This is a genomic window from Burkholderia sp. BCC1638 (assembly GCF_902833195.1).
Taxonomy (GTDB): Bacteria; Pseudomonadota; Gammaproteobacteria; order Burkholderiales; family Burkholderiaceae; genus Burkholderia; species Burkholderia diffusa.
In genome coordinates this window covers 1-56,378 of record NZ_CADFEC010000008.1, presented here as the reverse complement: position 1 = coordinate 56,378, position 56,378 = coordinate 1, and the positions used below count along the sequence as shown (strand labels likewise).

Genomic DNA, 56,378 nt, shown 5'->3' with positions numbered 1-56,378 from the left:
ACGCGGCCGACCTGCGCCAGATCGACGGCCCGCGCGTGCTGGAGTTGAAGGTGCCGCTGACGAACCGCTACCGCGTCGCACTCGCCTACCCGTCGCTCGAGCTGACGCTGCTCGACGACACGAATCACGTGACCGTGCGCCGCGTGCTCGCGCCGCGCGACTACGTCCGCCCGGGCACGCCGATCGACGCCGGGCTGCCGCCCGGCACGACGCGGACGATGGTCGTCCGTCTCGACACGAACGGCGCGCCCGCCTCGAATTTCCGCGTCCAGATCTTCTATCCGTGACGCCCCGCGGCGCGCGCATGCGCGCCGTCTCAACCCGCGCGCCGCAGCGGCGCGCTATTTCGGAGCACGAACATGAGCAAAGTTACGCTGGGTGGCAACCCGATCGATCTCGCCGGCACGTTCCCGGCCGTCGGCTCGCAAGCCCCCGACTTCAAGCTGGTCGGCAAGGACCTCGCCGATCTGTCGCTCGCCAGCTTCGCCGGCAAGCGCAAGGTGCTGAACATCGTCCCGAGCCTCGACACGCCGACCTGCGCAACGTCGACCCGCAAGTTCAACGAAGCCGCGTCGTCGCTCGACAACACGGTCGTGATCGTCGTATCCGGCGACCTGCCGTTCGCCGCCACGCGCTTCTGCACGACGGAAGGCCTCGCGAACGTCGTGACGGCTTCGACGTTCCGCGGCGCCCGCGCGTTCGCGAACGCGTATGGCGTCGACGTGACGAGCGGCCCGCTGAACGGCCTGACGGCCCGCGCGGTCGTCGTGCTCGACGCGCAGGACAAGGTGATCCACGCGGAACTCGTCGGCGAGATCAAGGACGAGCCGAACTACGACGCAGCGCTCGCCGCACTGAAGTAACCCGCTGCCGCCCGGCGCTGCCGCGCGAGGCCCGACGGCCTCGGCGCACCGGCCGGGCGGCCGCTTCCTTTTGCTCTCTACAGGAACGCACGCCTTGACTACGCTGATTTGCGGCTCGCTCGCCTACGACAACATCATGACCTTCGAAGGCCGGTTTCGCGAGCACATCCTGCCCGACCAGGTTCACCTTCTGAATGTGAGCTTCCTCGTGCCGACGATGCGTCGCGAATTCGGCGGTTGCGCGGGGAACATCGCTTACGCGCTGCACATGCTCGGCGGCGACGCGCGCATCATGGCGACGGTCGGCGCGAACGACGCCGATCGCTATCTCGAGCGTCTCGACAGCCTCGGCCTGTCCAAGGCCAGCGTGCGCGTGGTGCCCGAAACGCACACCGCGCAGGCGATGATCACGACCGATCTCGAGAACAACCAGATCACCGCATTTCACCCGGGCGCGATGATGCAGTCGCACCTGAACCGCGCGGACGAAGTGTCGGGCGTGAAGCTCGGCATCGTCGCGCCGGACGGCTTCGACGGGATGGTCCAGCACGCCGAGCAATTCGCGAAGGCCGGCATCCCGTTCATCTTCGATCCGGGCCAGGGCCTGCCGCTGTTCGATGGTGCGACGCTGCGCCGCATCATTGAACTCGCGACCTTCGTCGCGGTCAACGACTACGAGGGCAAACTCGTCAGCGACAAGACGGGCTGGTCCGAACAGGAAATCGCCAGCCGGGTTCAGGCGTTGATCATCACGCGCGGCGAGCACGGCTCCACTATTCTTCACAAAAACGGCGAAGAACAGATTCCGGTCGTGCAAGCCGAGCGTGTCGTCGATCCGACCGGCTGCGGCGACGCCTTCCGTGGCGGCCTGCTGTACGGCATCGAGAATGGCCTCGACTGGGCAACCACGGGCCGCCTCGCGAGCCTGATGGGCTCGATCAAGATCGCCCACCAGGGGCCTCAAACTTACGCACTGACGCGCGCCGAAATCGACGCGCGTTTCGAGGCTGCCTTCGGGTACAGTCTCAAATGAATATTGTGGGAGAGCAAAAATGACGACCAAGAAAACCCTCACGCTCGCCGCCATGCTGACGGCCACGCTGACGCTCGCGGGCTGCTTCACGGCGCCGGGCTCGGCAGATGTCTATAGCGTCGGTCAGGCGCAGCGCGAACAGACCGTCCGCATGGGCACGGTCGAAAGCGTCCGTGCCGTGCGCATCCAGTCCGACGGCGGCGGCAGCGCGATCGGTACGCTCGGTGGCGGTGCGCTCGGCGCGGTCGCAGGCAGCGCGATCGGTGGCGGCAAGGGGTCGATCCTGACGGCCATCGCGGGCGGTCTCGTCGGCGCGGTCGCGGGCAACGCGGTCGGCGAAAACCTCAGCACGGCGAACGGTGTCGAGATCACCGTGCGCCTCGACAACGGCGACCTGCGCTCGATCACGCAGGCGGCGAGCGGCGAAGTGTTCCGCGCCGGCGAGCGTGTGCGACTGCTGTCGAGCGGCGGCGTCACGCGCGTCACGCACTAACGAGCATCCTCAGCACGCGGCGCAAGCCGCGGTCGAACGCATGTGCGAAGCTGCACATGCGTTTTTTTTTCGTCCGTGCCCGGCAGCCGGTCGACGCATCGACGAATACGGACGAAAAAAATCCCGCCACCTGAGCCAGATGGCGGGACCGATTGAGTAGCGCTACTCAACCCGCGGACACCACGTGAGTGTCCGGGTGGTACTGGTCAGCCGCGATTACGGACGGCTGCCGGTCGGGAACGGCCATGCCGCTGCCGGGTTGAGCGCGGTCTTCACGCCCGATGCCGGCGCGACCGATGCGGTCGACGCGGTGGTTGCCGGTGCAGCCTTCTTCACGACGGCCTTCTTCGGAGCAGCAGCCTTCTTCGCCGGGGCAGCGGCCTTCGGTGCGGCAGCCTTCGGTGCAGCGGCAGCCTTCTTCGCAGGCGCAGCCTTCTTGGCAGGCGCAGCCTTCTTCGCAGCGGCCTTCTTCGCAGGCGCAGCCTTCTTCGCGGCAGCCTTCTTCGCCGGCGCGGCCTTCTTCGCAGCAGCCTTCTTCGCCGGTGCGGCCTTCTTCGCAGCAACCTTCTTCACTGCGACTTTCTTGGCTGCAACCTTCTTCGCAGCGGCCTTCTTCGCCGGTGCGGCCTTCTTCGCGGCAACCTTCTTCACCGCGACTTTCTTCGCAGCGACCTTCTTGGCTGCAACCTTCTTCGTTGCGACCTTCTTTGCCGCGACCTTCTTCGCAGCGGCCTTCTTCGCCGGTGCTGCCTTCTTCGCGGCGACCTTCTTCACCGCGACCTTCTTCGCAGCAACCTTCTTCACCGCAGCAGCCTTCTTCGCCGGAGCAGCAGCCTTCTTCGCAACGGTCTTCTTGGCAGCGACCTTCTTAGCAGCCGGTTTTTTCTTGGCAGTAGCCATGTTGTTCTCCTTCAGGTTCAGATGAGAGTCAGTTCAAACTACACCCTTCGTCAAAACCCGCTTCCCGCGGACGCTGTTCAGGACGTGCGCTTCGAAGCGGGCTATTCATCGGCGTACGCGGATACCACGCGCTTACGCTAATGAATACGGTATGGCGCGCGTGACCCCATGGCCTCGCGCGCCAAATCAAGTCGGTAGCCGGCGCACCTCGCGCCGCTACCCCTAATCGCTTGATCAAGCGGACCGCCACACGGCCGTCCGCTTTTTCCGGAGGGAAGTTTGCCCATCCCACTGAAGGGTTCGCAAAGTGCCGATCATGTCGTTGGGCCGATAAGGCACCGGGCATGCTTTGCATCAGGCGTTCTTGCTCCTAAACCTTGGGCCGGGGCCGAGAGGCCGCCGGCTGCTCCATCATGTGACGGGTTCGCTGCTGCGGGTTATTCCCAGGACAGCGCACCGCCCGTCTGATACTCGATCACACGCGTCTCGAAGAAGTTGCGTTCCTTCTTCAGGTCGATCATCTCGCTCATCCACGGGAACGGGTTTTCCTCGTTCGGGAACAGCGGATCGAGGCCGATCTGCTGGCAACGACGGTTGCTGATGAAGCGCAGATAGCTCTTGAACATCGACGCGTTCAGACCCAGCACGCCGCGCGGCATCGTGTCCTCGGCGTAGCGGTATTCGAGTTCGACAGCCTGCTTGAACAGCTCGCGGATCTCGGCGCGGAATTCCGCGGTCCAGAGATGCGGGTTCTCGAGCTTGATCTGATTGATCAGGTCGATGCCGAAATTGCAGTGCATCGACTCGTCACGCAGGATGTACTGATATTGCTCTGCAGCACCCGTCATCTTGTTCTGGCGGCCGAGTGCGAGGATCTGCGTGAAGCCGACATAGAAGAACAGGCCTTCCATGATGCAGGCGAACACGATCAGCGACTTCAGCAGCTTCTGATCCGCTTCGAGCGTGCCGGTCTTGAAGGCCGGGTCCGTCAGCGTGTGGATGAACGGGATCAGGAATTCGTCCTTCGCGCGGATCGACGTGACCTCGTGGTACGCGTTGAAGATCTCGCCTTCGTCGAGACCGAGCGATTCGACAATGTATTGATACGCGTGCGTGTGGATCGCTTCCTCGAACGCCTGGCGCAGCAGGAACTGCCGGCATTCGGGCGCCGTGATGTGGCGGTACGTGCCGAGCACGATGTTGTTCGCGGCGAGCGAATCGGCCGTCACGAAGAAGCCGAGGTTGCGCTTGACGATGCGGCGCTCGTCCTCGGTCAGACCGTTCGGGTCCTTCCACAGTGCGATGTCGCGGGACATGTTGATTTCTTGCGGCATCCAGTGGTTCGCGCAACCCGCCAGATACTTTTCCCACGCCCACTTGTACTTGAACGGCACCAGCTGATTGACGTCAGTCTGGCCGTTGATGATGCGTTTGTCGGCGACATTGACCCGCGCTTCCGAACCGCCAGCGGGAACAGCCGATGCTTGCGGCGGCACCGCAAGATCGCCTTCGAAAATGTCGCGGACCTGATGGGCGGCAGGCGTTGCAGCCTGCAGTCCGACAGCCATCCCTGCGGAGGTGCGCATCGCGTTTTGCTGCGCTCCGCTCGCGGGGGTTACGGCAGTCTTCTCGTCATCCCAGTTGAGCATAAATTCTCACCATCAATTTAGAACGGTTTGTACCATCTTTTCCTGAGCGATAAAAGGGTTCGCTCACGAAAAATCCTTTTTTCGATTCGCGTTGCGACCTCGATACAACACTTTGAGCAACGCATCGTCGTTCATGCAGAGCGCGACGCGTGTCACGCATGTATCGCGAGGTGCGCTCGACGCATCGAACGCTGATCGAAACGCGACGTCGTCGGGGATGTTTCGATCGCTTGTCACTGCCTGCAACGCAAGTGCCGCGTTACAGATTCCTTATCATTTTTTTAGTAGAGAGCGGCGCACACTTCAACCTCGATCGGTTGCCGTGCGCGCCGCCCGAACCTTCTTCAGGTCATGCGCGCCGCGTTACTGGCAGGCTTCGCACTCGTCGAAGCCCGGATCGCCCGGACGCATCGTGCACACCGGACCGTCTGCTTCGACCGGCGCCAGCGCCGGTGCAGCATTGATCGCGCCCGACGATGCATCGCCGCCCGCCGCACCGAAGCCGCCTGCCGCGCCTTGCGCGCCGCCGCTGCTCGAGCCGCCGCTCGTCGGCACTGCGTTCAGCGCGCCGTGTGCGACCGTCGACTTCTCGACGTGCGTCGCCGCCATCGTGCGGAGGTAGTAGGTCGTCTTCAGACCGCGCAGCCATGCGAGCTTGTAGACCTCGTCGAGCTTCTTGCCCGACGCGCCGCCCATGTAGATGTTCAGCGACTGCGCCTGGTCGATCCACTTCTGACGACGCGACGCCGCTTCGACCAGCCACGTCGGGTCGACTTCGAACGCGGTCGCGTAGATCGCGCGCAGGTCGGCCGGGATGCGGTCGATGCGCGACAGCATGCCGTCGAAGTACTTCAGGTCGGCAACCATCACTTCGTCCCACAGGCCGCGTTCCTTCAGGTCGCGAACGAGGTACTCGTTGACCACCGTGAATTCGCCCGACAGGTTCGACTTCACGTACAGGTTCTGGAAGGTCGGCTCGATGCATGCCGACACGCCGATGATGTTCGAGATCGTCGCCGTCGGCGCGATCGCGACGCAGTTCGAGTTGCGCATGCCGTGTGCGGCGATCCGCGAACGCAGCGTCGTCCAGTCGAGCGACTCGGACGTGTCGACCTCGACGTAGCCGCCGCGCGCTTCCGTCAGCAGCTTCAGCGTGTCCTGCGGGAGGATGCCGCGATCCCACAGCGAGCCGCGGTAGCTCGAGTAACGGCCGCGTTCCTCGGCCAGCTCGGTCGACGCGTAGTACGCGTAGTAGCAGACCGCTTCCATCGAACGATCGGCGAACTCGACGGCCGCTTCCGACGCGTACGGCGTGCGCAGCAGGTGCAGGCAGTCCTGGAAGCCCATGATGCCCATGCCGACCGGACGGTGCTTCAGGTTCGAGTTACGCGCCTTCGGCACCGCGTAGTAGTTGATGTCGATCACGTTGTCGAGCATGCGCATCGCGACGCTGATCGTACGCTTCAGCTTGTCGTGGTCGAGCGCGTAGCTGCCGTCGGCCTGCTTCACCAGGTGGGCGACGAGGTTCACCGAGCCCAGGTTGCACACCGCGATTTCGGTGTCGCTCGTGTTCAGCGTGATTTCCGTGCACAGGTTCGACGAATGGACGACACCGACGTGCTGTTGCGGCGAGCGCACGTTGCACGGATCCTTGAACGTGATCCACGGGTGGCCGGTTTCGAACAGCATGCCGAGCATCTTGCGCCAGAGTTGCTGCGCCGGGATCTTCTTGAACAGCTTGATCTCGCCGCGCGCGACCTTGTCTTCGTAAGCCGTGTAAGCCTTCTCGAACTCCGCGCCGAACTTGTCGTGCAGATCCGGGCAGGTCGACGGCGAGAACAGCGTCCAGTCGGCGCCTTCCATCACGCGCTTCATGAACAGGTCGGGAATCCAGTTCGCCGTGTTCATGTCGTGCGTACGGCGGCGGTCGTCGCCGGTGTTCTTGCGCAGCTCGAGGAATTCCTCGATGTCGAGGTGCCACGATTCCAGGTACGCGCACACCGCGCCCTTGCGCTTGCCGCCCTGGTTGACCGCGACGGCCGTGTCGTTCACGACCTTCAGGAACGGGACCACGCCTTGCGACTTGCCGTTCGTGCCCTTGATATGCGAGCCGAGTGCGCGCACGCGCGTCCAGTCGTTGCCGAGACCGCCGGCGAACTTCGACAGCAGCGCGTTTTCCTTCAGCGCTTCATAGATGCCGTCGAGATCGTCCGCGACCGTCGTCAGGTAGCACGACGACAGCTGCGAGCGGTGGGTGCCCGAGTTGAACAGCGTCGGCGTCGAGCTCATGAAGTCGAAGCTCGACAGCACGTTGTAGAACTCGATCGCGCGCGTTTCGCGGTCGATCTCGTTCAGCGACAGGCCCATCGCGACGCGCATGAAGAATGCCTGCGGCATTTCGATGCGGGTGCCGTCGACGTGCAGGAAGTAGCGGTCGTACAGCGTCTGCAGGCCGAGGTAGCCGAATTGCAGATCGCGGTTCGCGTCGAGCGCTTCGCCCAGACGCTTCAGGTCGAACTGCAGCAGCTTGTCGTCGAGCAGGCCGGCGTCGACGCCGCGCTTCAGGAACTGCGGGAAGTATTCGGCGTAGCGGGCCGACATGTCGGCCTGCACCACTTCCTCGCCGAGGATCTCGCGACGGATCGTGTGCAGCAGGATGCGGGCCGTGACCTGGCTGTATGCCGGATCCTTTTCGATCATCGTGCGCGCAGCGAGGATCGCCGAGTCGTAGACCTGGCTCATCGGCACGCCGTCGTACAGGTTCTTCACCGTTTCCGCGACGATCGGGTCAGGGTTAACCGCAGCGCCGAGGCCGTCGCACGCCGACACGATCAGCGCACGCAGCGCGTTCATGTCGAGCGGACGCGTGACGCCATTGTCGACGACGTTGATGCCGGTGCTCGACTCACCGCCCACGGCCGCTGCTTCCTCGCCCGCATGCTGACGCTCGAGGTGACGCTTCTCGCGATACAGCACGTACGCACGCGCGACGTTGTGCTCGCCGCCGCGCATCAGCGCGAGTTCGACCTGGTCCTGGATGTCTTCGATATGGAACGTACCGCCGTTCGGACGGCTGCGCACGAGCGCGCGCACGACGTTGTGCGTCAGCTGCTCGACGAGTTCGCGTACGCGCGCCGATGCCGCGCCCTGCCCGCCGTTGACGGCCAGGAAAGCCTTGGTCACCGCAATCGCGATCTTCGAAGGCTCGAACGACACCACGCTGCCGTTGCGGCGGATCACCTTGTAGTCGGCGAACGTGGCCTGCGGCGCGAGCGCCTGTGCGCCCTGTTCGGTCCCGCCGAGCGGACGGCTCGAGGCGCTCTCGTACTGGGACGTCGCGTTGTCGGTGGTTTGCATGTGCAAAGCTCCTGGTGTTGGATGGTGCGGAGAGAACCGCGGATTAAAACGAACGCTGCGCAATGGCGTGCGCGAGCGGTAAGAGGCGAGCGATGCGTCGGGGAAGCCGGCTCGGTCGATGCGCGACAACCGTTCCGGTCGTGTGCTTCGTCATGTGTACCCTGCCCCGTCGAAGTTCGCTGCGCTTGATCGCGACGCCCGGACCGCCCGGCCTGGCGCGCCGCCCTGAGAACCCTGTCCGCCGGCGTTGCCCGCCGGCCGGTGCCGCTCGGGTTTCCCCTGCGACACACACTATATCTAGTACAGAACTGCTCAACTGGCACCAAGTATAGTGGACATTCGGACGAGGTCAAAACGGATAATTTGCGATGGAGGTCTTGACATCGCTCGCGCGCAGACACGACAAGGCATTGGTCGGAGAAAAAACTTTCCCCGGTCAAAAAACCCTGCGCTCAGTGCTGACGGAAAGGAAAGTATTCGGCGGAAAAGCCGGCATCGCCTGCGAAGCGTTGCCAATCGAAGTGCGGTCCCGGGTCGGTCTTGCGGCCCGGCGCGACGTCGGAATGCCCGGCCACCGCATCGATCGGATAGCGCGCGGCAAGCGTGCGCGCGAGCACGCCGAGCGTCGCGTACTGCGCCGCGTCGAACGGCACGTCGTCCGCGCCTTCGAGCTCGATGCCGATCGAGAAGTCGTTGCAGCGCGGCCGGCCGAAGAACTCGGAAGCGCCCGCATGCCATGCCCGCTCGTCGCACGACACAAACTGCACGAGCTCACCGTCGCGACGGATCAGGAAATGCGCGGACACGCGTACGCCGCGCAGGTGGCTCTGGTAATAAGGGTGCGCATCGCAATCGAGGCGATTCAGGAACAGCGCCTCGATCGCGTCGCCGCCGAACTCGCCGGGCGGCAGGCTGATGTTGTGGACGACGACGAGCGTCGGCACCGCGCCCGCGGGCCGCGCCTCGAAATTCGGCGACGGCGCGTGGCGCGCTTCGCGCACCCAGCCGTGCGCGTCGACCGACAGCAGCGCTGCGTCGCTCATCGGGCGTCGCGGCCGCTCGCGTGTGCGCCGTGGCGCTGCGCGTGCTCGGTGCTGCAGAAGTATTCGCCACCCGCGGCGACGGCGTCGCCCTTCGGCGTATGCACGCCGCATTCGGCGCAACGCACCATTGGTTCGGGCAGCGAGCGCGCATCGCCGTTCGGGCGTGCCGTCCCGGCGCTGCCGGAACCGGGCGCGCCGTCGAAGCCGCCACCTCGGCCGTTGCGCGCCTGCGCGTGCTCCTGGGCCTGGCGCAGCTTGCGCGTGAGCCACGAACCCGCGAAGAAGAGAAGGATCAGGAGAAGAATCTGTCGCATCGGAAACCTGCGTTCAAACCACGGAGCGGTGCAGCAGCACCTCGAAAACGAACCGGCTGCCGACATACGCGAGCAGCAGCGCGGCGAACGACACGAGCACCCAGCGCGCGGCGCCGCGCCCCCGCCAGCCCGACGTCTTGTGGGCGACCAGCAGACCGCCGAACATCAGCCACGACAGCACCGCGAACACGGTCTTGTGATCGAGCCGCAGCGCGCGCGCATCGACCTGCTCGCTGAACAGGATCCCCGACGCGAGCGTCAGCGTCAGCAGCACGAAGCCGGCGCCGATCAGGCGGAACAGCAGCTTCTCGAGCGTGAGCAGCGGCGGCAGCGTTTCGAGCCAGCTCGCGATCCAGCCGGTCGAGCCGTCGCGCCCGCCGCTCCTCAACGACTGCAGACGCCGCTCGACCATCAGCATCAGGACCGCGTGCAGCGCGGCGATCGCGAAAAGGCCGTACGCGATGTTCGCGATCAGGAAGTGCATCTTGAACAGCGGCGCTGCGGCATAAGGCAGCACCCGCACACCGCCGAACACGAGCGGCAGCAGCGACGCGCCGCACGCGAGCGGCAGCACCAGCAGGCGCAGGCTGTCGAGCGGGAAGAAGAAGCTCTCGATCCAGTAGATGCCGGCGCCGAGCCAGAACATCGCGGACAGCGCGAACGCGAAGCCGAAGACCATCGCGTCGTGCGGAAAAATCGTCATGTGCAGCAGCACGCCGTGCGCGACGAGCGCCGCGAACAGCAGCGCGCGGCCGGCCCCGCTCATCCCCGACGCGGCGGACGCCGGAACCGGCACGGCCGGCACGCTCGCGACGAGCGAGGTCGCGCCCTGGCGGTGCGTGCGCCAGCCTGCGACGGCGAGGCCGCCGTACAGGAATGCGGTGAGGGCATACAGTACAATATCCATGTTCGAAGTTTACACTAGGCCCCCTTCCCGCGACGGCTCCCTTTGTTCGGTTCCGTTGCGCCTTCGGGCCCCACTGTCCATCGCTCCCCATGCTCGACAATCTCACTCAACGGATGGCGCGCGTCGTCAAGACGCTGCGCGGCGAGGCCCGGCTCACCGAGGCGAACACCCAGGAGATGCTCCGCGAGGTGCGTCTCGCGCTGCTGGAAGCCGACGTCGCGCTGCCCGTCGTCCGCGAATTCATCGCTAAGGTCAAGGAAAAGGCGCTCGGCGAGGAAGTGATCAGCAGCCTGTCGCCGGGTCAGGCGCTCGTCGGCGTGGTCCAGAAGGAACTGACCGCCGTGATCGGCGGCGACTACGAAGGCAAGGCCGCCGAGCTGAACCTCGCCGTCACGCCGCCCGCCGTGATCCTGATGGCCGGCCTGCAGGGCGCCGGCAAGACGACGACCGCCGGCAAGCTCGCGAAGCTGCTGCGCGAGAAGTACAAGAAGAAGGTGCTGACGGTGTCGTGCGACGTGTATCGCCCGGCCGCCATCATGCAGCTGAAAACGGTGAGCGAACAGGTCGGCGCCGATTTCTTCCCGTCGACGCCGGACCAGAAGCCCGTCGACATCGCACTCGCGGCCGTCGACTGGGCGAAGCGCCACTACCATGACGTGCTGATCGTCGACACGGCCGGCCGCCTCGGTATCGACGAGGCGATGATGCAGGAAATCGCCGCGCTGCACGGCACGCTGAAGCCGGCCGAAACGCTGTTCGTCGTCGACGCGATGCTCGGTCAGGACGCGGTCAACACCGCGAAGGCGTTCAACGACACGCTGCCGCTCACCGGCGTCGTGCTGACCAAGCTCGACGGCGATTCGCGCGGCGGTGCCGCTCTGTCGGTGCGCCACATCACGGGCAAGCCGATCAAGTTCGTCGGCGTCGCCGAGAAGCTCGACGGCCTCGAGGTGTTCCACCCGGACCGGATGGCGAACCGGATCCTCGGCATGGGCGACATCCTCGCGCTCGTCGAGGAGGCCCAGCGCGGCGTCGACGTGCAGGCCGCGCAGAAGCTCGCCGACAAGGTAAAGAAAGGCGGAGACTTCGACCTGAACGATTTCCGCGCGCAGATCTCGCAGATGAAGAACATGGGCGGCCTGTCGTCGCTGATGGACAAGCTGCCCGCGCAGTTCCAGCAGGCGGCGGCCGGCGCCGACATGGGCCAGGCCGAGAAGCAGATCCGCCGCATGGAAGGGATCATCAGCTCGATGACGCCCGCCGAGCGCGCGAAACCCGAAATCATCAAGGCGACGCGCAAGCGCCGCATTGCAGCCGGCGCGGGCGTGCCGGTGCAGGAGGTCAACCGAATGCTGAACCAGTACGACCAGATGCGTACGATGATGAAGAAGCTGAAGGGCGGCAACATGCAGAAGATGATGCGCGGCCTGAAGGGCATGATGCCCGGCATGCGCTGATTCCGCCCGTCGGTCGGCGCGCGGGTTTTTGCCGTAGCGCGCGCCGGCCGTTCTGCTTCATCCTTATTTGTATACCGACTGCCCGCCAGAACACATGAACCGCGAAGAAGCCCTCCACATTTTCGACCACTCCGAAGAGATCGTCTCGGCCGATGCCGTCAACGCATCGATCGCCCGGATGGCCGACGCGATCCGCGCCGACATCGGCGACGCGTTCCCGCTCGTGCTCTCGGTGATGGGTGGCGCCGCGGTGTTTACCGGGATGCTGCTGCCGCATCTCGATTTCCCGCTGGAATTCGACTACATCCACCTGACCCGCTACCGCAACACGACGCAGGGCAGCCCGGAGATGCACTGGCGCGTCGCGCCGCGCGAATCGGTGAAGGACCGGATCGTGCTCGTGCTCGACGACATCCTCGACGAAGGCGAGACGATGGCGGCGATCCGCGACCGCATCCTCGACATGGGTGCGAAGCGCTTCATGTCCGCCGTGCTGTGCGAGAAGACGCTCGCGAAGGCGAAACCGCTGCACCCGGACTTCTGCGGCTTCTCGGTGCCGGACCGCTACGTGTTCGGCTGCGGGATGGACGCAAAGGGCTACTGGCGCAATCTGCCGACGATCCGCGCGCTGACCGCGAACGTCTGATCGCCCTGCCCGCCACAAAGAAAAGCGGCGCTCCGGTTTTCCGGAGCGCCGCTTTTTTGCGTCGGCACGCGCCGCGCCCCGCCCGCGCTACAGCTGGTGCACGAACGCCCGGATGCCGGCTAGCAGCATCTCGACCGAGATCGCGACGAGCACCAAACCCATCAGCCGCTCGAACGCGGCGACGGTTCGCTCGCCGAGCCACTGCTGGATCCGTTCGGCCAGCACCAGCGTGATCGCGCAGACGATCATCGTGACCGTCAGCGCGCCGACCCACTCGAACATCTTGCCCGGCGCCTGCGACGTCAGCAGCATCACCGTCGCGAGCGCGGACGGCCCGGCAAGCGCCGGAATCGCGAGCGGCACGATGAACGGCTCGCCGCCTGCGCGCGGATCGCTGCCGAGCGCGCCGTCCGGATGCGGGAAGATCATCCGCAGCGCGATCAGGAACAGCACGATCCCGCCGCCGAGCCTCAGCGACAGGTCGGTGAGGCTCATCATCCGCAGGAAGCGGTCGCCGACCACCATGAAGAACAGCAGGATCACGAACGCGATCCCCACTTCACGCAGAATCAGCTTCACGCGCCGCTCGCGCGGCACGTCCCGCATCGCCGTGATGAACAGCGGAATGTTGCCGAGCGGATCCGTGATCAGCACAAGGAGCACGGTGGCCGACAGGAAGGTGTATTCCACCGTGTCCCCCGGTTGCAGCGCTTAGCGCGCGAGCGCGGCGCGGATCTTCTCCGTCACCGTCGCCGCGGCCGCGTCGGCCGGCAGCAGCGTCGCTTCGGCGTCGCGGCGGCCCTGATACTCGATCTTGCCCTCCTTCAGGCCACGCTCGCCGATCACCAGGCGATGCGGCACGCCGATCAGTTCCCAATCGGCGAACATCACGCCCGGGCGCTCGCCGCGATCGTCGAGGATCACGTCGATGCCGGCAGCGGCCAGTTCCGCGTACAGCTTGTCGGCCGCCTCGCGAACCATGTCGCTGCGATCGTAGCCCATCGGGCACAGCACGACCTCGAACGGGGCGATCGACTCCGGCCAGATGATGCCGCGGTCGTCGAAGTTCTGTTCGATCGCCGCGCCGAGAATGCGCGTGACGCCGACGCCGTAGCAGCCCATCAGCATCGGCTGCGGCTTGCCCGATTCGTCGAGGAACGTCGCGCCCATCGCTTCCGAGTACTTGGTGCCGAGCTGGAACACGTGGCCGACTTCGATGCCGCGGCAGATGTCGATCTCGCCCTTGCCGTCCGGCGACGGATCGCCTTTCTTGACGTTGCGCACGTCGGCGACGTCCGGCTCCGGCAGGTCGCGGCCCCAGTTCACGCCCGCGATGTGATAGTCGACCTCGTTCGCGCCGACGACGAAATCGCTCATGTTCGCGACCGTGCGATCGGCGATCACCTTCACCGGCTTCTTCGTGCCGACCGGGCCGAGATAGCCCGGCGGCGTGCCGAACCACTCGACGATTTCCTGCTCGGTCGCGAAGCGGTGGTTCTTCAGCCCCGGCAGCTTCGACACCTTGATCTCGTTCAGATCGTGGTCGCCGCGCAGCATCACGAGCCAGATGGTCGGCTCGGCGCCTTCGTTGTCGGTGGCAAGCACGATCGACTTGATCGTGCGCTCGAGCGGGATCGCCAGCAGTTCGGCGACGGCCTCGCACTTCGCCTTGCCGGGCGTCGCGACCTTCTCCATCGCTTCGGCCGGTGCGGCGCGCGCGGGCGTCAGCGGCAGCGCTTCGGCCGCTTCGACGTTCGCCGCGAAGTCGGACGTCGGGCAGTAGGCGATCGCGTCCTCGCCGGTATCGGCGATCACGTGGAACTCGTGCGAGAAGTTGCCGCCGATCGAGCCGCTGTCGGCCGCGACCGCGCGGAACTCGAGGCCGAGGCGCGTGAAGATGCGCACGTATGCGTCATACATCTTGCGATACGACTCGTTCAGGCCGGCCGCGTCCTTGTCGAACGAATACGCGTCCTTCATGATGAATTCGCGGCCGCGCATCACGCCGAAGCGCGGACGAATCTCGTCGCGGAACTTCGTCTGGATCTGATAGAAGTTCACCGGCATCTGCCGGTAGCTCTTGATCTGGTTGCGCGCGATGTCGGTGACGACTTCCTCGTGCGTCGGCCCGATCACGAAGTCGTTGTCCTTGCGATCCTTGAAGCGCAGCAGTTCCGGGCCGTACTGTTCCCAGCGCCCCGATTCCTGCCACAGCTCGGCCGGTTGCACGGCCGGCATCAGCAGCTCGATGGCGCCTGCCCGGTTCATTTCCTCGCGCACGATCGCCTCGACCTTGCGAATCGAACGCAGGCCGACCGGCAGGTAGTTGTAGATGCCGCCGGCGACGCGACGGATCATGCCGGCGCGCACCATCAGCTTGTGGCTGACGATCTCTGCGTCGGCCGGTGCTTCTTTGAGGGTGCCGATAAAGAAACGGGAAGCTTTCATGCGGACGGTTCCAAATACGGCGCCCCCAGGCGGGGCGCCCGAAAAAGTTTCAAGGTGAAAAAGCTGCGCGCGACGAACGACGATGGCGCAGATGACGTAGCAGACTAATCAGGGACAATTCAGCCGGTGCACCCCGCGCGGATTCGCTCCGTCACGGTGCGCAGCGCCCGTTATCTGTTTATAATCAAAGCAATTTTAAAGGATTCGAAGGTGGTTGTATGCTGGATCGTGAAGGCTTTCGCCCGAACGTCGGCATCATCCTCTTGAACGCGCGCAACGAGGTGTTTTGGGGCAAGCGGCTCCGAGAGCATTCCTGGCAGTTTCCTCAAGGTGGGATCAAGTACGGCGAGACCCCCATGCAGGCGATGTACCGGGAACTGCACGAGGAGACCGGACTGCACCCGGAACACGTCAAGATAATCGGCCGCACCCGCGACTGGTTGCGTTACGAGGTGCCTGACAAGTTCATCAAACGCGAAGTACGCGGCCATTACCGCGGCCAGAAGCAGATCTGGTTCCTGCTGCGGATGGTCGGACGCGATTGCGACATTTGCTTGCGCGCGACCGATCACCCGGAGTTCGATGCGTGGCGCTGGAACGAGTATTGGGTGCCGCTCGATGCGGTGATCGAGTTCAAGCGGGATGTCTATCAGTTGGCGCTGACGGAACTGTCGCGCTTCCTGCGCCGCCCGGCGCAGCGAGCCGAAAAGCCGCGTGGGCCGCGTCCGTCGCGCTATCCGCGCGTCATCGGCGCGCAGGTCCAGCAGACGCTGACGATTGTCGACACATCGGTGGTCTGTTCGGAGATCGAAGTGGAGGCGAGCACGCTCGACGAGATGCCGCCCCGCGAGATCATCGGCAAATGACGAGTCGGACTGCATGACCGGGCGCGACCTTGTGTCGCGCCCTTTTTTTACGAGGAATGCATATTGAAAGCGATTGCTCTCGCGCTCGCATCGATTGTCGCGGCGGCCACGCTGGCCGGTTGCGCGAATTCGAAGACGCCGACCAACAAGGATGACAGCGAGTTCGTGTACCTGCTGGACCGCCAGGGCAACTGGAAGGAAAACCCGGTCGACACGCTGCCGCCGCTTCCACAAGCAGGCGACCTGTTGCCGTTCAACGTATCGCAGAACACGCCGCTCAAGTTCTCCGTCGATGCGAAGTCGCTCGCGGTCGGCACCGACGGCGTCGTGCGCTATGCGGTCGTCATCACGAGCCCGGCCGGCGCACGCAACGTGAACTACGAAGGCATCCGCTGCGACACCTACGAATGGCGTCAGTATGCAGGCCTGAATTCGGACCACGACGGCTGGGACCGAACGGTCGAGAACGACTGGCGTCGCATCGAGAACGGCGAGCTGAACGCGTACCACTCGGCGCTGTACCAGGACTACTTCTGCTCGAACAAGATGCCGCAGGGCACGACCCAGCAGATTCTCGAGAACATCCGGTTCCACCGCACCGCGATGAGCCAGCTGCGCTGACCGCGCGACGCAGGGCGCCGGCCTGGCCCCTGCCTCTCGCCAGTCGCAACAAAAAGCCCGCATAACGCGGGCTTTTTTGTGTCTCGCGACGCCTTGGCCGGATGATTACACGAGCACGAGGTTGTCGCGGTGAATCAGCTCCGGTTCCAGCATGTAGCCAAGCACCGTCTCGATCTCGCCGCTCGGCTTGCGGTGAATCAGCTTCGTTTCCGCGCTGCTGTAGTTCGTGAGACCGCGCGCCACTTCGCGCCCATCGGGGCCGACACATGCGATCACCTCGCCGCGCGCGAATGCGCCCTGCACGCCGATCACGCCGATCGGCAGCAGGCTCTTGCCGCCAGCCGTCAGCTTCTCGACCGCGCCGGCGTCGATCACGACGTGCCCGCGTACCTGCAGATGATCGGCCATCCATTGCTTGCGCGCGGCCATCCGCGCGGTGCGCGCGATCAACTGCGTGCCGATCGCCTCGCCCGCCGCCAGTCGCACCAGCACGTCGGCTTCGCGGCCGCTCGCGATCACGGTGTTCGCGCCGCTGTGCGCTGCGCGCTTCGCCGCGAGGATCTTCGTCAGCATTCCGCCGCGGCCGAGGCTCGAGCCGGCTCCGCCCGCCATCGCCTCGAGTTCCGGTGCGCCCGCACTGGCTTCCGCGACCAGCGTCGCGTTCGGATCCTTGCGCGGATCGGCGGTGAACAGCCCGGACTGATCGGTCAGGATGATCAGCGCATCGCCTTCGATCAGGTTCGCGACCAGCGCGCCGAGCGTGTCGTTGTCGCCGAACTTGATTTCGTCGGTGACGACCGTGTCATTCTCGTTGATGATCGGCACGACGCCGAGCCGCAGCAGCGTGAGCAGCGTCGAGCGCGCATTCAGGTAGCGTTCGCGATCGGCAAGGTCGGCATGCGTCAGCAGGATCTGCGCGGTGCGGATATCGTGCTCGGTAAAGCGGCTTTCGTAGACTTGCGCGAGTCCCATCTGGCCAACCGCGGCGGCGGCCTGCAGTTCGTCGATCTCGCGCGGACGCTTGCTCCAGCCGAGCCGCTGCATCCCTTCAGCGATCGCGCCCGAACTGACGAGCACCACTTCCTTGCCCTGCGCGCGCAGCGCGGCGATCTGGGCCGCCCAGCGGCCGATCGCAGCATGATCGAGCCCCTTGCCGTCGTTGGTTACGAGGCTCGAGCCCACCTTCACCACCAATCGCTTCGAATCCGCGATGATCGAACGCATCGTGCGCTGTCTCCTGTATCTGATGCCGGCCCGACCGGGCGCGATTAAATTCCGGCACCAGGCGCGACGCCCGGTGCGCTCCGGCCCCGCTCAGGCGTCGTCGCCGGGCGTCGCGCCGCCATCGGTGGGCGGCGCATCGCGGAACCGCACGTCCGCGGCCAGATCTTCCTCTTCCGCCGCGCGATGCGCGTCCGAATGCTCGGCGAGGTAGTCGTAGATCGCGTAGCACAGCGCTTCGCAGCCCTGACCCGTGAGCGCCGAAATCTCGAATACCGGGCCGTCCCAGCCGAAACGGTCGAGGAAATCGGCGACGCGCGCCTCGCGCTCGTCTTCCGGCACCATGTCGAGCTTGTTGAGGACGAGCCAACGCGGCTTCTCGTAGAGCGCCTCGTCGTACTTGCGCAGTTCGCCGACGATCGCGGTTGCTTCCGCGACCGGATCGACGCTTTCGTCGAACGGAGCCAAATCGACGAGATGCAGCAGCACACCGGTGCGCTGCAGGTGTCGCAGGAACTGGTGGCCGAGGCCCGCACCTTCGGCTGCGCCCTCGATCAGCCCAGGGATGTCGGCGATCACGAAGCTCTTGCTCGGGCCGACACGCACGACGCCGAGGTTCGGCGCGAGTGTCGTGAACGGATAGTCGGCGATCTTCGGCTTCGCATTCGACACCGACGAGATGAAGGTCGACTTGCCGGCGTTCGGCATACCGAGCAGACCGACGTCGGCGAGCACCTTCAGTTCGAGCCTCAGCATGCGCCGTTCGCCCGGCTTGCCGTCGGTTTTCTGGCGCGGCGCACGGTTCGTGCTCGATTTGAAATGCAGGTTGCCGAGGCCGCCTGCGCCGCCCTTCGCGAGCATCACCTGCTGATCGTGCTCGGTCAGGTCGGCGATCAATTCGCCCGTGTCCATGTCCGTCACGACCGTGCCGACCGGCATGCGCAGCGTGACGTCGTCACCGCCCTTGCCGTAGCAATCGGATCCGCGACCGTTTTCGCCATTGCGCGCCAGGTGCTTCTTCGCGTAACGGTAGTCGATCAGCGTGTTGATGTTGCGGTCGGCGATCGCGTAGACGTTGCCGCCCCGGCCGCCGTCGCCGCCATCCGGCCCGCCGAACGGGACGAATTTCTCGCGGCGCATCGACGCGCTGCCATCGCCTCCGTCGCCGGCGATGACTTCGATTCGTGCTTCGTCAATGAACTTCATTCGTCACTCCGACCAGTATTTCCGCTATTGTGCCGCGCGCCGGCGCGCTTGAACAATCTGCCGTTCGGCCGATTGCCCGCCGTTTCGCGACAGCCGCCGGTGCGCACATGCGCCCGGCGGCCAAATAAAAAAAGGCCCCGCGAAGACTGCGGGGCCTTTCGGCTACGAAGCCCGTGGGTGCCTGAACTTAGGCAGCCGCCGGGACGACGATGACCAGATGCTTCTTGTCCGCGCCCTTGGTCGCGAACTTGACGTGACCGTCGACCAGCGCGAACAGGGTGTGATCCTTGCCCATGCCGACGTTCTCGCCAGCGTGCATGCGCGTACCACGCTGACGCACGATGATGCCGCCAGCGTTAATCGCCTGGCCGCCGTACACTTTCACGCCGAGACGTTTCGACTCGGAGTCGCGGCCGTTCCGGGAAGAGCCGCCTGCCTTTTTGTGTGCCATCTGATTGCTCCTTTACCGAGGCGCTTACGCGTTGATCGCGTCGATGCGCAGCTCAGTGTAGTTCTGGCGGTGGCCGCCGTGCTTTTGGTAGTGCTTCCGGCGACGCATCTTGAAGATGGTGACCTTGGCATGACGACCGTGCGACACAACGGTGGCCTTGACGGAAGCCCCACTGACCAGCGGCGTACCGAACTTAATCGATTCGCCTTCGCCCACTGCGAGAACCTGGTCGAGCGTGATTTCAGCGTCAATGTCAGCCGGTATCTGTTCTACTTTGAGTTTTTCGCCAACGGCAACCTTGTACTGCTTGCCGCCGGTTTTTATGACCGCGTACATTGAGAACCTCACTCTGGATCCAATTTTTCCGCACACCACGCGCGGAAAACACGTGATTATACATGGGGTTAGCACCCGAGTCAAAGCCGATCCACGATTGCCGCGCGCAAGCCCTGGCCGGACGGCCAAAATCACGGTGCAGGCACGTCCGACAGACCGGGATATCGCGGATTCGACTTATAATCCGCGGCATCACCCATTTCGATCATCATGTCGTCGTCCACCGCCTCCCCCACCCTCAGCGCCGCCCACCTGCTCGCCCCGATCGCCAGCGACATGGAGCAGGTGAATCGCGTTATCCGGCAAAGCCTCGCGTCCGACGTGCTGCTGATCAACCAGATCGCCGAGTACATCATCGGCGCGGGCGGCAAGCGGCTGCGTCCGGCCCTGTTGTTGCTCGTCGCCGGTGCGCTCGGCGAGACGTCACACCAGCGGCACGTGCTGGCCGCCGTCGTCGAGTTCATCCATACGGCCACGCTGCTGCATGACGACGTCGTCGACGAATCCGAACTGCGGCGCGGCCGCCAGACGGCGAACGCGCTGTTCGGCAATGCGGCGAGCGTGCTGGTCGGCGACTACCTCTATTCGCGCTCGTTCGAGATGATGGTCGGCGTCGGCAAGATGCGCGTGATGGAAATCCTGTCGGAAGCGACGACGATCATCTCCGAAGGCGAAGTGCTGCAGCTTCTGAACATGCACGACGCGGACGTCGACGAGTCGCGCTACATGCAGGTGATCCGCTACAAGACGGCGAAGCTGTTCGAGGCATCGGCCCGCCTGGGCGCGGTGCTCGCCGGCGCCGATGCGCCGACCGAAGCCGCCGCGGCCGAATACGGCCGCCGGATCGGCACCGCATTCCAGATCATGGACGACTGGCTCGACTACGCGGGCACGGCCGAAGCGATGGGCAAGAATGCCGGCGACGATCTGCGCGAAGGCAAACCGACGCTCCCGCTCATCTATCTGATCGAACGCGGCACGCCCGAACAGTCGGCGCTTGCGCGCGAGGCAATCGAACAAGGCGGCACCGATCGCTTCGATACGATTTTCGACGCGATCACGCGTTCGGGCGCGCTCGACCATACGCTCGAATGTGCGCGCCAGGAAGCACAGGCCGCTGCGGCCGCGATCGCCGCGTTCCCGGATTCGATCTACAAGGAAAGCCTGCTCGCGCTGTGCTCGTACTCGACGTCGCGGCAGTCGTAAATGTGCCGCGAAGGGAACGCGATACCTTGCCTCGAAAAATTTCTTCACCAAGGTATTCCCTTTTAGAAAAAACATCGTTATAGTTACGTTCTTGCTTGAGACGACGCAGCGATCTTCACGAAGGCGCCAGAGTCGGAAGAGCAAAAAATCGGGGTGTAGCTTAGCCTGGTAGAGCGCTACGTTCGGGACGTAGAGGCCGGAGGTTCGAATCCTCTCACCCCGACCAGATTTGAAAAAACCGTGCACCATGTGCACGGTTTTTTTTTGCCTTCCTTTTGCCGGTCGCACGGGCCCGATGCCGCGTGCGACACATCCCAGCCGCCGGCCTCTGCTATATTCCCTCCATCCCTGTCCTTCACTGCCCTTCTGACGCGTGGACCAAATTCCCTTATGGGCGCAAATCGGCGCCGTCTTCCTGCTTCTCCTCTGCTCCAGCTTCTTTTCCATTTCCGAGACCGCGATGATGGCGCTCAACCGCCATCGGCTGAAGCACCTCGCCGGCCAGGGCGTGCTCGGCGCGAAAACCACGCAGGGTCTTCTCACGCGCACCGACCTGCTGCTCAGCGTGATCCTGATCGGCAACAATCTGTTCAACACGATCATCCCGGTTCTGACGACCTCGCTCGCGCTGCATACGTTTGGCCGTAACAACCTCGCGCTGTCGATCGCGACCGGCATCGTCGCGTTCCTGATCATCGTGTTCGCGGAAATCGCGCCGAAGATAGTCGGCGCAACCTTTCCCGAGCGCATCGCGCTGCCCGCCAGTCTCGTGATCGCGCCGCTGATGCGCGTGTTCAAGCCGGTCGTCTGGTTCGTCAACGCGCTCGCGAACGGCGTGCTCTGGGTGCTGCGCATCAACACGAAGAAGGGCCGCGATCAGCGGATGTCTGCCGACGAGCTGCGCGCGATCGTGCTCGAATCGAGCAGCTTCATGCCGACCAAGCACCGCAGCATCTTGCTCAACCTGTTCGACCTCGAGAACATCACGGTTGACGACGTGATGGTGCCGCGTCGGCAAATCGAATCGCTCAACTTCTACGCGCCGCTCGACGACATCCTGCATCAGCTCGAGACCTGCTATCACAACCGCCTGGTCGTCTACGAAGGCGACATCGACAAGGTGCTCGGCGTGCTGCACGTCCGGAAGACACTCACCGCACTGCACAACCAGGATTTCGACCGCGAAACGTTGCGCACGCTGCTCGCCGAGCCGTACTACGTGCCGTCGGGCACGCCGGTCGTCCAGCAACTCCAGTATTTCCAGGAAAGCCGGCAGCGAACTGCGCTCGTCGTCAACGAGTACGGCGAACTCGAGGGGCTCGTCACGCCCGAGGACATCATCGAGGAACTGATCGGCGAATTCACGACGTCAATGCCGCGCGGCGAACGCGCGGGCGGCTGGGACCAGAACGGTGAATGCATCGTCGCCGCCAGCATGCCGCTGCGCGAACTGAACCGCTGGCTGCACCTGCAATTGCCAACCGACGGACCGAAGACGCTGAACGGCCTGATCCTCGAAATCCTCGAAGAAATTCCCGAAGGCGACGTGTGCCTGAAAATCCGTGACGTAATGCTCGAGGTCATGCGCAGCGACGATCAGGCCGTGCGCACCGTCAAGCTCTTCAAGCCGCGCAGCACGCGCGCACGCGCCGCGCGCTAGCCGAACGGCCGACTGTCGGCGCCGCTGGCGATACGCGACCATTTGCTGGTCACGATCAACAGGCGGCCGAGCGCCGGCTCACATGCACTTCCCACCTCCCGGGGCGCCGCCGCGCACGCAGCGGCCGCCTGCCTCCCTCGACGCATCGCCCGCTGAAACGCCCCGGTCGCTCGATGCGGCGCAACTCGACGACTCGCCCGCCGTACGGCTGCTGACCGACACGTTGCACGCCGCCCGCGTGCGCGACGCGTCCGACATCCACGTCGAGCCGTTCGAAGGAGGCTGGCGCATCCGCCTGCGCATCGACGGCGTCCTGCATGAACACGCGCGGCCGCCAGCTCATCTGCGCGATGCACTCGTAACACGCATCAAGGTGCTCGCCCGCATGGACATCGCCGAGCGCCGGCTTCCGCAAGACGGCCGGCTGCGCATCGCGGTCGACGGCGGCATACGAGGAGACTACCGGGTCAGCTCGCTGCCCACACTGTTCGGCGAGAAGCTCGTGTTGCGTCGCCTGGAAATGTTGCCGCCCGACCTCACGCTCGCGCGCCTCGGCTTCGACGCGCGTCAGGCCGCGGCGATGGAGGCCGCGATTCGCGCGCCGCACGGTCTCGTGCTCGTCACCGGGCCGACCGGAAGCGGCAAGACGCTGTCGCTCTATTGCGCGCTGCAGATGCTCGACCGCGATGCGCACAACGTGTGCACGGTCGAGGATCCGGCCGAGATTCAGCTCGACGGCATCAACCAGGTCGGCGTGGCCGAAAAAGCCGGGCTCACTTTCGCCACTGCGCTGCGCGCGCTGCTGCGGCAGGACCCGGACGTCATCATGGTCGGCGAGATTCGCGATGCGGAGACGGCCGACGTCGCGATCAAGGCCGCGCAGACCGGGCACCTCGTGCTGTCGACGCTGCACACGAACGACGCGCCGACAGCCGTCGCGCGACTGCTCGACATCGGCGTCGCACCATACAACCTGGCGGCCGCATTGCGCCTCGTCACCGCGCAACGCCTCGTCCGGCGCCTGTGCACGGTCTGCCGCGTGCGTTCGGACGCATCGGCACGCGCGCTGCGCGAAGCAGGCTGCGATTCGGCAGCGCTGGAATCCGGATGGCGTCCGTTCGTCGCGCGCGGCTGCGCCGCCTGTCACGGCATCGGTTATCGCGGCCGGATCGGTCTGCATCAGACGATGCCGGTTTCACCGGCAATGGCGGAGCACATCGTCGCACGCGCAAGCGTCGGCACGCTCGCGCAATGCGCGGCGTCCGAGGGCGTATGCAGTCTGCGCGCCGCGGCACTCGCGCACGTCCGCGACGGCACGACGAGCATCGCGGAAGCGCTGGCCGCGACGCCCGACGCATGATCGCCATGCATGCACCGCCAAACGAAACCTGCTTCGCGTGGCGCGGCCGTCGTCGCAACGGCACGCCATGCCGCGGGAACGTCATCGCCTTCGATGCAGCCGCCGCACGTGCAGCACTCGCGCGCGACGGCGTCGCGGTGCTGTCGCTCGACGTCCGCAGCGCGGCCCGACCACCCGCGGCTGGCGCACGAGAGGTCACGCGCTTCACGCGTCAGCTCGCGAGCCTGCTGCAAGCCGGACTACCGCTCGCACCGTCGCTCGAAATGCTCGCCCGCACCCGTACACGCGACGGGCTGCCGCGCATCGCCGCCGGTCTCGCGCGCGAGATCGTCGGCGGGCAACGCTTCGCCGCCGCGCTCGCACGCTATCCGTCCCAGTTCGGCACGCTGTATCGCCAGTTGATCGAGGTGGGCGAGGCATCGGGTGCGCTCGGTACCGTACTGACCCGCGTCGCGGAGCACCGGGAACGCGCCGACGCGCAATGGCGCAAGCTGCGTGCCGCGCTCGCGTACCCGGTCGCCGTCATCGTGTTCGCGCTCGCGATCTCGGCCGCGCTCATGGTGTGGGTCGTGCCGACGTTTCGACAGATTTTCGACGGTTTCGGCGCGGCGCTGCCGGCACCAACCCGCGCCCTGCTCGCCCTCTCGTCCGCGACATCGGCCTGGGGTGGCACGTTGGTTGCGGGCGCAGCCGGCGCCGGACTCGTCGCGCGCCACGCGCTGCGGCGCTCGTCTTCGCTGCGCTATACGGTCGCGCGGCATCTGTTGAATCTGCCGCTCGTCGGCACCGCGCTCATACGCTTCGCGACCGCACGCTGGTGCCGCTCGCTTGCAACGCTGCTCGGCGCGGGCGTCCCGCTCGCCGATGCGTTCGCCACGCTCGAGCGCACCGCCGGCCATCCGGTGTTCGAACAGGCCACCGCACAGATCGCGACGCGCGTGCTGCGCGGCGCGCGTCTGGCCGATGCGATGCACGCGGCAGGATGCTTCCCGGACGACGTCGTGCAGCCGATCGCCGTCGCCGAGGAAACCGGCGCGCTCGACACGATGCTCGCCGATATCGCCGCGCTATGCGAGCGTCAGCTCGACGCGCGCCTCGATGCGCTCGCCGCGCTCGGCGAGCCGCTGATCGTGATCGTGCTGGGCGCACTCGTCGGCGGCCTTGTGATCGCGATGTATCTGCCCATCCTTCAGCTGGGCAACGTGGTGTAGCATCGCAACCGATTCTGTCGCCTTTCATGCCCGAACCCGAGCCCCATGACGTCCGCGCCCCTGATCACCGTTTTCGACTCGCCCGACAGTACGTTGCTCGCGCTGGCGATGCTGCCGCCCGCAGTGCAGTATGCGTTCGCCGTCATGCTCGGCCTGTGCGTCGGCAGCTTCGTGAACGTCGTCGTGCACCGGATCCCGGTGATGATGCAGCGCGCCTGGCAGGCCGAGATCGCCGAAGCGACCGGCAATGCAAGCACGCCGCCGGATGACGGCTATCCGCCGCACTACGATCTGTGGCGCCCGCGCAGCGCCTGCCCGCATTGCGGCCACGTGCTGCGTGCGTGGGAGAACATCCCGCTCGTCAGCTACTTGCTGTTGCGCGGGCGCTGCCGTCAGTGCGGCCACCCGATCGGCGTGCGCTATCCGCTCGTCGAGCTCGCCGGTGCGCTGCTCGCCGCCGGTTCGCTCGCCGCGTTTGGCCCCACCGTCGCCGCACTCGCCGCGTTCGGATTGTGCGCGGCACTGCTGGCAATGAGCGCGATCGATATCCGGACCGGGTACCTGCCCGATTCGATGACGCTGCCGTTGCTGTGGGCCGGGCTCGCACTGAACCTCGGCGGCACGTTCACGTCGCTGCGTTCGGCCGTGGTCGGCGCGATGGCCGGTTACCTGTTCCTGTGGTCGATCTACTGGCTGTTCAAATGGTTGCGCGGCATCGAGGGCATCGGCTTCGGCGACCTGAAGCTGCTCGCCGCGCTCGGCGCATGGATGGGCTGGGCCGCACTGCCGCAGGTCGTGCTGTTCGCCGCGGTGACGGGCGCGCTCGTCGGGCTCGTCGCGACCTGGCGCGGACGCATGCGCTTCGAGGAGCCGATTCCGTTCGGCCCGTTCCTCGCGGCAGGCGGCATCGCGACGCTGTTTTTCGGCACCCCTTTCTATTCGGCACTCGGCGGCTGACATGACGCACCGCCGGCGGCCGCCATGTTCGCTGCGTCGCGGGGAGGCGCTTCGCTGCCTCGTGACGGCACGGCGGAGGCTCACATGTTTGCAATAGGACTCACCGGCGGCATCGGCAGCGGCAAGACGACCGTCGCCGACATGTTCGCCGCACGCGGTGCATCGCTCGTCGATACCGACCTGATCGCGCACCGCATCACCGCACCGGCCGGCCTCGCGATGCCGGCGATCGAACATGCATTCGGACCGGACTTCGTCGCAGCCGACGGCTCGCTCGACCGTGCAAAGATGCGCACACTCATTTTCAGCGACGACGACGCACGCCGGCGCCTCGAAGCGATCACGCATCCGCTGATCCGCGCCGAGACCGAGCGCGAGGCCCGCGAAGCGCAGGGCCCTTACGTGATCTTCGTCGTGCCGCTGCTCGTCGAGTCAGGTAACTGGAAGGCGCGCAGCGATCGCGTGCTGGTCGTCGACTGCCCGGTCGAGACGCAGATCGCACGTGTGATGCGGCGCAATGATTTCACGCGCGAACAGGTCGAAGCGATCATCGCAAGACAGGCGACGCGCGAAGCGCGTCTCGCTGCGGCCGACGACGTGATCGTCAACGACGCGACGACACCCGCAGCTCTCGCCGCACAGGTCGATGCACTGCACCAACGCTATCTCGCATTCGCGGCCGCCGCGCACTGATCGCCGCGCGCGATCGTGATGGTGTACGAAATTGGTGCGTTGCTAGGGTAGACAGTGAGCATTAGAATGTCCTGCATTGTTTCAATCCCTACCCTAGAGGCGAGCGCGCTTGATTCTTTACGAGTATCCGTTCAACGAGCGAATTCGCACGCTGCTGCGCCTCGAAGACCTGTTCGAGCGCTTCGCGTTCTTTTTGGCTCAGGAGGACCCGCGTGAACATCACGTCGCGCTGACGACGCTGTTCGAAATCGCCGAGGTCACAGGCCGCGCGGACCTGAAATCGGATCTGATGAAGGAGCTCGAACGTCAACGCCAGACGCTCGCCCCCTTTCGCGGCAATCCGGGCATCGAACAGAATGCGCTCGAGGCCGTTCTCGGTGAAATCGAGCAGACGCTCGCCAATCTTGCGCAGATGCAGGGCAAGACCGGGCAGCATCTGATCGACAACGAGTGGCTCGCCAGCATCCGCAGCCGCGCGGTGATTCCCGGCGGCACATGCAAGTTCGACCTGCCGTCGTACTATGCGTGGCAGCAATGGCCCGCGGAACAGCGGCGCCAGGACATCGCGAAATGGATCCTGCCGCTGCTGCCGTTGCGCGACGCCGCTGCGATCGTGCTGCGGCTCGCGCGTGAATCGGGCCAGGCTTCGAAAGTGATGGCGATGCAGGGCAGCTACCAGCAGATGCTGTCGGGGCGCACCTATCAGCTGATGCAGGTGCGCGTGCCGCCGGAGCTGCGCGTGATTCCCGAAGCGAGCGCCAACAAATACATGCTGTGGGTGCGGTTCACCATGCAGGACGGCGACGTGCGGCCGCGTGCGGTGGACATCGACGTGCCATTCCACCTGACACTGTGCAATCTGTAACGGCCGCGTGCCGGTTCGACGCTCTCGTATGACTACCGTTGTGAAATGTCCTTCGTGCGGCGCAGAAGTGCGCTGGACGCCTGAAAACAAGTTCCGTCCCTTCTGTTCGGCCCGCTGCAAGCAGCTCGACCTCGGCGCATGGGCCGCAGAAAAGTACCGGATCGGCGGGTCCTCCGACGAGGGTCCGTCGTCGGAGGAAGACGGCACCGACGGCCGCCGCGACAGCTGAGCGGCGCGCGACGCCGCCCGTCCTGCGATGTGGCCCGCCTTTCAGGCGAGCCGCCACGGCGTCATTGCGACGCCGCCTCCTTCTCGAGCAGCGCCAGCACCGGCAGCGCCGCCGGCAACAGCGGCGCGACCTCGACCGGCAGTTGCTGCCACACGAACGCCTGCCCTTCCTTGCTGTGCGGCTCGCCCGTCCAGCCCGTCACCTTGCAGAAATAGAGCCGCACGTACGCGTGCGGATAATCGTGCTCGAGCGTATGCCAGCGGTGACTGGCCGTGACTTCGATGCCGAGTTCCTCGTGTAATTCGCGCGCCAGCGCATCCTCCACGCTCTCCCCGGCCTCCAGCTTGCCGCCAGGAAACTCCCAGTAGCCCTCGTACGGCTTGCCCTGCAGCCGCTGCGCGAGCAGGTAACGACCGTCCGCCTGCACCATCACGCCGACCGCGACTTCCGTCACCTTGCGTCCATCAGGCGCGCGCACGCCGCCTGCTGCAAAATCCGCACTCATGCCTGCTCCTTGCGACCCGACCAGTCGCGCGCGAATTGCCATGCGACGCGACCCGACCGCGAACCGCGCTCGAGCGCCCAGACGAGCGCGTCGCCGCGCGCCGTCTCGATCTCGGCGTCCGCGCAGCCGAAATGACGCAGCCAGTGCGCGACGATGTCGAGGTAGTCGTCCTGCTTGAACGGGTAGAAGCTGACCCACAGCCCGAAGCGCTCCGACAGCGAGATCTTTTCCTCGACGACTTCACCGGGGTGGATCTCGCCGTCCGGCAGATGCTTGTACGACTCGTTGTCGCTCATGTACTCGGGCAGCAGATGGCGGCGGTTCGACGTCGCGTAGATCAGCACGTTGTCGGACTGCGCAGCGATCGAGCCGTCGAGCGCGACCTTCAGCGCCTTGTAGCCCGACTCGCCCTCCTCGAACGACAGGTCGTCGCAGAACACGATGAACCGCTCCGGACGCTGCGCGATCAGGTCGACGATGTCGCCGAGATCATGCAGGTCGTCCTTGTCGACTTCGATCAGGCGCAGGCCGTCCTTCGCATACGCGTTCAGGCAGGCCTTGATCAGGGACGACTTGCCGGTGCCGCGCGCACCGGTCAGCAGCACGTTGTTCGCCGGCTTGCACTGGACGAACTGTCGCGTGTTCTGCTCGATCAGCGCTTTCTGTCGATCGATGTTGTGCAGGTCGTCGAGCGTGATCGACGACGCTGCCGGCACCGGCTGCAAATAGCCGCGCCCCTGGCGCTTGCGCCAGCGAAACGCGGTGGCGGCGTTCCAGTCGACGGCCGCCGGCGCGGGCGGCAGCATCCCCTCGAGGCGGCCGAGCAGCGCTTCCGCGCGCGTCAGAAACTGTTCGAGCTTGTCCATGTCGTTCGAGCGCTCCCGATCAGGAGCGGTAATCCGCGTTGATGCTCACGTAATCGTGCGAAAGATCGCACGTCCAGACGGTTGCCTGCGCGTCGCCGCGGCCGAGCAGCACGCGGATCGTGATTTCGCTCTGCTTCATCACGCGCTGGCCGTCCTCCTCCTGGTAAGCCGGATTGCGGCCGCCGGCCTTCGCGACGAGCACGTCGTCGAGATAGAGATCGATCTTGCCGACGTCGAGATCCGTGACGCCCGCGTAGCCGATCGCCGCGAGGATCCGGCCGAGGTTGGGGTCGGATGCATAGAAGGCCGTCTTCACGAGCGGCGAGTGCCCGATCGCATATGCGATCTGGCGGCACTCGGCGACGCTCTTGCCGCCCTCGACCTGCACCGTCATGAATTTCGTCGCGCCTTCACCATCGCGCACGATCAGTTGCGACAGCACCTGGGCGACCTGCGTGACCGCTTCGCGCAGCGCCGCATAGGCCGGCGAGTCGGTCGACGTGATCGCGGGCAGCGTGCTCTTGCCGGACGCGATCAGGATGAACGAGTCGTTCGTCGACGTGTCGCCGTCGATCGTGACGCAGTTGAACGAGCGGTCGGCCACTTCCTTCACGAGCGTGTCGAGCACCGGCTGCGCCACGTTCGCATCGAACGCGAGGAAGCCCAGCATCGTCGCCATATTCGGCTTGATCATGCCCGCACCCTTGCTGATGCCCGTCAGCGTGACCGTGTGGCCGTCGATCGTCACCTGGCGCGACGTGGCCTTCGGCAACGTGTCGGTCGTCATGATCGCCTGCGCGGCGTCGTACCAGTTCGCGGCCTTGCGGTTTGCGAGCGCTGCCGGCAGCCCGGCCTTCAGGCGGTCGATCGGCAGCGGCTCGAGAATCACGCCGGTCGAGAACGGCAGCACCTGTGCAGCGTCGATGCCCGCGAGGCGCGCGAGTTCCGAGCAGGTCTCGCGCGTGTTCGCGAGGCCCGGCTCGCCGGTGCCCGCATTCGCATTGCCCGTGTTCACGACGAGCGCGCGGATGCCCGCACCGCCGGCACGCACCTTTGCCAGGTGCTCGCGGCACACCGTCACCGGCGCGGCGCAGAAGCGATTCTCGGTGAATACACCGGCGACCGTCGCCCCTTCGTCGACGGAGATGACCAGCACGTCCTTGCGATTCGGCTTGCGGATGTTCGCTTCCGCCCAGCCGAGCGTGACGCCGGCGACGGGATGGAGTTGGGCGGGATCGATCGACGGAAAATTGACAGCCATGGGGCACACCTGCCGGATGGAAAATGCCGGCATGCGCCGGCATCGATTGGAAGAACCGGCGGCCGCACGCGCGGGCCGCCGCAACTCACATCACTGACTCGAAGCTGCTGAACGAAGCGGCACGCGAATGCGCGCCGCCGCCGATCATGACAGCTTCCCGTGACATTGCTTGTACTTCTTGCCGCTGCCGCACGGGCACGGGTCGTTGCGGCCGACCTTCGGCATCTCGCCGCCGGGGCCGCTGTGGGTCATCGCGCTGCCGACCATGTCGACCGTCGCCGTGGCCGCGGTGGCGGCCGCGACGTTCGCGACCGGCGCGCCGGATTCCGCATAGTCGGCATGCTGATACTCGACGTTTTCGAGATGACCGCCGCGCTCCTCGATCTGCTCGGCGGCTTCCTCGAGCTGTTCCGGCGACTGGATCTGCACGTTCATCACGATGCGCGTGACTTCCTGCTTGATCGCCTCGAGCATCGCGGCGAACAGCTCGAACGCTTCGCGCTTGTATTCCTGCTTCGGGTTCTTCTGCGCATAGCCGCGCAGGTGGATGCCCTGGCGCAGGTGGTCGAGCGCCGCGAGGTGCTCGCGCCACAGGCGGTCGACCGTCTGCAGCATCACCGAGCGCTCGAACGCGCTGAACGATTCACGGCCGACCATCGCGACCTTCGTCTCGTACTGCTCGTCGGCGGCGGTCGTCACCGCTTCGAGAATTTCCTCGGCCGTGATCGACGACGACTCGTTCACCATTTCCTGGATCGCGAGGTCGAGCTGCCAGTCGTTGCGCAGCGCTTCCTCGAGCTCGGGCACGTCCCACTGTTCCTCGATGCTGCCTTGCGGCACGAACTGGTGGACGACTTCGGCGATCACGCCATGACGCATCGCCGAGATCGTCTCGGTGATGTCGTGAGCTTCGAGCAGTTCATTGCGCTGCTGATAGATCACCTTGCGCTGGTCGTTCGACACGTCGTCGTATTCGAGCAGCTGCTTGCGGATGTCGAAGTTGCGCGCTTCGACCTTGCGCTGCGCGGACTCGATCGAACGCGTGACGATACCGGCCTCGATCGCCTCGCCTTCCGGCATCTTCAGACGATCCATGATCGAGCGCACGCGGTCGCCCGCGAAAATACGCAGCAGCGGATCGTCGAGCGACAGGTAGAAGCGCGACGATCCCGGGTCGCCCTGGCGGCCCGCACGGCCGCGCAGCTGGTTGTCGATCCGGCGCGATTCGTGGCGCTCGGTGCCGATGATGTGCAGGCCGCCCGCAGCCTTCACCTGCTCGTGCAGCGTTTCCCACTCGTCGTGCAGTTGCTTGATGCGGCGCGCTTTTTCGTCGGCGGGGATCGCGTCGTCGGCGTCGATGAACGCAGCCTGCTTCTCGGCGTTGCCGCCGAGCACGATGTCGGTACCGCGACCGGCCATGTTGGTCGCGATCGTGATGCGGTTCGGCCGGCCGGCTTCCGCGACGATCGCGGCTTCACGCTCGTGCTGCTTCGCGTTCAGCACCTCGTGCGGTAGGCCTGCCTGCTTCAGCAGGTGCGACAGCAGTTCCGAGTTCTCGATCGACGTCGTGCCGACCAGCACCGGCTGGCCGCGCTCGTAGCAGTCGCGAATGTCGCGGATCACCGCGTCGTAGCGCTCCTTGGCCGTCTTGTAGATCTGGTCCTGCTTGTCGATCCGCTTCGGCGGGCGGTTGGTCGGGATCACGACCGTCTCGAGGCCGTAGATCTCGTTGAATTCGTACGCTTCGGTGTCGGCCGTACCGGTCATGCCCGCGAGCTTCGCGTACATGCGGAAGTAGTTCTGGAACGTGATCGAGGCGAGCGTCTGGTTCTCGCTCTGGATCTTCACGTGTTCCTTCGCCTCGACCGCCTGATGCAGGCCGTCGGACCAGCGGCGGCCCGCCATCAGGCGGCCCGTGAATTCATCGACGATCACCACTTCGCCGTTCTGCACGACGTAGTGCTGGTCCTTGTGGAACAGCGTGTGTGCGCGCAGTGCCGCGTACACGTGGTGCATCAGCGTGATGTTCTGCGGTGCGTACAGGCTCTCGCCCTCGCCGATCAGGCCCCACTCTGCGAGCAGCCGCTCGGCCTTCTCGTGGCCCGACTCCGTCAGGAACACCTGGCGCGCCTTCTCGTCGAGCGTGTAGTCGCCCGGCTTCTCGACGCCCGTGCCGTCGGCCTTCTCCTCGCCGATCTGGCGCTCGAGCAGCGGCGGCAGCGCGTTCATCCGCACGTACAGTTCGGTGTGATCTTCCGCCTGGCCGGAGATGATCAGCGGCGTACGCGCCTCGTCGATCAGGATCGAGTCCACTTCGTCGACGACCGCGAAGTTCAGTGCCCGCTGCACGCGCGCGTCGGTCTCGTAGACCATGTTGTCGCGCAGGTAGTCGAAGCCGAACTCGTTGTTCGTGCCGTAGGTGATGTCCGACGCGTAGGCTTGCTGCTTCTGGTCGTGCTCCATGCCGGACAGGTTGATGCCGACCGACAGACCGAGGAAGTTGTAGAGGCGCGCCATCCATTCGGCGTCGCGCTGCGCGAGGTAGTCGTTGACCGTCACGACGTGCACGCCACGGCCGGCCAGCGCATTCAGGTAGACGGGCAGCGTCGCGACGAGCGTCTTGCCCTCGCCGGTGCGCATTTCCGCGATCTTGCCGTAGTGGAGCACCATGCCGCCGATCATCTGCACGTCGAAGTGGCGCATCTTCAGCACGCGGCGGCTCGCCTCCCGGCAGACCGCGAACGCCTCGGGCAGCAGCTTGTCGAGCGACTCGCCGCCCGCGATCCGCTGGCGGAACTCATCCGTCTTGCCGCGCAACTGGTCGTCCGTCAGCTTCTCGATCTGCGTTTCGAGCGCATTGATCGTCGCGACGGTCTTTTGGTATTGCTTGACGAGCCGCTGGTTGCGGCTGCCAAAAATTTTCTGGAGAAAACCGGTTGTCATCGGATCGGATCCTGCGTCGCAGCACCGGCGCCCGGCGCGCGTTGCGCGCCCCGACGCCCGAGCCTCGGCGGCTTAGCGAATTAGTGGAATCAAACGAGGAATTTTAGCACGCGAGGAAGCATGCGCCGGTGTCCCGGCCGGACTCGCGCCGCACGCCAAACCCGTGCGGGCAATCGGGCGCATGGCCCGAAAGCCGCCCGTGCGCGAGCCGGCGCGGGTACAATCGGCGTCAACGTCCGCGCCAGTGCGCGCCCGAAGAATACCTCGATGAACCGATTTTCCAAGCGTTTCGGCCCGCTCCCCGCTTATCGCCCGCAACCCGTGTCCGAAGTGCTCAACCGCACCGACGCGTTCGCGGCGCTGCGCGCCGGCGTCGAACAGGTCGCGTCGCTGCAGCGCGACCTGGCCGCGCTGCTGCCCGACTATCTCGCGAATCACGTCGAACCGGGCTCCATCAAGGACGGCACCCTGACCCTCTTTGCCGCGCACAATGCGCTCGCCGCCCGGCTGCGGCAGGTCGAGCCGCGCCTGCTCGCCGATCTCCAGAAGCGCGGCTGGCCGGTCTCGGCGCTGCGCGTGCGCGTGCGTCCGAAGGACGCGCCGGAACCCCCGCACGTGAAGCAGGCGCGCATGACGACCGTCGGCGCCACCGCGTTGCGCGACCTCGCCGATCACCTCGAGCCGTCGCCACTGCAGGCTGCACTCGCGCGAATGGCCGCGCGGCACGGTGCAAAGTCGTCGCGCTGAGTGCGCGCCGCCCCCGCGGGCCTGACGCCCAACAAAAAAGCGACCCGAAGGTCGCTTTTTTATCGCGGGTGCCGAACGCCGATCAGGCGAAGGCCGTCTGCGTGTCGAACGCGAAGCCGCTCGGCGCGGCTTGCGGGTCGTCGAACGTGACGATCTCGTACGCGTCCTCGCGCGCGAGCAGTTCGCGCAGCAGCGCGTTGTTCAGCCCGTGACCCGACTTGTAGGCGGTGTACGACGCCAGCAGCGGATGGCCGACCACGTATAGGTCGCCGATCGCGTCGAGCATCTTGTGCTTCACGAATTCGTCGTCGTAGCGCAGCCCGTCGTTGTTCAGGATTCGGTATTCGTCGAGCACGATCGCGTTGTCCATGCTGCCGCCGCGTGCGAGACCCAGCTCGCGCATCATTTCGACTTCATGGGCAAAACCGAACGTGCGCGCACGCGCGATCTCGCGCACGTACGACGTGTTCGCGAAGTCGACCTCGAGTTCCTGGCCGGTCTTGTCGACGGCCGGGTGACGGAAGTCGATCGTGAACTTGAGCTTGAAGCCGAAATACGGATCGAGACGCGCGAACTTGTCGCCGTCGCGGATTTCGACCGGCTTCTTCACCTGGATGAAGCGCTTCGGCGCGTTCTGCTCCTCGATGCCCGCGGACTGGATCAGGAACACGAAGGACGCGGCGCTGCCGTCCATGATCGGGATTTCCTCGGCCGTCACGTCGACGTAGAGGTTGTCGATGCCGAGGCCGGCACACGCCGACATCAGGTGTTCGACGGTCGACACGCGCGCACCATCCTTCTGCAGCACCGACGCGAGCCGCGTGTCGCCGATCGACATCGCGGATGCCGGAATGTCGACAGGCGTGGGCAGGTCGACGCGCGAGAAAACGATCCCCGTGCCCGGCGCGGCCGGGCGGAGCGTCAGTTCGACCTTGCGGCCCGAGTGGAGACCGATGCCCACGGTCTTCACGATCGATTTGATGGTGCGCTGCTTCAGCATGATGTTCTTCATCTTGATTGAGAATATCAATCAGGAGTTATATTCGATAGGTGGGATTATAGCGTAATTCCCTATTCAACGCTGTTTGAAACTGCGTATCAATCTGTTTCGACTGTTTACCCGCGCCGATACGGGACGGGCCGATGCCCGGAACGGAGGCGTTTCCGGTCATCGGCCCGTGTTACAACTGCCCTGAGGCCGGTGAGCAGCGTTGCCGACAGGCAACGGCGCACCGCACGATCAGGACGTCAACGTCGCGAGCACACTCGCCGCATCGCTCACTTCGAACTTGCCCGGCGCTTCGACGGCCAGCGTCTTGACCACACCGTCGTCGACCACCATCGCGTAGCGCAGGGAACGGATTCCCATGCCACGCGCGGACAAATCCTGCGTCAGCCCCAGCGCATGAGTGAAAGCAGCGCTGCCGTCCGCCATCATGCGCACCTTGCCCGCGGTGTGCAGATCACGTCCCCATGCGCCCATCACGAATGCGTCGTTGACGGACACGCACCAGAGCTCGTCGATGCCCGCCGAGCGCAGTTGCTCGGCGTGCTCGACATAGCCCGGCACATGCTGCGCCGAACAGGTCGGCGTGAAAGCGCCCGGCAATCCGAAGATCACCACCCGCTTTCCCGCAACCTGATCGCGCACGCTGCAGGCATTCGGCCCCAGCGTGCAGCCTTCGCGCGCGTCGTCGATGAACTCGAACAGTTGCGCGTCGGGCAGCGCGTCGCCCACTTGAATCATGGCTGGTCCCTCATAGCGATACGGTTTTTCGGCGTATTGCGGACAGCACGTCCCATCCCGCTCCGCTCGTGCGAAGAGGGCACGTTTCCCGGCCCGGCGTCGCATTCGACGCGGCCTGTCGTGGTCCGTGGCATCCGTCACGCCGGCGTTACCGCGGCAATCTCGTCGATCGCGCCGCGGCTTCGCCTGTGTGTGCGTCGTCAGTCAGCCTGCTTGCGCAGGAAAGCCGGAATGTCGTACGTGTCGACACCCTTCTCCTGCAGCGCCTGCACGTGCGATGCCGCGGTTTCGCGCGAGTTGCGCCATACCGCCGGCGTATCGAGCGCGCCGTAGTCGGCCGTGCTGACGTGCTGCGGCTGCGCATAGCCGTGCGAGACCGCGCTGACCGGCTGGTTGTCGGTACCCGTGCGCAGCAGCGTCATCGGAGCCGATTGCTGCTTCTTCGCCGCACGGCCCAGACCCGTCGCCACGACCGTCACGCGCAGTGCATCGCCCATTGCGTCGTCGTACACCGCACCGAAGATCACCGTGGCGTCTTCCGCCGCGTAGCTCTTGATCGTGTTCATCACTTCGCGCGTTTCCGACAGGCGCAGCGAACGGCTCGACGTGATGTTGACCAGCACGCCGCGCGCGCCCGACAGATCGACGCCTTCGAGCAGCGGGCTCGCCACGGCCTGTTCCGCCGCGAGGCGTGCGCGATCGACGCCGGCGACCGTCGCCGTGCCCATCATCGCCTTGCCCTGCTCGCCCATCACCGTCTTCACGTCTTCGAAGTCGACGTTCACGAGGCCATCGACATTGATGATTTCGGCAATGCCTGCAACCGCGTTGTTCAACACGTCGTCCGCGCACTGGAAGCACTTGTCCATCTCGGCGTCATCGCCCATCACGTCGAACAGCTTGTCGTTCAGGACGACGATCAGCGAGTCGACGTGATCCTCCAGTTGCTGCGAGCCTGCTTCCGCGACGCGCATGCGCTTGCCGCCTTCGAATTCGAACGGCTTGCTGACGACACCCACCGTCAGGATGCCCATCTCCTTCGCGATCTGCGCGACCACCGGCGCCGCGCCCGTGCCCGTGCCGCCACCCATGCCGGCCGTGATGAACACCATGTGCGCGCCACGCAGCGCGTCGGCGATGCGCTCGCGCGCCTCTTCCGCCGCCGCCTTGCCCATTTCCGGCTTCGCGCCGGCGCCGAGGCCGGTGTTGCCGAGCTGGATCACGGACGGTGCGCGCGCGCGCGACAGCGCCTGTGCGTCGGTGTTCATCACGATGAAGTCGACGCCCTGCACGCCACGGTTGATCATGTGCTGAACGGCATTGCCGCCAGCGCCGCCAACGCCGACCACCTTGATGATGGTGCCGTTGGTTTCGGTTTCCAGCATTTCGAATTCCATTGTTGCCTCCGTCAAGAAAATAAAACTACTCGGCCGTTATTCGGCAGGAGATCGGGCAACCCCCTGTCGCGCGCCAGCCGCCGGCACCGGCGCGAATTTCGATTCGGTTCGTCAGAAGTTGCTCAGGAACCATTCCTTCATCCGCGAGAAGATCTGCCCCGCGTTGCCGGACTGCACGGCGACCTTGCGGCCGCGCATGCGCTGAGCACTACCTTCGACGAGCAGGCCCATCGCCGTCGAGTAGCGCGGATTGCGCACCACGTCGGCGAGGCCGCCTGCGTATTCCGGCGCGCCGATGCGGACCGGTTTCAGGAAAATGTCTTCGCCGAGCTCGACCATGCCCGGCATCATCGAAGCCCCGCCGGTAATGACCACGCCGGAGCTCAGCAGTTCTTCGTAACCCGACTCGCGCACGACCTGCTGCACGAGCGAGAACAGTTCCTCGACGCGCGGCTCGATCACGGCCGCGAGCGCCTGGCGCGACAGCGTGCGCGGGCCGCGTTCGCCGAGGCCCGGCACTTCGACCATCTCGTCCGGATCGGCGAGCGCCTGCTTCGCGATCCCGTAGCCGACCTTGATGTCTTCCGCGTCCGGCGTCGGCGTGCGCAGCGCCATCGCGATGTCGCTCGTGATCTGGTCGCCGGCGATCGGAATCACCGCGGTATGGCGGATCGCGCCTTCGGCGAAGATCGCGATGTCGGTCGTGCCGCCGCCGATGTCGACCAGCACCACGCCGAGATCCTTCTCGTCTTCCGTCAGCACGGCCAGCGACGACGCGAGCGGCTGCAGGATCAGGTCGTTCACTTCCAGCCCGCAGCGGCGCACGCACTTGACGATGTTCTGCGCGGCACTGACCGCGCCCGTCACGATGTGCACCTTCACCTCGAGGCGGATGCCGCTCATCCCGATCGGCTCGCGCACGTCTTCCTGGCCGTCGATGATGAATTCCTGCGTGAGGATGTGCAGCACCTGCTGGTCGGTCGGGATGTTGATCGCCTTCGCGGTCTCGATCACGCGCGCGACGTCCGTCTGCGTGACTTCCTTGTCCTTGATCGCGACCATCCCGCTCGAGTTGAAGCTGCGGATATGGCTGCCGGCAATCCCCGTAAACACGTTGGTGATCTTGCAGTCGGCCATCAGCTCGGCTTCCTCGAGCGCGCGCTGGATCGACTGCACGGTGGCCTCGATATTGACCACCACGCCCTTCTTCAGACCCTTCGATTCGCTCTGGCCGAGGCCGATCACCTCGTAATGGCCTTCGCCCTTCAGCTCGGCGACGATGGCCACCACCTTCGACGTGCCGATGTCGAGGGAAACCAGCAGATCCTTGTAGTCTTTGCTCATAAAGTGCTCTTGCGTGTGATCTCTCGTTACTTCTTGCGCTTGTCGGTATCGGTCAGGAACCGCATGCCTGCCGCACGAATCGCGAATCCGTTCGGATAACGCAGGTCCGCGTACTCGATGTCGTTGCCCCAACGCTCCGTGACGGCCGGCCACGCGGCGACGAGGCGCTGGCTCCGGTCATGCAGGGTCTCGCTGGTGCGCTCCTTGCCCAGCTCGACCTGCATGCCGTTCGACAGCTTCACCGTCCACGCGTAGCGCGCCGACAGCGTCACTTCTTCCGGCGCCGCCTTCAGCGGCGCAAACCAGTTCGTGAAGTCGCGATACCGCGTGACGACTTCCTTCGCACTGCCCTCCGGGCCGTCGAACGCCGGCAGTTCCTGATCCAGTTCGCCCTGGTTTGCGGTGAACAGCTCACCGTCTACGCTCACGAGCTGCGCGCTGCCCCAGGTCCCGAGCGGTTTGTACTCCTCGAGCGTGACAGCCAGCGCATTCGGCCACACCCGGCGCACGCTCGCGTGGCGCACCCACGGCATCTGCTCGAACGCGGCACGCGCCGTATCGAGATCGACCGTGAAGAAATTGCCCTTCAGCCGGCCGACCACGCCCGCACGCACCGTCGGCGTGTTGATGTGCTCGGTGTCGCCGTCGATCCGGATTTCGCGCAGCGCGAACGTCGGACGCTGGATCAGCCAGTAGCAGCCGGCCGCCGCCAACACGAGCAGCAACAGCGCGTACAGCGCGCTGGCGGCAAGGTTGAGTTGGCGAACGTTGTTCCACATACGTCGTTCCGTTCCTGCGTCAGTCGTTGAGCGTAAGCGACAGCACCTTCACGACCAGCTCCGAATAGCTGATGCCGATCGATCGCGCGGCCTTCGGCGGCAGCGAGTGGTCGGTCATCCCGGGGGCCGTGTTCACTTCCAGGAAATACGCGTTGCCGGCGGCATCGAGCATGAAGTCCGCCCGACCCCAGTCGGTACAGCCGAGCACGTCGAACGCGCGGCGCGCGATGCGCTTCAGTTCCGCTTCCTGTTCCGCGGGCAGCCCGCACGGAATCAGGTACTGCGTATCGTCGGCGACATACTTCGCGTGGTAGTCGTAGAACTCGCCTGCCGGCACGATCTTGATCAGCGGCAGGTCGAGATCGCCGGCGATGCACGCGGTGTATTCGCCGCCGCCTTCGATGCTCTTCTCGACGATCACGATCTTGTCGTGCGTCGCCGCTTCCGACAGTGCGGCGGGCAACGCGTCGGCCGTCTTCACCTTCAGCACCGCGACGCTCGAGCCCTCGCTCGCCGGCTTCACGAACAGCGGCAGGCCGAGCTTCGCGACGATGTCCGCCGCGCGCGCCGCGTAGTCGTCGCCGCGCATCACCGTCTCGAACGGCGGCGTCGGCACGCCCGTCTGCTGCCACACGAGCTTCGTGCGGAACTTGTCGAGGCCGAGCGCCGAGCCGAGCACGCCGCTGCCCGTGTAGCGGATCCCGTAGAAGTCGAGCGCGCCCTGGATCTGGCCGTTCTCGCCGTAGCCGCCGTGCAGCGCGTTGAACGCGCGCACGAAGCCTTCGTCCTTCAGCGCCGACAACGGCCGCTCGGCCGGGTCGAACGGATGCGCGTCGACGCCCGCGTCACGCAGGCCCTGCAGCACGAGACGGCCCGAGGTGAGCGACACCTCGCGCTCGGCGGATTCGCCGCCGAACAACACCGCCACCTTGCCGAAACGTTTCGGATCGATCCCGCTCATGTCATGCCTTCTGTTGTGTGTGTTGCACGAGCTTCGCCGGCACGCCGCCGATCGAACCCGCGCCCATCGTGATCACCACGTCGCCGTTCTGCGCGACCTTGGCCAGTGCGTCCGGCACGTCGTCGACCGTCGCGACGAACACCGGGTCAACCTTGCCCACCGCGCGCAGCGCACGCGACAGCGCGTCGCCGTTGGCCGTCGCGATCGCCGCTTCGCCCGCGGCATAGACTTCCGTCAGCACCAGCGCGTCGACCGTCGACAGCACATTGACGAAGTCGTCGAAACAATCGCGCGTGCGCGTGTAGCGGTGCGGCTGGAACGCCAGCACGAGGCGGCGGCCCGGGAACGCGCCGCGCGCGGCCGCGATCGTCGCGGCCATCTCGACGGGGTGGTGGCCGTAGTCGTCGATCAGCGTGTACTGGCCGCCGTCCGCGCTCGGCACCTCGCCGTAGCGCTGGAAGCGTCGGCCGACGCCGTTGAATTCCGCCAGCGCCAGCTGGATCGCGTCGTCCGCCACGCCGAGATCGGTCGCGATCGCGATCGCCGCGAGCGCGTTCTGCACGTTGTGCAGGCCCGGCAGGTTCAGCACCACCGCGAGCGGCGCACGGCCTTCGCGGATCACCGTGAAGTGCATGCGGCCGTCGCGCGCGTCGATGTCTTCCGCGCGCACCTGCGCGTCCGGCGACAACCCGTAGCGCACGACCGGCTTCGAGATGAACGGGATGATCTGCCGCACGTTCGGATCGTCGACGCACACCACCGCGCTGCCGTAGAACGGCAGGCGCTGCGTGAATTCGATGAACGCCTGCTTGAGCCGCGCGAAATCGTGGCCGTAGGTGTCCATGTGATCGGCGTCGATGTTCGTGATGACTTCGATCACCGGATACAGGTTCAGGAACGACGCGTCCGACTCGTCGGCCTCGGCGACGATGAAGTCGCCCGTGCCGAGCCGCGCGTTCGCGCCGGCGCTGATCAGCCGGCCGCCGATCACGAAGGTCGGGTCCAGCCCGCCCGCCGCGAGCACGCTCGCGACGAGGCTCGTCGTCGTGGTCTTGCCGTGCGTGCCGGCAATCGCGATCCCCTGCTTCAGGCGCATCAGCTCCGCGAGCATCACCGCGCGCTGCACGATCGGCACGCGCTGGTGGCGCGCGGCGAGCACTTCGGGGTTGTCCGAGCGCACGGCCGTCGACACGACGACCGCGTTCGCGCCCTCGATGTTCGCCGCGTCGTGCCCGATCGCGATCCGCGCGCCGAGCGCCGCGAGACGATCGGTCACCGCGTTGCGCGACAGGTCGGAGCCGCTGACCTCGTAGCCGAGGTTGACGAGCACTTCGGCGATGCCGCTCATGCCCGCGCCGCCGATCCCGACGAAATGAATGTGTTTGACGATGTGTTTCATTGCAGTTGTTCCAGGTTCGCGCCAGCCACCTTCGCGCAGACGCGCGCGACTTCGTCGGTGGCCTCGGGCTTCGCCAGCGAGCGCGAACGCTCCGCCATGTCCGCGAGCGACGCCCGCGACTGGCCGCGCAGCCAGTCGGCAAGCAGTTCCGCCGACAGGTCGCGTTGTTGCACCAGCACCGCCGCGCCCGCATCGGCGAGGAACGCGGCGTTGGTCGTCTGGTGGTCGTCGACCGCGTACGGGAACGGCACGAACAGCGCCGCCACGCCCACCGCCGCGATTTCCGACACCGTCATCGCGCCGGAGCGGCAGATCACGAGATCCGCCGCCGCGTACGCGGTGGCCATGTCGTCGATGAACGGCACGAGCCGCACGTCGTCGCCGCCGGTGAATCCGGCCGCTTCGTAATTCGCCTTCAGCGCGTCGATGTGCTTCGCGCCGGCTTGGTGCACGATGCGCGGGCGCTCGCCCGGCGCCAGCAGCGCCAGCGCGCGCGGCACGACTTCGTTCAGCGCGGCGGCGCCGAGACTGCCGCCGACGACCAGCACGTTCAGCGGGCCGCTGCGCGACGCATAGCGTGCCTTGGGCGTTTCCGTGCGCGCAAGTTCCGCGCGAATCGGGTTGCCGGTCCATTCCGCGTGCGGCAGTGCGCCCGGGAACGCGACGAGCACGCGCTTCGCGAATTTCGCGAGCACCTTGTTCGCGAGACCGGCGATCGAATTCTGTTCGTGCAGCACGAGCGGGCGGCCCGACAGCGCGGCCATCACGCCCGCCGGGAACGTGATGTAGCCGCCCATCCCGAGCACGACGTCCGGCCGCACGCGACGCAGCGCGCCGAGACTCTGCCAGCACGCGCGCAGCAGGTTGATCGGCAGCGTCAGCTTGGTCTTCAGGCCCTTGCCGCGCAGCCCGCCGAAGCGCACATATTCCATCGGAATGCCGTGCTTCGGCACGAGCGTCGCTTCCATCCCGGCCGGATTGCCGAGCCACACGACGCGCCAACCCGCCGCTTCCATCCGGTGCGCGACGGCGAGCCCCGGGAACACGTGGCCCCCGGTGCCGCCTGCCATCACCATCAGCGTGCGTCGCGACGCGGTCATACCTTCCCTCCCCGCATCAATACGCGATTTTCATAGTCGACCCGCAACAGCACCGCAAGCGCGACACAGTTCAGCAGGATGCCCGAGCCGCCGTAGCTCACGAGCGGCAGCGTCAGGCCCTTGGTCGGCAGCAGGCCGAGGTTCACGCCCATGTTGATGAACGTCTGCGCGCCGAACCAGATGCCGATGCCCTTCGCCATCAAGCCCGCGAACGTGCGGTCGAGCGCGAGCGCCTGACGGCCGATCTCGAACGCGCGGCGCACGATCCAGTAAAACAGCAGGATCACGACCAGCACGCCGACGAAGCCGAGTTCCTCGCCGATCACCGCGAGGATGAAGTCGGTATGCGCTTCGGGCAGGTAGTTCAGCTTCTCGACGCTGCCGCCGAGGCCGACGCCGAACCACTCGCCGCGGCCGAACGCGATCAGCGAGTGCGTGAGCTGGTACGCCTTGCCCTGCGCATAGCGTTCGTCCCACGGATCGAGGTACGCGAAGATCCGCTCGCGACGCCACGGCGACAGCCATACGAGCATCGTGAAGGTGCCGACCGCCGTCGCGACCAGGCCGCCGAACAGCTTGCCGTTGACGCCGCCGAGGAACAGCACGCCCATCGCGATCGCGGCAACCACCATGAACGCGCCCATGTCCGGTTCGAGCAGCAGCAGCGCGCCGACGAGACCGACCGCGAACGCCATCGGCAGGAAGCCCTTCGCGAAGCTCTGCATGTATTCCTGCTTGCGCACCGTGTAGTTCGCCGCGTAGATCGTCACCGCGAGCTTCATGATTTCCGACGGCTGCATGTTCGTGATGCCGAGCGGAATCCAGCGGCGCGCACCGTTCACACCCTTGCCGACGTGCGGGATCAGCACGATCACGAGGCCGACCAGTGCGATCAGGAAGAGATGCGGCGCGTATTTGTCCCAGGTCGACACGGGCACGCGGAACGCGATCACCGCCGCGATGAACGCGACGCCAAGCGACACGCAGTGGCGCATCAGGAACGCATAGTCGTGATACGACGCGTATTTCGGCGAATCGGGCATCGCGATCGACGCCGAATACACCATCACCACGCCGAGCCCGAGCAGCGCGATCGCGACCCACAGCAGCGAGTAGTCGAAATCGAGCATTCGCGAGCGGCTCGGCCGCACGCCGTTGACGACGCTCGCGAGGCCGCCGGTCGCGGCGCGCGTGGCCGACGCGACGCGGCCGCCGGCGGCATTGCCGCCGGTGTCGCGCCGGTCGTTGAAACGGGAGACGAGGCGATCGGACCAGCTCATGGCGTCGCTCCTTTGTCGATGGCGATTTCATCCACCGCCGCGCGGAACACATCCGCGCGATGGGCGTAGTTCCTGAACATGTCGAGGCTTGCGCACGCGGGCGACAGCAGCACCGCATCGCCCGGCTCGGCGAGGTCGGCGGCGGCACGCACCGCGCCTTCGAGCGTCGCGTGGTCGGCGAGCGGCACGCCGGTTTCGGCGAGCGTGTCGCGAATCGCCGGCGCATCGCGGCCGATCAGCATCACCGCACGGCACCAGCGCGCGACCGGCGCGACCAGCGGCGCGAAATCCTGACCCTTGCCGTCGCCGCCGGCGATCAGCACGATCTTCTGCGCGAGCCCGTCGAGCGCGGCCACCGTCGCGCCGACGTTCGTTCCCTTGCTGTCGTCGACGTAGTCCACGTCGTCGATCGTCGCGATCACTTCGACGCGATGCGCCTCGCCGCGATATTCGCGCAGCGCGTGCAGCAGCGGCGCGGCCGGCAGATCGATCGCGCGTGCAAGCGCGAACGCGGCCAGCGCGTTCGCCGCATTGTGCAGCCCGCGGATGCGCAGCGCGTCGGCCGGCATCAGGCGCTTCTGCGTGATGTCGGGCGTATGCGCGCCGTCGCGCTTGCGGCGACGGCTCGTCGTCGTCTCGTCCGGCGCGTCGCGGTCGACCGCTTCAACCAGCCACGCAATGCCGTTGTCGCGCGACAGGCCGTAGTCGCCGTCCTGCGTCGGTTCATTCAGGCCGAACGTGACCGTGCGCGCCGCATCGGCCGCGCCGGCGGCCGGCGCGAACTTCATCACGGCCGCATCGTCGCGGTTGAGCACGCGCGTGGTCGTCGCGCCGAAGATCCGGCCCTTCGCGGCCGCATAGGCGTCGAAGCTGCCGTGCCAGTCGAGGTGATCCTGCGTGATGTTGAGGATCGCGGCCGCATCCGGCGCGAACGTGCGTGCCGTCTCGAGCTGGAAGCTCGACAGTTCGAGCACCCAGACGTCGGGCAACGCCGTATCGTCGATCGCGCCCGCGAGCCGGTCGAGCATCGCCGGGCTGATGTTGCCGGCGACGGCGACCTTCTTGCCCGAACGCTGGCACAGCAGGCCCGTGAGGCTCGTTGTCGTGGTCTTGCCGTTGGTGCCGGTGATCGCGAGCACCTTCGGCTGGTAGCCGCTCGTGCCGAGCGCGCGCAACGCCTGCGCGAAGAATTCCAGTTCGCCCCATACGGCGATCGCGCGCTCGTTCGCGGCCGCGATCAGCGCCGCCAGTGCAGGTTCAAGCGGCGACAGGCCGGGGCTCAGCCCGACGATCTCGACGCCGCCGTCGAGCAGTGCAGGCGTGAACGGCCCGCCGACGAACTCCGCATCGATGCCTTCGGCCTGCAGCGCGGCAAGGTTCGGCGGCGCCTCGCGGGTATCGGCAATACGCAGCCGGCACCCGTGCCTCGCGCACCATCGCGCGATCGCGAGACCCGATTCCCCGAGCCCCAGTACGAGCACCATCGGCCGCTGCCGATCTCCAAACATCTCGCCAGACATCCTTGTTACCTTTCCTTTACCGCAACTTGAGGGTGGACAGACCGAACAGGCACAGCATCAGCGTGATGATCCAGAAGCGCACCACCACCTGCGTTTCCTTCCAGCCGGACAATTCGAAATGGTGATGCAGCGGTGCCATCTTCAGCAGGCGCCGCCCTTCGCCGTAACGCTTCTTCGTGTACTTGAACCACGACACCTGCAGCATCACCGACAGCGTTTCCGCGACGAAGATGCCGCCCATGATGAACAGCACGATTTCCTGGCGCACGATCACCGCGACCGTGCCGAGCGCGCCGCCAAGCGCCAGCGCGCCGACGTCGCCCATGAACACCTGCGCGGGGTGCGTGTTGTACCAGAGGAACGCGAGCCCTGCCCCGCCCATCGCGGAGCAGAAGATCAGCAATTCACCGGCGCCCGGGATGTGCGGGAACAGCAGGTATTTCGAATAGACCGAGCTGCCCATCACGTACGCGAACACACCCAGCGACGCACCGACCAGCACGACCGGCATGATCACTAGACCGTCGAGGCCGTCGGTCAGGTTCACCGCGTTGCTCGCGCCGACGATCACGAAGTAGGTCAGCACGATGAAGCCCCAGACGCCCAGCGGGTAGCTGATCGACTTCAGGAACGGCAACATCAGGTCGGCCCGCGCGGGCAGCCCCATCGACAGGCCGCTGCGCACCCACGCCATAAACAGGTCGAACACACGCACGTTGTTCGCCTCGGACACGCTGAATGCGAGGTAGACCGCCGCGAACAGCCCGATCACCGACTGCCAGAAATACTTTTCGCGCGACGACATCCCGCGCGGGTCCTTGTAGACGACCTTGCGGTAGTCGTCGACCCAGCCAATCACGCCGAAGCCGAACGTGACGAGCATCACGATCCAGATGAAACGGTTCGTCAGGTCGCCCCACAGCAGCGTCGCGACCGCGATGCCGATCAGGATCAGCACGCCGCCCATCGTCGGCGTGCCGGACTTGACGAGATGGCTCTGCGGGCCGTCCTTGCGCACGGCCTGCCCGACCTTCATTTGCGTCAGCTTGCGGATCACCCACGGTCCGCACACGAGCCCGATCCCGAGCGCGGTGATGGTAGCCATCACCGCACGGAACGTCAGGTACGTGAACAAGCGCAAAAAGCTTGCGTCTCCTTGCAGCCATTGCGCCAGCGCCAGCAGCATGCTTCCTTCCTTCTACTCAGTGTGCCGCGGGCACCGTGCCCGCCGCGGGTTGTTTCGTCAGCGCGTCGACCACGCGCTCCATCTTCATGTACCGCGAGCCTTTCACGAGCACCGTCGCCTGCGCGCCGTAGCCCGCCGCGAGCAGCGCCGTCACCAGCGCGCCGACGTCGCCGAAATGGCGGGCCGTGTCGCCGTACGCGGTACATGCATCGCGCGACGCATCGCCGAGCGCGAACAGCGCATCGATGCCGCGCTCGCGCGCATATGCGCCGATCTCCCGGTGAAATGCCGGGCCTTCGTCGCCCACCTCGCCCATGTCGCCGATCACCAGCACGCGCGGCGCCGGTTGTGCGGCCAGCACGTCGATCGCCGCGCGCATCGAATCGGGGTTCGCGTTGTAGGTGTCGTCGACGACCGTCGCGCCCGCGAGGCTGCCGACGTCCGCTCGCCGGACCTGCAAACGGCCCTTGACCGGCTCGAACGATTCGAGGCCCTGCTTGATCGCGGCCAGCTCGATACCGGCCGCGAGCGTCGCGGCCGTGGCCGCCAATGCGTTGCGTGCGTTGTGCTCGCCGAGCGCGCGCAGCCGCACCGTCACCGAGCCGGACGGCGTGTCGATCGCAAGCTCGCCGCCGTGCAGACGGCCCGTGACCTGCGCTTCGATCTGCCGTTCGGCGTCGTGCAGCGCGAAATCGAGAATCCGGTTGCCGGTCGCCGCGACACGCCAGATACCGGCGTACGCATCGTCGGCCGGAAACACCGCGACGCCGTCCGGCGTCAGCGCGTGGATCACGGCCGCGTGTTCGAGCGCGACCGCCTCGACCGTCGCCATGAATTCCTGGTGTTCGCGCTGCGCATTGTTGACGAGCGCGACGGTCGGCGCCGCGAGGCGCGCGAGAAATTCGGTCTCGCCCGGGTGATTCATCCCGAGCTCGATCACCGCGACGCGATGCGCGCCCGACAGGCGCAGCAGCGTCAGCGGCACGCCGATGTCGTTGTTCAGGTTGCCGGCCGTCGCCAGCCGCGCGTCTGCGCCGACTGCCGCCGTAAAGATCGACGCGATCATTTCCTTGACGGTCGTCTTGCCGTTGCTGCCCGTCACCGCGACGAGCGGCACCGCGAAGCGCTTGCGCCAGCCATGCGCGAGCGCGCCGAGCGCGGCACGCGTTTCACCGCCCTCGACGACCGGCATCGCAAGGCCCGCCGGCGCGTGCGCGACGAGCGCCGCGGCCGCGCCGCGCGCGGCCACGTCGCCGAGGAAGTCGTGCGCGTCGAAGCGCTCGCCCTTCAGCGCGACGAACAGGTCGCCCGGGCCGACCGTGCGGCTGTCCGTCGACACGCGCTCGAAGGTGGTGTCCGGATCGCCGTGGACGGTCGCGCCGGGAATCAGGCGCGCGGCTTCGCCGAGACTGAGCATCGTCATTCGCCGCCTCCCTTGCCGTGCGTCGCGCGTGCCGCGAGCGCGAGCCGCGCGTGATCCTGATCGGAGAACGCGCGCTTCTTGCCCATGATTTCCTGCGTCGCCTCGTGCCCCTTGCCGGCCAGCACGACGACGTCCTCGCGGGCGGCGCCGCGCACGGCCTGCAGGATCGCGCTCGCGCGATCCTCGATACGGCGTGCGCGATCGGGCGCGGTCATCCCCGCGATGACCTGGTCGATGATGCGCTGCGGATCCTCGCTGCGCGGATTGTCGCTCGTGACGACGACTTCGTCGGCGAGCCGCTCGGCGATCGCGCCCATCAGCGGGCGCTTCGTCGCGTCGCGATCGCCGCCGCAACCGAACATGCAGACGAGCCGCCCGCCGCGCGCCGCCGCGATCGGGCGCAATGCATCGAGCGTCTTGTCGAGTGCATCGGGCGTGTGCGCGTAGTCGATCACGACCAGCGGTTCGTCGTTCTGCAGCCGGCCGCCAAGGCGCTGCATGCGCCCGTTGACGGACTCGAGCCGCGTAATCTCCGCGACGGCCGCATCGAACGGCACGTCGGCCGCGAGCAGCGAGCCGAGCACCGCGAGCAGGTTGCTGACGTTGAACGTGCCGAGCGTGCCGACCTCGACGTCCGCGTCGCCCCACGACGAGCGCAGGCGGAAAGCCGTGCCCGTGGCGGTCGCGCGCACGTCGATCGCGACCAGTTCGCGATCGGCATCGGCCGCCTGTGCGTCGCCGATCCCGTATGCGATCGTGCGCACGCGGCCGGCCAGCTTCTCGAGCAGGCGGCGGCCGGCTTCGTCGTCGCGATTGACGACCGCCGCGCGCAGACCGCGCCACGCGAACAGCTTCGACTTCGCGGCTTCGTACGCGTCGAACGTGCCGTGATAGTCGAGGTGATCCTGCGTGAGGTTCGTGAAAACGGCGATGTCGAATGCCGTGCCGTTCACGCGGCCCTGATGCAGCGCGTGCGAAGACACTTCCATCGCGACGGCTTTCGCGCCCGCGTCGTGCAGTTGCGCGAGGCTGCGCTGCAGCTGCGGCGCGTCAGGTGTCGTGAAGCCGGTCGGCACCAGCTGCCCCGGCATGCCGCTGCCGAGCGTGCCGATCAGCGCGCACGGCTGGTGCAGCGCCGTCAGCGCGGCCGCGATCCATTGCGTGCAGGACGTCTTGCCGTTGGTGCCGGTCACGCCGATGGCGAGCAGGCTGTCGCTCGGGTCGCCGTACCAGCCGCTGGCGATCTCGCCGGCCAGCTGGTCGAGCGCCGGCACCGCGAGTGCGACGGGCACGGCCGGTGCGGCTTCGAGGCCTTCCGGCTGATACAGCACGGCGGCCGCGCCGCGCGCGGCGGCATCGGAAATGAAGGCGCGATTGTCTGCCCCGTCGACCGCATAGCCGAGGAACACGTCGCCAGCCTTCAGGCTGCGCGTGTCGGCATGCAGTTGCGCCGCGGGGGCCACATGCTGGCGCAGCCACGCAAGCGCGGCCGCGATCTGCTGATGCGCCGGATGGGAACTGCGAGCGGCGCTCATCGAACAACTCCTGGTGAATTACGTGTCGTGCTGGATACGATCATATGCTTCGCGCCACCGCCCGCGGCGAGCTTTTGCGGGCCCGTCCCGGCGGGCGCGCCAGGCGCGTCGTCGGACACGACGAGCTGCTTGATCGGCATGTTCGGCGGCACGTTCAGCGCGCGCATCGTATCGCCCGCGATCGCCGAGAATACGGGGCCCGACACCTGGCCGCCGAAGTGGCTGCCGGCGGTCGGCTCGTCGACCGACACCGCGATCACGACGCGCGGATTCGGCATCGGCGCCATGCCGACGAACGACGCGCGGTACTTGCGCGTGTAGCCGTGACCTTCATGCTTGTACGCGGTACCGCTCTTGCCGCCGACGCGATAACCCGGCACGGCCGCATCGGGCGACGTACCGCCCGGCGCCACCACCGTTTCGAGCATCGCACGCACTTCGCGCGCGGTAGTCGGGTTGAACACCTGCGTGCCCACGATCGGCTGATTGGGGTCGGTCTTGAAAATGGTCACGGGCATCAGCTCGCCGTCATGCGCGATCGCCGTATAGGCGCGCGCGAGCTGGAACAGCGACACCGACAGGCCGTAGCCGTACGACATCGTCGCCTGCTCGATGCGACGCCAGCTCTTCCACGGACGCAGGCGACCGGCCACCGCGCCCGGGAACCCGACCTTCGGCGCCTGGCCGAGGCCGATGCTCGTATACATATTCCACATTTCCTCGGGCCGCATCGTCATCGCGATCTTCGTCGCACCGATGTTGCTCGACTTCTGGATCACACCGCCGACCGTCAGCGTGCCGAAACCTGCGTCGTCGGTGATCGGTGCGCCGTCGAGCACGAAATGCCCGTTGCCCGTCTCGACGAGCGTGTTCGGCGTCACGCGGTGCAGGTCGAGCGCGAGCGACACCGTAAACGGCTTCATGATCGAACCCGGTTCGAACACGTCGGTCATGATCCGGTTGCGCAACTGCTCGCCCGTCATGCGCGAGCGGTCGTTCGGGTTGTACGTCGGGTAATTGACGAGCGCCAGCACCTCGCCGGTGCGCACGTCGACGACCATCGCCGCGCCGGCCTTCGCCTTGAACTTCTCGACGGCGGCCTTCAGATTCGCATACGCGATGTACTGGATCTTGCTGTCGATCGACAGGTCGACGTCCGTCCCGTTGTGCGGCGGAATCTGTTCGGCGACATCCTCGACGATGTGCCCCATCCGGTCCTTGATCACGCGGCGCACGCCGGATGTGCCGGACAGCATCTTCTGGTCGCCGAGTTCGACGCCCTCCTGCCCTTCGTCCTCGACGTTCGTGAAGCCGATCAGGTGAGCGGTGATCTCGCCTTCCGGATAGAAGCGCTTGTATTCGTTGCGCTGATAGATACCGGGAATGTCGAGCGCTGCGACCTTGTCCGCGACGTCGATCGGCACCTGGCGCTTTACGTAGACGAAACCCTTGTCCTGCGACAGCTTCACGCGCAGTTCCTTCGGCGTCATGCCGAGGAGCTTGCCGAGCTGGTTGACCTTGCCGGCGTCGAGATCGTCCGGCACGGCGTCGGGAATCGCCCAGATCGCGCGCACGGGCAGACTCGTCGCGAGCACGAGCCCGTTACGGTCGAGGATCTTGCCGCGCGTGGCCGGCAGCTCGATCGTGCGCTGGTAGCGGCTCTCGCCCTGCTTCTGGTAGAACGCGTTGCCGGGGCCCTGGATCCAGAACGCCCGCGCGGCGAGCGCGACGAACGCCATGAACAGCAGGAACACGACGAGTTTCGAGCGCCACATCGGCAGGTGCACGCCGAGCACGGGGCTCGACGAGAACTTCACGTCCTGGCGCTTTTGCGACGGCTTCATCGCGCGCCTCCATTGCCCTTGGTGGCCGTATCGGCCGACGCGGGAATCGGCGCGTCGATCGCCTTCGCGGCGCCCGACGGCAGCGTCAGGTACTGGGTGCGGCCCGTCGTGATCGGCTGCATCTTCAGCGAATCGTTCGCGAGCTGCTCGATGCGGGACGTCTTGGACAGCGCGCTCTGCTGATATTGAAGCTGCGCGTAGTCCTGCTGGAGCTGACGCTCCTGCGACTGCGCGCGCTGCAGCTGAATGAAGATCTGGCGCTGCTGGTTCGTCGAGTTGACGACCGACAGCGCGCAGCCCATCACGATGATCAGCAGGAAGATGTTGAAGCGGCTCATGGCGTGACGCGCTCCGCGATGCGCATCACTGCCGACCGGGCGCGCGGATTCGCGGCGACTTCCGCCTCGCTCGGGAACTGACGGCTGATGATCTTGAGCGGCGGGCTCGGGAGGTCGACGGCGCGGATCGGCAGGCGACGATCGACCGCGGGCGCACTCGCGTGCGCCTGCATGAATCGCTTGACGATCCGGTCCTCGAGTGAATGAAAGCTGATGACCACCAGCCGCCCCCCTTGCTCCAGCAACGACAATGCCGCGTCTAGTACGACTTGCAGGTCCGCAAGCTCTTGATTGACGTGAATCCGTATAGCCTGAAAGGTGCGGGTTGCCGGATCCTTGCCCTTCTCACGGGTTTTGACGACGTTACCCACGATTTGGGCAAGCTCGCCCGTGGTGTCGAGAGGCCCAAGACGGTCGGACTCTGCCCGGCGAGCAACAAGCGCCTTTGCAATCTGAAAAGCAAACCGTTCTTCCCCATAATCTCGTATCACCTCCGTCAATTCCTGCACCGAAGCCCGCGCGAGCCATTCGGCCGCCGACTCGCCGCGCGTCGGATCCATTCGCATGTCCAGCGGGCCATCCGCGCGAAAGCTGAAGCCGCGCGCCGGATCGTCCACCTGCGGCGAGGACACGCCCAGGTCCAGCAACACACCCGACACCTTCTCGACACCGCGCGCCGCAAGCGCATCGCGCATCGATGCAAAGCTGTCATGCACGATCGAGAAGCGCGCATCTTCGATGCGCTGCGCCGTCTCGATCGCCCTCGGATCCTTGTCGAACGCGATCAGCCGGCCGCCCGGCGCCAGCCGCGCGAGCACCGCGCGGCTATGACCGCCGCGCCCGAACGTGCCGTCGACATAAATGCCGTCCGGCCGCGTCACGAGCGAATCGACCGCTTCGTCCAACAGTACGGTCCGATGCTGCAATTCGTTTCCCATCGCGGGCGTCTCCGTCACCGCAATCAGAACGTGAAGTTCTTCAGCGCGTCGGGCATGCCCTGCGCCATCGCTGCCTGCTCCTTCGCGATGTAGGTCTGCGAATCCCACAGCTCGAAGTGACTACCCATTCCCAACAACATGACTTCCTTTTCCAGTCCGGCCGCCATCCGCAGCTCGGGCGATACGAGAATCCGGCCTGCGCTGTCGAGATCGACATCCATCGCATTGCCGAGAAAAATTCGCCGCCACCAATGCGCGTCCATCGGCAGCGCGGCGATCTTGGCGCGAAATACCTCCCATTCGGGGCGCGGAAACAGCAACAGGCAGCCGTCCGGGTGCTTGGTCACAGTCACCCGTCCTTCTGCCTGTCCTTGCAGCGCTTCGCGATAGCGAGCCGGCACCGACATCCGCCCTTTCGCATCGAGCGTCAGCGCCGACGCCCCTTGGAACACTTTCCGCTCTCCCGTTCAGGGCACCGAAGCACCCGCTCAATGCTCAAGAATTTAGCCGGAATAGCCCGCTAAATCACACAAAAATACACTTTCTCACACTGTCTCCCACTTTAGTGGAAGGGTTTGGCACGGTCAAGGGAGCGGCCCGGTTTTTTGACGAATTTTGTTAGTTAGAACAAGGACTTACGCGCGCATGCTCATGCGGCCCCTCATACCAAAAACCGTTATAAATGAATGAGCTAGTGCAACTTGTGAAGGTGATACGTGAGAAAGGCGGGCCAGACTGGCGTGCGGACGGGGCTTTCGGGGGCGGGAAAACGCGGAAAAAACGGGCGGTATCGGGGACGGCGAACCAGGACGGCGTCGCGCGCCGCCCCGGCCCGAATGTCAGAGATAGTATGCAGTGCTCGTCATGACTTTCGACGCTGCGCGCATCAACATCCGGGCAGGCAACGGCAGCTCGATCCCGCCTGCATCGGTCGCGGCCTTGCCGTGCTTCACTTCGTCGAGCCGCATCTGCTCGACGATCGCACGCGACGCCGTGTCAGTCGGCGGCAGCTCGGACAGGTGCCCGTCGAGATGGCTCTCGACCTGGCGCTCCGTCTCCGCCATGAAGCCGAGGCTGACCTTGTCGCCCAGCGTGCCGGCGACGACGCCGATCGCGAGCGCGCCAGCGTACCACAGCGGGTTGAGCAGACTCGGACGCGAATCGAGTTCCTTCAGCCGATGCGCGGTCCACGCGAGATGATCCTCCTCCTCGCGCGCGGCTTCCTCGAACATCGCCTTCGACGACGACGAGCGCGCGGTCAGCTTCTGCGCCTGATAAAGCGCCTGCGCGCAGACCTCGCCGACATGGTTCACGCGCATCAGCCCGGCGGCGTGCGTGCGCTCCGCGGGCGTCAGTTCGCCGGCCGGCGGCTCCGCCGGCGCGGGCACCGGGCGGCTCATCCGGCTAATGCCGGTCAGCGATCGCAGGCCGCGATCGAATTCGCTGATCAGTTCATCCAACACCATCCTGTTCTCCTGGCTGCGTGTGCTGCCGCGGGCGGCAAAGGCACGTGCTCCGCTGCGTAACCGACTTGATTATTCAGCGGAAATTGCGGTTAACCCGTGATTTTAACCATTGTTGCATAAAGGAAACATGGCAGCCTTGCGCCACGGCATTTCGCTTTGTCGGAAAAATCGGCTTTGCTACATTACGTGCAACTTCTTGCGAAGTTGACGGGGCCCGTCAACACAACATAACTATCCGCCCCGCCAAAAAAATTCAGTGTTTCTTGGAGATCCGTTAATGAAAAAGTCGCTTCTCGCGCTCGTCGCGCTGGGCGCGTTTGCTGGCGCAGCCCATGCGCAAAGCAGCGTGACGCTCTACGGCATCATCGATGAAGGCTTCATCTTCAACAACAACGCCAAAGGCGGCCACCTGTACGGTCTGGCAAGCGGCGTGATGCAAGGCAGCCGCTTCGGCCTGCGCGGCACCGAAGATCTGGGCAGCGGCCTGAAGGCGATCTTCGTGCTCGAAAACGGTTTCGACGTCAACTCCGGCAAGCTGGGCCAAGGCGGCCTGATGTTCGGCCGCCAGGCTTACGTCGGCCTGTCGAGCCAGTACGGTACGGTCACGCTGGGTCGCCAGTACGACTCCGTCGTCGACTTCGTCGGCCCGCTCGAGGCAGGCGACCAGTGGGGCGGCTACATCGCTGCTCACCCGGGCGACCTCGACAACTTCAACAACGCATATCGCGTGAACAACGCGGTCAAGTACACGAGCCCGACCTACGGCGGCTTCTCGTTCGGCGGCCTGTACAGCTTCGGCGGTCAAGCCGGCCAGTTCTCGAAGAATCAGGTCTGGTCGCTCGGCGCCGGTTACAACAACGGCCCGCTGGTGTTGGGTGTCGGCTACTTGAATGCACGCACGCCGGCGAACTTCGGCGGCATGTTCAACACCGGCGCGTCGGCTGCAGCGACGGCGGTGTCGTCGCCGGTCTACGGCGCATATGCGAACAGCGCGAACACGTACCAGGTGATCGGTGCGGGCGGTGCGTACACGTTCGGCGCAGCAACGATCGGCGCGACGTACTCGAACACGAAGTTCAAGGGCTTCTCGGTCGGTCCGTTCGTGAACCAGACCGCGACGTTCAACAACGGCGAAATCAACTTCAAGTATCAGCTGACCCCGGCGCTGATCGTCGGCGCGGCGTACGACTACACGCAAGGCAGCAAGATCGACGGCAACTCGGCAGCCAAGTACCACCAAGGCTCGCTGGGCGTCGACTACTTCCTGTCCAAGCGCACGGACGTCTACGTGATCGGCGTGTACCAGCATGCGTCGGGCAACGCGCTCGACTCGGCAGGCAACGTCGTTCAGGCACATGCGTCGATCAACGGTCTCGATCCGTCGAGCACCAGCAACCAGGTTGCAGCGCGCGTCGGCATCCGTCACAAGTTCTAATCAGCTTGACTGACAAGCCGCAGCATATTGAAGGCGCCTTCGGGCGCCTTTTTCTTTTGCGGCTGTGAAGCGATGAGCGGCGAACAGGACGATCACCGGGCGGCCCGTTCACGGCGACGACGCGTTCGCGACGCCTCATCCACGTGAAGGCCGCCGCTGCCGGCGGGTGGCACGCACCGAGGTACCGCGCCATGCGGATCGTGGCCGGCCGCGGCCTGCTCGAGCCGCTCCGTCGGCCACGGCGCCCCGTTACTATCTTCGTGCCCCGATAATCGGGGCTTTGGCCAGCCAGGCCCGGCATGATTCTCGCCCCCAGTCGCAGTCATGATCCGGGGGGTGTTGTCACCGGGCCTGGTGGGTGGCTGGTGATCG

The 56,378-nt window shown here is 65.8% G+C and carries 53 protein-coding genes and 1 tRNA gene (1 of these 54 running past the window's edge); 19 read left to right on the top strand and 35 right to left on the bottom strand.

The window, feature by feature from the left end; translation table 11 throughout:
- The 4 genes from HWX22_RS11885 to HWX22_RS11870 form a co-directional block, all read left to right on the top strand.
- On the top strand, positions 1–287 hold the 3' portion of the coding sequence (locus HWX22_RS11885) for a DUF3426 domain-containing protein (RefSeq protein ID WP_175911078.1). Its footprint begins 1,024 nt before the window's first position; 287 of the gene's 1,311 nt are visible here — the last part of the coding sequence; its start codon lies beyond the left edge, outside the window; it ends in the stop codon at positions 285–287.
- Between the two features lie 72 nt (positions 288–359).
- Positions 360–863, top strand: a complete 504-nt coding sequence (tpx, locus tag HWX22_RS11880; protein ID WP_059535219.1) for a thiol peroxidase — start codon at positions 360–362, stop codon at positions 861–863.
- A 94-nt stretch (positions 864–957) separates the two neighbouring features.
- Positions 958–1,896: a carbohydrate kinase family protein gene (locus tag HWX22_RS11875; RefSeq protein ID WP_059689104.1), complete on the top strand. Its 939-nt coding sequence runs from the start codon at positions 958–960 to the stop codon at positions 1,894–1,896.
- Positions 1,897–1,915: 19 nt separating this feature from the next.
- Positions 1,916–2,389, top strand: a complete 474-nt coding sequence (locus HWX22_RS11870; protein WP_059820708.1) for a glycine zipper 2TM domain-containing protein — start codon at positions 1,916–1,918, stop codon at positions 2,387–2,389.
- Between the two features lie 216 nt (positions 2,390–2,605).
- Here HWX22_RS11870 and HWX22_RS11865 read toward each other — a convergent pair whose 3' ends face one another.
- The 7 genes from HWX22_RS11865 to ccsA form a co-directional block, all read right to left on the bottom strand.
- Entirely contained in the window at positions 2,606–3,289 is a 684-nt protein-coding gene (locus HWX22_RS11865; protein WP_059451920.1) for a histone H1-like DNA-binding protein, read from the bottom strand.
- Positions 3,290–3,317: 28 nt separating this feature from the next.
- On the bottom strand, positions 3,318–3,644 hold the full coding sequence (locus HWX22_RS11860) for a hypothetical protein (protein ID WP_082725592.1): 327 nt from the start codon (positions 3,642–3,644) through the stop codon (positions 3,318–3,320).
- Positions 3,645–3,726: 82 nt separating this feature from the next.
- Entirely contained in the window at positions 3,727–4,938 is a 1,212-nt protein-coding gene (locus HWX22_RS11855; RefSeq protein ID WP_059535212.1) for a ribonucleotide-diphosphate reductase subunit beta, read from the bottom strand.
- Between the two features lie 363 nt (positions 4,939–5,301).
- Positions 5,302–8,295 (bottom strand): ribonucleoside-diphosphate reductase subunit alpha, encoded by a 2,994-nt coding sequence (locus HWX22_RS11850; protein ID WP_059820706.1) that lies wholly within the window; start codon positions 8,293–8,295, stop codon positions 5,302–5,304.
- Positions 8,296–8,747: 452 nt separating this feature from the next.
- A complete protein-coding gene (gene ampD, locus HWX22_RS11845; protein ID WP_059608190.1) occupies positions 8,748–9,338 on the bottom strand; it encodes a 1,6-anhydro-N-acetylmuramyl-L-alanine amidase AmpD in 591 nt (196 codons plus the stop codon).
- Complete coding sequence (locus HWX22_RS11840; RefSeq protein WP_059700725.1) at positions 9,335–9,652, bottom strand: PP0621 family protein; 318 nt, start codon at positions 9,650–9,652, stop codon at positions 9,335–9,337. Before HWX22_RS11840 ends, ampD begins: the two co-directional genes overlap by 4 nt.
- Before the next feature lie 13 nt (positions 9,653–9,665).
- On the bottom strand, positions 9,666–10,559 hold the full coding sequence (ccsA, locus tag HWX22_RS11835; RefSeq protein WP_059535204.1) for a cytochrome c biogenesis protein CcsA: 894 nt from the start codon (positions 10,557–10,559) through the stop codon (positions 9,666–9,668).
- Between the two features lie 89 nt (positions 10,560–10,648).
- On the opposite strand from ccsA, the gene ffh reads away from it, so the two are divergent.
- Together ffh and HWX22_RS11825 are read left to right on the top strand one after the other, a co-directional pair.
- Entirely contained in the window at positions 10,649–12,016 is a 1,368-nt protein-coding gene (ffh, locus tag HWX22_RS11830) for a signal recognition particle protein (RefSeq protein WP_059465333.1), read from the top strand.
- A 94-nt stretch (positions 12,017–12,110) separates the two neighbouring features.
- Positions 12,111–12,662, top strand: coding sequence for a hypoxanthine-guanine phosphoribosyltransferase (locus HWX22_RS11825; RefSeq protein WP_059465332.1), 552 nt, complete (start codon positions 12,111–12,113; stop codon positions 12,660–12,662).
- Between the two features lie 87 nt (positions 12,663–12,749).
- Here HWX22_RS11825 and HWX22_RS11820 read toward each other — a convergent pair whose 3' ends face one another.
- Both HWX22_RS11820 and HWX22_RS11815 read right to left on the bottom strand, forming a co-directional pair.
- The gene (locus tag HWX22_RS11820) at positions 12,750–13,352 is read right to left on the bottom strand and encodes a MarC family protein (protein WP_012363042.1); all 603 of its coding nucleotides are present in this window, start codon (positions 13,350–13,352) and stop codon (positions 12,750–12,752) included.
- Positions 13,353–13,373: 21 nt separating this feature from the next.
- Positions 13,374–15,110 (bottom strand): proline--tRNA ligase, encoded by a 1,737-nt coding sequence (locus HWX22_RS11815; protein WP_059820705.1) that lies wholly within the window; start codon positions 15,108–15,110, stop codon positions 13,374–13,376.
- A gap of 218 nt (positions 15,111–15,328) precedes the next feature.
- Here HWX22_RS11815 and HWX22_RS11810 point away from each other — a divergent pair, with 218 nt between their 5' ends.
- Positions 15,329–15,976: an RNA pyrophosphohydrolase gene (locus HWX22_RS11810; protein WP_059535199.1), complete on the top strand. Its 648-nt coding sequence runs from the start codon at positions 15,329–15,331 to the stop codon at positions 15,974–15,976.
- 63 nt (positions 15,977–16,039) lie between these two features.
- Complete coding sequence (locus tag HWX22_RS11805) at positions 16,040–16,597, top strand: CNP1-like family protein (protein WP_059465329.1); 558 nt, start codon at positions 16,040–16,042, stop codon at positions 16,595–16,597.
- A 105-nt stretch (positions 16,598–16,702) separates the two neighbouring features.
- Here the strand turns inward: HWX22_RS11805 and proB are convergent, their stop codons facing one another.
- The 4 genes from proB to rplU form a co-directional block, all read right to left on the bottom strand.
- Positions 16,703–17,821 carry a glutamate 5-kinase gene (proB, locus tag HWX22_RS11800; protein ID WP_059465328.1) on the bottom strand — a complete coding sequence of 373 codons (1,119 nt, stop codon included), beginning with the start codon at positions 17,819–17,821 and terminating at the stop codon, positions 16,703–16,705.
- Positions 17,822–17,911: 90 nt separating this feature from the next.
- Entirely contained in the window at positions 17,912–19,024 is a 1,113-nt protein-coding gene (gene cgtA / locus HWX22_RS11795) for an Obg family GTPase CgtA (RefSeq protein ID WP_059820703.1), read from the bottom strand.
- Between the two features lie 187 nt (positions 19,025–19,211).
- The gene (rpmA, locus tag HWX22_RS11790; protein ID WP_006476999.1) at positions 19,212–19,475 is read right to left on the bottom strand and encodes a 50S ribosomal protein L27; all 264 of its coding nucleotides are present in this window, start codon (positions 19,473–19,475) and stop codon (positions 19,212–19,214) included.
- 24 nt (positions 19,476–19,499) lie between these two features.
- Positions 19,500–19,811, bottom strand: coding sequence for a 50S ribosomal protein L21 (rplU, locus tag HWX22_RS11785; RefSeq protein WP_006025184.1), 312 nt, complete (start codon positions 19,809–19,811; stop codon positions 19,500–19,502).
- A gap of 210 nt (positions 19,812–20,021) precedes the next feature.
- Between rplU and HWX22_RS11780 the strand changes: the two genes are divergently transcribed.
- The 9 genes from HWX22_RS11780 (at position 20,022) to HWX22_RS11740 (ending at position 27,992) form a co-directional block, all read left to right on the top strand.
- On the top strand, positions 20,022–21,017 hold the full coding sequence (locus HWX22_RS11780; RefSeq protein WP_059451907.1) for a polyprenyl synthetase family protein: 996 nt from the start codon (positions 20,022–20,024) through the stop codon (positions 21,015–21,017).
- Between the two features lie 149 nt (positions 21,018–21,166).
- A tRNA-Pro gene (locus HWX22_RS11775) sits at positions 21,167–21,243 on the top strand.
- 147 nt (positions 21,244–21,390) lie between these two features.
- On the top strand, positions 21,391–22,677 hold the full coding sequence (locus HWX22_RS11770; RefSeq protein ID WP_081055055.1) for an HlyC/CorC family transporter: 1,287 nt from the start codon (positions 21,391–21,393) through the stop codon (positions 22,675–22,677).
- An 82-nt stretch (positions 22,678–22,759) separates the two neighbouring features.
- A complete protein-coding gene (locus HWX22_RS11765) occupies positions 22,760–24,037 on the top strand; it encodes an ATPase, T2SS/T4P/T4SS family (protein WP_175915695.1) in 1,278 nt (425 codons plus the stop codon).
- Complete coding sequence (locus tag HWX22_RS11760; RefSeq protein ID WP_175915694.1) at positions 24,034–25,248, top strand: type II secretion system F family protein; 1,215 nt, start codon at positions 24,034–24,036, stop codon at positions 25,246–25,248. Before HWX22_RS11765 ends, HWX22_RS11760 begins: the two co-directional genes overlap by 4 nt.
- A gap of 45 nt (positions 25,249–25,293) precedes the next feature.
- Positions 25,294–26,205 (top strand): A24 family peptidase, encoded by a 912-nt coding sequence (locus HWX22_RS11755; RefSeq protein WP_175915693.1) that lies wholly within the window; start codon positions 25,294–25,296, stop codon positions 26,203–26,205.
- Positions 26,206–26,289: 84 nt separating this feature from the next.
- Positions 26,290–26,898, top strand: coding sequence for a dephospho-CoA kinase (coaE, locus tag HWX22_RS11750; protein ID WP_175915692.1), 609 nt, complete (start codon positions 26,290–26,292; stop codon positions 26,896–26,898).
- Between the two features lie 109 nt (positions 26,899–27,007).
- Positions 27,008–27,763, top strand: coding sequence for a cell division protein ZapD (zapD, locus tag HWX22_RS11745; RefSeq protein ID WP_059535184.1), 756 nt, complete (start codon positions 27,008–27,010; stop codon positions 27,761–27,763).
- A gap of 28 nt (positions 27,764–27,791) precedes the next feature.
- Positions 27,792–27,992, top strand: coding sequence for a DNA gyrase inhibitor YacG (locus HWX22_RS11740; protein WP_039317342.1), 201 nt, complete (start codon positions 27,792–27,794; stop codon positions 27,990–27,992).
- Positions 27,993–28,053: 61 nt separating this feature from the next.
- On the opposite strand, the gene HWX22_RS11735 is transcribed toward HWX22_RS11740, so the two are convergent.
- From HWX22_RS11735 to secA, 4 genes are all read right to left on the bottom strand, one after another.
- The gene (locus tag HWX22_RS11735) at positions 28,054–28,497 is read right to left on the bottom strand and encodes an NUDIX domain-containing protein (protein ID WP_175915691.1); all 444 of its coding nucleotides are present in this window, start codon (positions 28,495–28,497) and stop codon (positions 28,054–28,056) included.
- The gene (locus HWX22_RS11730; protein ID WP_175915690.1) at positions 28,494–29,363 is read right to left on the bottom strand and encodes an ATP-binding protein; all 870 of its coding nucleotides are present in this window, start codon (positions 29,361–29,363) and stop codon (positions 28,494–28,496) included. Before HWX22_RS11730 ends, HWX22_RS11735 begins: the two co-directional genes overlap by 4 nt.
- A 19-nt stretch (positions 29,364–29,382) precedes the next feature.
- Entirely contained in the window at positions 29,383–30,624 is a 1,242-nt protein-coding gene (gene argJ, locus HWX22_RS11725; protein ID WP_175915689.1) for a bifunctional glutamate N-acetyltransferase/amino-acid acetyltransferase ArgJ, read from the bottom strand.
- Between the two features lie 144 nt (positions 30,625–30,768).
- Complete coding sequence (gene secA / locus HWX22_RS11720; RefSeq protein WP_175915688.1) at positions 30,769–33,567, bottom strand: preprotein translocase subunit SecA; 2,799 nt, start codon at positions 33,565–33,567, stop codon at positions 30,769–30,771.
- A gap of 267 nt (positions 33,568–33,834) precedes the next feature.
- On the opposite strand from secA, the gene HWX22_RS11715 reads away from it, so the two are divergent.
- Positions 33,835–34,314: a DUF721 domain-containing protein gene (locus tag HWX22_RS11715; RefSeq protein ID WP_059681772.1), complete on the top strand. Its 480-nt coding sequence runs from the start codon at positions 33,835–33,837 to the stop codon at positions 34,312–34,314.
- An 82-nt stretch (positions 34,315–34,396) separates the two neighbouring features.
- Here HWX22_RS11715 and lpxC read toward each other — a convergent pair whose 3' ends face one another.
- The 18 genes from lpxC to coq7 form a co-directional block, all read right to left on the bottom strand.
- The gene (lpxC, locus tag HWX22_RS11710; RefSeq protein WP_059820727.1) at positions 34,397–35,314 is read right to left on the bottom strand and encodes a UDP-3-O-acyl-N-acetylglucosamine deacetylase; all 918 of its coding nucleotides are present in this window, start codon (positions 35,312–35,314) and stop codon (positions 34,397–34,399) included.
- A 240-nt stretch (positions 35,315–35,554) separates the two neighbouring features.
- Positions 35,555–36,061 (bottom strand): peroxiredoxin, encoded by a 507-nt coding sequence (locus HWX22_RS11705; RefSeq protein ID WP_059535173.1) that lies wholly within the window; start codon positions 36,059–36,061, stop codon positions 35,555–35,557.
- A 200-nt stretch (positions 36,062–36,261) separates the two neighbouring features.
- The gene (gene ftsZ / locus HWX22_RS11700) at positions 36,262–37,458 is read right to left on the bottom strand and encodes a cell division protein FtsZ (RefSeq protein ID WP_011883181.1); all 1,197 of its coding nucleotides are present in this window, start codon (positions 37,456–37,458) and stop codon (positions 36,262–36,264) included.
- A 111-nt stretch (positions 37,459–37,569) separates the two neighbouring features.
- The gene (gene ftsA / locus HWX22_RS11695) at positions 37,570–38,802 is read right to left on the bottom strand and encodes a cell division protein FtsA (protein ID WP_006752447.1); all 1,233 of its coding nucleotides are present in this window, start codon (positions 38,800–38,802) and stop codon (positions 37,570–37,572) included.
- 26 nt (positions 38,803–38,828) lie between these two features.
- Positions 38,829–39,581: a cell division protein FtsQ/DivIB gene (locus HWX22_RS11690; protein ID WP_057926855.1), complete on the bottom strand. Its 753-nt coding sequence runs from the start codon at positions 39,579–39,581 to the stop codon at positions 38,829–38,831.
- A gap of 19 nt (positions 39,582–39,600) precedes the next feature.
- Entirely contained in the window at positions 39,601–40,542 is a 942-nt protein-coding gene (locus tag HWX22_RS11685; RefSeq protein ID WP_059535171.1) for a D-alanine--D-alanine ligase, read from the bottom strand.
- A gap of 1 nt (position 40,543) precedes the next feature.
- Entirely contained in the window at positions 40,544–41,941 is a 1,398-nt protein-coding gene (murC, locus tag HWX22_RS11680; protein ID WP_175911064.1) for a UDP-N-acetylmuramate--L-alanine ligase, read from the bottom strand.
- On the bottom strand, positions 41,938–43,041 hold the full coding sequence (gene murG, locus HWX22_RS11675) for an undecaprenyldiphospho-muramoylpentapeptide beta-N-acetylglucosaminyltransferase (RefSeq protein WP_059820694.1): 1,104 nt from the start codon (positions 43,039–43,041) through the stop codon (positions 41,938–41,940). Before murG ends, murC begins: the two co-directional genes overlap by 4 nt.
- Positions 43,038–44,321: a putative lipid II flippase FtsW gene (gene ftsW / locus HWX22_RS11670; protein ID WP_059535166.1), complete on the bottom strand. Its 1,284-nt coding sequence runs from the start codon at positions 44,319–44,321 to the stop codon at positions 43,038–43,040. The genes murG and ftsW overlap by 4 nt, the downstream gene beginning before the upstream one ends.
- The gene (gene murD, locus HWX22_RS11665) at positions 44,318–45,829 is read right to left on the bottom strand and encodes a UDP-N-acetylmuramoyl-L-alanine--D-glutamate ligase (RefSeq protein ID WP_175915687.1); all 1,512 of its coding nucleotides are present in this window, start codon (positions 45,827–45,829) and stop codon (positions 44,318–44,320) included. Before murD ends, ftsW begins: the two co-directional genes overlap by 4 nt.
- A 28-nt stretch (positions 45,830–45,857) precedes the next feature.
- On the bottom strand, positions 45,858–47,027 hold the full coding sequence (gene mraY, locus HWX22_RS11660) for a phospho-N-acetylmuramoyl-pentapeptide-transferase (protein WP_059451891.1): 1,170 nt from the start codon (positions 47,025–47,027) through the stop codon (positions 45,858–45,860).
- 16 nt (positions 47,028–47,043) lie between these two features.
- Positions 47,044–48,450, bottom strand: a complete 1,407-nt coding sequence (murF, locus tag HWX22_RS11655) for a UDP-N-acetylmuramoyl-tripeptide--D-alanyl-D-alanine ligase (RefSeq protein ID WP_175915686.1) — start codon at positions 48,448–48,450, stop codon at positions 47,044–47,046.
- Positions 48,447–49,985 (bottom strand): UDP-N-acetylmuramoyl-L-alanyl-D-glutamate--2,6-diaminopimelate ligase, encoded by a 1,539-nt coding sequence (locus HWX22_RS11650; protein ID WP_175915685.1) that lies wholly within the window; start codon positions 49,983–49,985, stop codon positions 48,447–48,449. Before HWX22_RS11650 ends, murF begins: the two co-directional genes overlap by 4 nt.
- Positions 49,982–51,829 carry a penicillin-binding protein 2 gene (locus HWX22_RS11645; RefSeq protein WP_059535159.1) on the bottom strand — a complete coding sequence of 616 codons (1,848 nt, stop codon included), beginning with the start codon at positions 51,827–51,829 and terminating at the stop codon, positions 49,982–49,984. Before HWX22_RS11645 ends, HWX22_RS11650 begins: the two co-directional genes overlap by 4 nt.
- On the bottom strand, positions 51,826–52,167 hold the full coding sequence (ftsL, locus tag HWX22_RS11640; RefSeq protein WP_059535158.1) for a cell division protein FtsL: 342 nt from the start codon (positions 52,165–52,167) through the stop codon (positions 51,826–51,828). The genes HWX22_RS11645 and ftsL overlap by 4 nt, the downstream gene beginning before the upstream one ends.
- The gene (gene rsmH / locus HWX22_RS11635; RefSeq protein WP_059535156.1) at positions 52,164–53,105 is read right to left on the bottom strand and encodes a 16S rRNA (cytosine(1402)-N(4))-methyltransferase RsmH; all 942 of its coding nucleotides are present in this window, start codon (positions 53,103–53,105) and stop codon (positions 52,164–52,166) included. Before rsmH ends, ftsL begins: the two co-directional genes overlap by 4 nt.
- A 23-nt stretch (positions 53,106–53,128) precedes the next feature.
- On the bottom strand, positions 53,129–53,557 hold the full coding sequence (gene mraZ / locus HWX22_RS11630) for a division/cell wall cluster transcriptional repressor MraZ (RefSeq protein ID WP_006400450.1): 429 nt from the start codon (positions 53,555–53,557) through the stop codon (positions 53,129–53,131).
- Between the two features lie 387 nt (positions 53,558–53,944).
- Positions 53,945–54,571 (bottom strand): 2-polyprenyl-3-methyl-6-methoxy-1,4-benzoquinone monooxygenase, encoded by a 627-nt coding sequence (gene coq7 / locus HWX22_RS11625; protein WP_059535152.1) that lies wholly within the window; start codon positions 54,569–54,571, stop codon positions 53,945–53,947.
- 277 nt (positions 54,572–54,848) lie between these two features.
- Here coq7 and HWX22_RS11620 point away from each other — a divergent pair, with 277 nt between their 5' ends.
- The gene (locus tag HWX22_RS11620; RefSeq protein ID WP_059820689.1) at positions 54,849–56,006 is read left to right on the top strand and encodes a porin; all 1,158 of its coding nucleotides are present in this window, start codon (positions 54,849–54,851) and stop codon (positions 56,004–56,006) included.
- The last annotated feature ends 372 nt before the right edge of the window (positions 56,007–56,378 follow it).

What these genes read in the sequence shown, in the direction of transcription:
- rpmA (WP_006476999.1), bottom strand. Translation starts at nt 19,475, where the DNA reads ATGGCACACAAAAAGGCAGGCGGCTCTTCCCGGAACGGCCGCGACTCC.
- HWX22_RS11815 (WP_059820705.1), bottom strand. Translation starts at nt 15,110, where the DNA reads ATGAAAGCTTCCCGTTTCTTTATCGGCACCCTCAAAGAAGCACCGGCC.
- rsmH (WP_059535156.1), bottom strand. Translation starts at nt 53,105, where the DNA reads ATGGGAAACGAATTGCAGCATCGGACCGTACTGTTGGACGAAGCGGTC.
- ftsA (WP_006752447.1), bottom strand. Translation starts at nt 38,802, where the DNA reads ATGAGCAAAGACTACAAGGATCTGCTGGTTTCCCTCGACATCGGCACG.
- ampD (WP_059608190.1), bottom strand. Translation starts at nt 9,338, where the DNA reads ATGAGCGACGCAGCGCTGCTGTCGGTCGACGCGCACGGCTGGGTGCGC.
- HWX22_RS11765 (WP_175915695.1), top strand. Translation starts at nt 22,760, where the DNA reads ATGCACTTCCCACCTCCCGGGGCGCCGCCGCGCACGCAGCGGCCGCCT.
- tpx (WP_059535219.1), top strand. Translation starts at nt 360, where the DNA reads ATGAGCAAAGTTACGCTGGGTGGCAACCCGATCGATCTCGCCGGCACG.
- HWX22_RS11760 (WP_175915694.1), top strand. Translation starts at nt 24,034, where the DNA reads ATGATCGCCATGCATGCACCGCCAAACGAAACCTGCTTCGCGTGGCGC.
- rplU (WP_006025184.1), bottom strand. Translation starts at nt 19,811, where the DNA reads ATGTACGCGGTCATAAAAACCGGCGGCAAGCAGTACAAGGTTGCCGTT.
- HWX22_RS11870 (WP_059820708.1), top strand. Translation starts at nt 1,916, where the DNA reads ATGACGACCAAGAAAACCCTCACGCTCGCCGCCATGCTGACGGCCACG.
- HWX22_RS11715 (WP_059681772.1), top strand. Translation starts at nt 33,835, where the DNA reads ATGAACCGATTTTCCAAGCGTTTCGGCCCGCTCCCCGCTTATCGCCCG.
- lpxC (WP_059820727.1), bottom strand. Translation starts at nt 35,314, where the DNA reads ATGCTGAAGCAGCGCACCATCAAATCGATCGTGAAGACCGTGGGCATC.
- ccsA (WP_059535204.1), bottom strand. Translation starts at nt 10,559, where the DNA reads ATGGATATTGTACTGTATGCCCTCACCGCATTCCTGTACGGCGGCCTC.
- HWX22_RS11810 (WP_059535199.1), top strand. Translation starts at nt 15,329, where the DNA reads ATGCTGGATCGTGAAGGCTTTCGCCCGAACGTCGGCATCATCCTCTTG.
- coq7 (WP_059535152.1), bottom strand. Translation starts at nt 54,571, where the DNA reads ATGGTGTTGGATGAACTGATCAGCGAATTCGATCGCGGCCTGCGATCG.
- HWX22_RS11730 (WP_175915690.1), bottom strand. Translation starts at nt 29,363, where the DNA reads ATGGACAAGCTCGAACAGTTTCTGACGCGCGCGGAAGCGCTGCTCGGC.
- murC (WP_175911064.1), bottom strand. Translation starts at nt 41,941, where the DNA reads ATGAAACACATCGTCAAACACATTCATTTCGTCGGGATCGGCGGCGCG.
- HWX22_RS11645 (WP_059535159.1), bottom strand. Translation starts at nt 51,829, where the DNA reads ATGAAGCCGTCGCAAAAGCGCCAGGACGTGAAGTTCTCGTCGAGCCCC.
- argJ (WP_175915689.1), bottom strand. Translation starts at nt 30,624, where the DNA reads ATGGCTGTCAATTTTCCGTCGATCGATCCCGCCCAACTCCATCCCGTC.
- HWX22_RS11825 (WP_059465332.1), top strand. Translation starts at nt 12,111, where the DNA reads ATGAACCGCGAAGAAGCCCTCCACATTTTCGACCACTCCGAAGAGATC.
- HWX22_RS11685 (WP_059535171.1), bottom strand. Translation starts at nt 40,542, where the DNA reads ATGAGCGGGATCGATCCGAAACGTTTCGGCAAGGTGGCGGTGTTGTTC.
- HWX22_RS11840 (WP_059700725.1), bottom strand. Translation starts at nt 9,652, where the DNA reads ATGCGACAGATTCTTCTCCTGATCCTTCTCTTCTTCGCGGGTTCGTGG.
- HWX22_RS11735 (WP_175915691.1), bottom strand. Translation starts at nt 28,497, where the DNA reads ATGAGTGCGGATTTTGCAGCAGGCGGCGTGCGCGCGCCTGATGGACGC.
- HWX22_RS11855 (WP_059535212.1), bottom strand. Translation starts at nt 4,938, where the DNA reads ATGCTCAACTGGGATGACGAGAAGACTGCCGTAACCCCCGCGAGCGGA.
- HWX22_RS11620 (WP_059820689.1), top strand. Translation starts at nt 54,849, where the DNA reads ATGAAAAAGTCGCTTCTCGCGCTCGTCGCGCTGGGCGCGTTTGCTGGC.
- ftsL (WP_059535158.1), bottom strand. Translation starts at nt 52,167, where the DNA reads ATGAGCCGCTTCAACATCTTCCTGCTGATCATCGTGATGGGCTGCGCG.
- murF (WP_175915686.1), bottom strand. Translation starts at nt 48,450, where the DNA reads ATGACGATGCTCAGTCTCGGCGAAGCCGCGCGCCTGATTCCCGGCGCG.
- coaE (WP_175915692.1), top strand. Translation starts at nt 26,290, where the DNA reads ATGTTTGCAATAGGACTCACCGGCGGCATCGGCAGCGGCAAGACGACC.
- HWX22_RS11860 (WP_082725592.1), bottom strand. Translation starts at nt 3,644, where the DNA reads ATGCAAAGCATGCCCGGTGCCTTATCGGCCCAACGACATGATCGGCAC.
- HWX22_RS11740 (WP_039317342.1), top strand. Translation starts at nt 27,792, where the DNA reads ATGACTACCGTTGTGAAATGTCCTTCGTGCGGCGCAGAAGTGCGCTGG.
- HWX22_RS11850 (WP_059820706.1), bottom strand. Translation starts at nt 8,295, where the DNA reads ATGCAAACCACCGACAACGCGACGTCCCAGTACGAGAGCGCCTCGAGC.
- ffh (WP_059465333.1), top strand. Translation starts at nt 10,649, where the DNA reads ATGCTCGACAATCTCACTCAACGGATGGCGCGCGTCGTCAAGACGCTG.
- HWX22_RS11865 (WP_059451920.1), bottom strand. Translation starts at nt 3,289, where the DNA reads ATGGCTACTGCCAAGAAAAAACCGGCTGCTAAGAAGGTCGCTGCCAAG.
- ftsW (WP_059535166.1), bottom strand. Translation starts at nt 44,321, where the DNA reads ATGAGCTGGTCCGATCGCCTCGTCTCCCGTTTCAACGACCGGCGCGAC.
- mraY (WP_059451891.1), bottom strand. Translation starts at nt 47,027, where the DNA reads ATGCTGCTGGCGCTGGCGCAATGGCTGCAAGGAGACGCAAGCTTTTTG.
- HWX22_RS11705 (WP_059535173.1), bottom strand. Translation starts at nt 36,061, where the DNA reads ATGATTCAAGTGGGCGACGCGCTGCCCGACGCGCAACTGTTCGAGTTC.
- HWX22_RS11690 (WP_057926855.1), bottom strand. Translation starts at nt 39,581, where the DNA reads ATGTGGAACAACGTTCGCCAACTCAACCTTGCCGCCAGCGCGCTGTAC.
- murD (WP_175915687.1), bottom strand. Translation starts at nt 45,829, where the DNA reads ATGTTTGGAGATCGGCAGCGGCCGATGGTGCTCGTACTGGGGCTCGGG.
- secA (WP_175915688.1), bottom strand. Translation starts at nt 33,567, where the DNA reads ATGACAACCGGTTTTCTCCAGAAAATTTTTGGCAGCCGCAACCAGCGG.
- cgtA (WP_059820703.1), bottom strand. Translation starts at nt 19,024, where the DNA reads ATGAAGTTCATTGACGAAGCACGAATCGAAGTCATCGCCGGCGACGGA.
- HWX22_RS11755 (WP_175915693.1), top strand. Translation starts at nt 25,294, where the DNA reads ATGACGTCCGCGCCCCTGATCACCGTTTTCGACTCGCCCGACAGTACG.
- proB (WP_059465328.1), bottom strand. Translation starts at nt 17,821, where the DNA reads ATGCGTTCGATCATCGCGGATTCGAAGCGATTGGTGGTGAAGGTGGGC.
- ftsZ (WP_011883181.1), bottom strand. Translation starts at nt 37,458, where the DNA reads ATGGAATTCGAAATGCTGGAAACCGAAACCAACGGCACCATCATCAAG.
- HWX22_RS11780 (WP_059451907.1), top strand. Translation starts at nt 20,022, where the DNA reads ATGTCGTCGTCCACCGCCTCCCCCACCCTCAGCGCCGCCCACCTGCTC.
- HWX22_RS11650 (WP_175915685.1), bottom strand. Translation starts at nt 49,985, where the DNA reads ATGAGCGCCGCTCGCAGTTCCCATCCGGCGCATCAGCAGATCGCGGCC.
- murG (WP_059820694.1), bottom strand. Translation starts at nt 43,041, where the DNA reads ATGACCGCGTCGCGACGCACGCTGATGGTGATGGCAGGCGGCACCGGG.